Source organism: Ideonella lacteola (assembly GCF_038066555.1).
Lineage (GTDB): Bacteria > Pseudomonadota > Gammaproteobacteria > Burkholderiales > Burkholderiaceae_C > Ideonella > Ideonella lacteola.
The window spans coordinates 1-57,671 of sequence record NZ_JBBUTG010000023.1 but is presented as its reverse complement, the minus strand read 5'-3'; the positions used below and the strand labels follow the sequence as shown (position 1 = coordinate 57,671).

Annotated in this window: 45 protein-coding genes, 1 tRNA gene and 1 pseudogene (1 of these 47 running past the window's edge); 22 read left to right on the top strand and 25 right to left on the bottom strand. The window is 65.2% G+C overall.

What is annotated here, in order from left to right; all coding sequences use genetic code 11:
• Positions 1-2,663: the 5' portion of a TonB-dependent receptor gene (locus AACH06_RS24325; protein WP_341428386.1), read on the bottom strand. The gene continues 355 nt to the left of window position 1, outside the view; the window shows 2,663 of its 3,018 coding nt (coding positions 1-2,663); the start codon lies at positions 2,661-2,663; its stop codon lies off the left edge, out of view.
• A 185-nt stretch (positions 2,664-2,848) separates the two neighbouring features.
• On the opposite strand from AACH06_RS24325, the gene AACH06_RS24320 reads away from it, so the two are divergent.
• Positions 2,849-3,859: a glycoside hydrolase family 16 protein gene (locus AACH06_RS24320; RefSeq protein WP_341428385.1), complete on the top strand. Its 1,011-nt coding sequence runs from the start codon at positions 2,849-2,851 to the stop codon at positions 3,857-3,859.
• 70 nt (positions 3,860-3,929) lie between these two features.
• Here AACH06_RS24320 and AACH06_RS24315 read toward each other — a convergent pair whose 3' ends face one another.
• The gene (locus AACH06_RS24315) at positions 3,930-5,249 is read right to left on the bottom strand and encodes a peptidyl-prolyl cis-trans isomerase (RefSeq protein WP_341428384.1); all 1,320 of its coding nucleotides are present in this window, start codon (positions 5,247-5,249) and stop codon (positions 3,930-3,932) included.
• A 14-nt stretch (positions 5,250-5,263) separates the two neighbouring features.
• The gene (locus AACH06_RS24310; protein WP_341428383.1) at positions 5,264-6,289 is read right to left on the bottom strand and encodes a phospholipase; all 1,026 of its coding nucleotides are present in this window, start codon (positions 6,287-6,289) and stop codon (positions 5,264-5,266) included.
• A gap of 331 nt (positions 6,290-6,620) precedes the next feature.
• Here AACH06_RS24310 and AACH06_RS24305 point away from each other — a divergent pair, with 331 nt between their 5' ends.
• Positions 6,621-6,836, top strand: a complete 216-nt coding sequence (locus tag AACH06_RS24305; protein ID WP_341428382.1) for a hypothetical protein — start codon at positions 6,621-6,623, stop codon at positions 6,834-6,836.
• Between the two features lie 115 nt (positions 6,837-6,951).
• Here the strand turns inward: AACH06_RS24305 and AACH06_RS24300 are convergent, their stop codons facing one another.
• From AACH06_RS24300 to AACH06_RS24280, 5 genes are all read right to left on the bottom strand, one after another.
• Complete coding sequence (locus AACH06_RS24300; protein WP_341428381.1) at positions 6,952-8,001, bottom strand: ABC transporter ATP-binding protein; 1,050 nt, start codon at positions 7,999-8,001, stop codon at positions 6,952-6,954.
• A gap of 54 nt (positions 8,002-8,055) precedes the next feature.
• Positions 8,056-9,420 (bottom strand): GH1 family beta-glucosidase, encoded by a 1,365-nt coding sequence (locus AACH06_RS24295; protein ID WP_341428380.1) that lies wholly within the window; start codon positions 9,418-9,420, stop codon positions 8,056-8,058.
• Between the two features lie 71 nt (positions 9,421-9,491).
• Complete coding sequence (locus tag AACH06_RS24290; RefSeq protein ID WP_341428379.1) at positions 9,492-10,349, bottom strand: carbohydrate ABC transporter permease; 858 nt, start codon at positions 10,347-10,349, stop codon at positions 9,492-9,494.
• A 10-nt stretch (positions 10,350-10,359) separates the two neighbouring features.
• Positions 10,360-11,319 (bottom strand): carbohydrate ABC transporter permease, encoded by a 960-nt coding sequence (locus AACH06_RS24285; protein WP_341428378.1) that lies wholly within the window; start codon positions 11,317-11,319, stop codon positions 10,360-10,362.
• Positions 11,316-12,632, bottom strand: a complete 1,317-nt coding sequence (locus AACH06_RS24280; protein ID WP_341428377.1) for an extracellular solute-binding protein — start codon at positions 12,630-12,632, stop codon at positions 11,316-11,318. The genes AACH06_RS24285 and AACH06_RS24280 overlap by 4 nt, the downstream gene beginning before the upstream one ends.
• A 422-nt stretch (positions 12,633-13,054) precedes the next feature.
• On the opposite strand from AACH06_RS24280, the gene AACH06_RS24275 reads away from it, so the two are divergent.
• Entirely contained in the window at positions 13,055-14,002 is a 948-nt protein-coding gene (locus AACH06_RS24275; RefSeq protein WP_341428376.1) for a hypothetical protein, read from the top strand.
• On the opposite strand, the gene AACH06_RS24270 is transcribed toward AACH06_RS24275, so the two are convergent.
• Positions 13,999-14,487, bottom strand: a complete 489-nt coding sequence (locus tag AACH06_RS24270) for an Lrp/AsnC family transcriptional regulator (protein ID WP_341428375.1) — start codon at positions 14,485-14,487, stop codon at positions 13,999-14,001. The genes AACH06_RS24275 and AACH06_RS24270 overlap by 4 nt on opposite strands.
• A 163-nt stretch (positions 14,488-14,650) precedes the next feature.
• Between AACH06_RS24270 and aptA the strand changes: the two genes are divergently transcribed.
• From aptA to AACH06_RS24195, 15 genes are all read left to right on the top strand, one after another.
• Entirely contained in the window at positions 14,651-15,970 is a 1,320-nt protein-coding gene (gene aptA / locus AACH06_RS24265) for an omega-aminotransferase AptA (protein WP_341428374.1), read from the top strand.
• A gap of 64 nt (positions 15,971-16,034) precedes the next feature.
• A complete protein-coding gene (locus AACH06_RS24260; RefSeq protein ID WP_341428373.1) occupies positions 16,035-17,333 on the top strand; it encodes an NAD(P)/FAD-dependent oxidoreductase in 1,299 nt (432 codons plus the stop codon).
• Positions 17,334-17,338: 5 nt separating this feature from the next.
• Positions 17,339-18,136: a gamma-glutamyl-gamma-aminobutyrate hydrolase family protein gene (locus AACH06_RS24255; RefSeq protein WP_341428372.1), complete on the top strand. Its 798-nt coding sequence runs from the start codon at positions 17,339-17,341 to the stop codon at positions 18,134-18,136.
• 122 nt (positions 18,137-18,258) lie between these two features.
• Positions 18,259-19,626 (top strand): glutamine synthetase family protein, encoded by a 1,368-nt coding sequence (locus AACH06_RS24250; RefSeq protein WP_341428371.1) that lies wholly within the window; start codon positions 18,259-18,261, stop codon positions 19,624-19,626.
• Positions 19,627-19,779: 153 nt separating this feature from the next.
• A complete protein-coding gene (locus AACH06_RS24245) occupies positions 19,780-21,159 on the top strand; it encodes an aspartate aminotransferase family protein (RefSeq protein WP_341428370.1) in 1,380 nt (459 codons plus the stop codon).
• Positions 21,160-21,435: 276 nt separating this feature from the next.
• On the top strand, positions 21,436-22,548 hold the full coding sequence (locus AACH06_RS24240) for a polyamine ABC transporter substrate-binding protein (RefSeq protein ID WP_423222079.1): 1,113 nt from the start codon (positions 21,436-21,438) through the stop codon (positions 22,546-22,548).
• 169 nt (positions 22,549-22,717) lie between these two features.
• Positions 22,718-23,812, top strand: coding sequence for an ABC transporter ATP-binding protein (locus AACH06_RS24235; protein WP_341428369.1), 1,095 nt, complete (start codon positions 22,718-22,720; stop codon positions 23,810-23,812).
• 10 nt (positions 23,813-23,822) lie between these two features.
• Positions 23,823-24,749, top strand: coding sequence for an ABC transporter permease (locus AACH06_RS24230; protein ID WP_341428368.1), 927 nt, complete (start codon positions 23,823-23,825; stop codon positions 24,747-24,749).
• Between the two features lie 40 nt (positions 24,750-24,789).
• Entirely contained in the window at positions 24,790-25,647 is an 858-nt protein-coding gene (locus AACH06_RS24225; protein WP_341428367.1) for an ABC transporter permease, read from the top strand.
• Positions 25,648-25,669: 22 nt separating this feature from the next.
• Positions 25,670-27,043 (top strand): DUF3138 family protein, encoded by a 1,374-nt coding sequence (locus AACH06_RS24220; RefSeq protein WP_341428366.1) that lies wholly within the window; start codon positions 25,670-25,672, stop codon positions 27,041-27,043.
• Positions 27,044-27,103: 60 nt separating this feature from the next.
• Complete coding sequence (locus AACH06_RS24215) at positions 27,104-28,591, top strand: aldehyde dehydrogenase (protein WP_341428365.1); 1,488 nt, start codon at positions 27,104-27,106, stop codon at positions 28,589-28,591.
• 197 nt (positions 28,592-28,788) lie between these two features.
• Positions 28,789-30,123 carry a type III glutamate--ammonia ligase gene (gene glnT / locus AACH06_RS24210; RefSeq protein ID WP_341428364.1) on the top strand — a complete coding sequence of 445 codons (1,335 nt, stop codon included), beginning with the start codon at positions 28,789-28,791 and terminating at the stop codon, positions 30,121-30,123.
• A gap of 96 nt (positions 30,124-30,219) precedes the next feature.
• Complete coding sequence (locus tag AACH06_RS24205) at positions 30,220-31,086, top strand: DMT family transporter (RefSeq protein WP_423222080.1); 867 nt, start codon at positions 30,220-30,222, stop codon at positions 31,084-31,086.
• An 82-nt stretch (positions 31,087-31,168) separates the two neighbouring features.
• Positions 31,169-34,108, top strand: coding sequence for a G8 domain-containing protein (locus AACH06_RS24200; RefSeq protein WP_341428362.1), 2,940 nt, complete (start codon positions 31,169-31,171; stop codon positions 34,106-34,108).
• A complete protein-coding gene (locus tag AACH06_RS24195; protein ID WP_341428361.1) occupies positions 34,105-34,485 on the top strand; it encodes a hypothetical protein in 381 nt (126 codons plus the stop codon). The genes AACH06_RS24200 and AACH06_RS24195 overlap by 4 nt, the downstream gene beginning before the upstream one ends.
• A 37-nt stretch (positions 34,486-34,522) precedes the next feature.
• Here AACH06_RS24195 and AACH06_RS24190 read toward each other — a convergent pair whose 3' ends face one another.
• From AACH06_RS24190 to rimP, 14 genes are all read right to left on the bottom strand, one after another.
• Positions 34,523-35,608 carry a hypothetical protein gene (locus AACH06_RS24190; RefSeq protein WP_341428360.1) on the bottom strand — a complete coding sequence of 362 codons (1,086 nt, stop codon included), beginning with the start codon at positions 35,606-35,608 and terminating at the stop codon, positions 34,523-34,525.
• Positions 35,609-35,792: 184 nt separating this feature from the next.
• Entirely contained in the window at positions 35,793-36,866 is a 1,074-nt protein-coding gene (locus tag AACH06_RS24185) for a DUF3466 family protein (RefSeq protein WP_341428359.1), read from the bottom strand.
• A 122-nt stretch (positions 36,867-36,988) separates the two neighbouring features.
• A complete protein-coding gene (gene dusA, locus AACH06_RS24180; RefSeq protein ID WP_341428427.1) occupies positions 36,989-37,987 on the bottom strand; it encodes a tRNA dihydrouridine(20/20a) synthase DusA in 999 nt (332 codons plus the stop codon).
• Between the two features lie 66 nt (positions 37,988-38,053).
• Positions 38,054-38,938, bottom strand: coding sequence for an alpha/beta fold hydrolase (locus AACH06_RS24175; RefSeq protein ID WP_341428358.1), 885 nt, complete (start codon positions 38,936-38,938; stop codon positions 38,054-38,056).
• A 5-nt stretch (positions 38,939-38,943) separates the two neighbouring features.
• Entirely contained in the window at positions 38,944-39,747 is an 804-nt protein-coding gene (locus AACH06_RS24170) for an esterase/lipase family protein (RefSeq protein WP_341428357.1), read from the bottom strand.
• 47 nt (positions 39,748-39,794) lie between these two features.
• Complete coding sequence (locus tag AACH06_RS24165) at positions 39,795-41,462, bottom strand: wax ester/triacylglycerol synthase family O-acyltransferase (protein WP_341428356.1); 1,668 nt, start codon at positions 41,460-41,462, stop codon at positions 39,795-39,797.
• A gap of 122 nt (positions 41,463-41,584) precedes the next feature.
• Positions 41,585-42,691 (bottom strand): enoyl-CoA hydratase/isomerase family protein, encoded by a 1,107-nt coding sequence (locus AACH06_RS24160; RefSeq protein WP_341428355.1) that lies wholly within the window; start codon positions 42,689-42,691, stop codon positions 41,585-41,587.
• 27 nt (positions 42,692-42,718) lie between these two features.
• Positions 42,719-43,612 carry a DMT family transporter gene (locus tag AACH06_RS24155; protein WP_341428354.1) on the bottom strand — a complete coding sequence of 298 codons (894 nt, stop codon included), beginning with the start codon at positions 43,610-43,612 and terminating at the stop codon, positions 42,719-42,721.
• A gap of 126 nt (positions 43,613-43,738) precedes the next feature.
• A complete protein-coding gene (typA, locus tag AACH06_RS24150) occupies positions 43,739-45,568 on the bottom strand; it encodes a translational GTPase TypA (RefSeq protein WP_341428353.1) in 1,830 nt (609 codons plus the stop codon).
• Positions 45,565-46,518 (bottom strand): tRNA pseudouridine(55) synthase TruB, encoded by a 954-nt coding sequence (truB, locus tag AACH06_RS24145; RefSeq protein WP_341428426.1) that lies wholly within the window; start codon positions 46,516-46,518, stop codon positions 45,565-45,567. Before truB ends, typA begins: the two co-directional genes overlap by 4 nt.
• Positions 46,518-46,898 (bottom strand): 30S ribosome-binding factor RbfA, encoded by a 381-nt coding sequence (rbfA, locus tag AACH06_RS24140; RefSeq protein ID WP_341428352.1) that lies wholly within the window; start codon positions 46,896-46,898, stop codon positions 46,518-46,520. Before rbfA ends, truB begins: the two co-directional genes overlap by 1 nt.
• 164 nt (positions 46,899-47,062) lie before the next feature.
• On the bottom strand, positions 47,063-49,990 hold the full coding sequence (gene infB, locus AACH06_RS24135; protein ID WP_341428351.1) for a translation initiation factor IF-2: 2,928 nt from the start codon (positions 49,988-49,990) through the stop codon (positions 47,063-47,065).
• 58 nt (positions 49,991-50,048) lie between these two features.
• The gene (gene nusA / locus AACH06_RS24130; RefSeq protein WP_341428350.1) at positions 50,049-51,539 is read right to left on the bottom strand and encodes a transcription termination factor NusA; all 1,491 of its coding nucleotides are present in this window, start codon (positions 51,537-51,539) and stop codon (positions 50,049-50,051) included.
• The gene (gene rimP, locus AACH06_RS24125; protein ID WP_341428349.1) at positions 51,536-52,093 is read right to left on the bottom strand and encodes a ribosome maturation factor RimP; all 558 of its coding nucleotides are present in this window, start codon (positions 52,091-52,093) and stop codon (positions 51,536-51,538) included. The genes nusA and rimP overlap by 4 nt, the downstream gene beginning before the upstream one ends.
• Before the next feature lie 264 nt (positions 52,094-52,357).
• On the opposite strand from rimP, the gene fabI reads away from it, so the two are divergent.
• On the top strand, positions 52,358-53,152 hold the full coding sequence (gene fabI, locus AACH06_RS24120) for an enoyl-ACP reductase FabI (RefSeq protein ID WP_341428348.1): 795 nt from the start codon (positions 52,358-52,360) through the stop codon (positions 53,150-53,152).
• A 194-nt stretch (positions 53,153-53,346) separates the two neighbouring features.
• Here the strand turns inward: fabI and AACH06_RS24115 are convergent, their stop codons facing one another.
• Entirely contained in the window at positions 53,347-55,605 is a 2,259-nt protein-coding gene (locus AACH06_RS24115) for an Orn/Lys/Arg family decarboxylase (RefSeq protein WP_341428347.1), read from the bottom strand.
• A 121-nt stretch (positions 55,606-55,726) separates the two neighbouring features.
• Between AACH06_RS24115 and AACH06_RS24110 the strand changes: the two genes are divergently transcribed.
• The 3 genes from AACH06_RS24110 (at position 55,727) to AACH06_RS24100 (ending at position 57,275) form a co-directional block, all read left to right on the top strand.
• On the top strand, positions 55,727-56,164 hold the full coding sequence (locus AACH06_RS24110; RefSeq protein ID WP_341428346.1) for an NfeD family protein: 438 nt from the start codon (positions 55,727-55,729) through the stop codon (positions 56,162-56,164).
• Positions 56,165-56,205: 41 nt separating this feature from the next.
• Positions 56,206-57,144, top strand: coding sequence for an SPFH domain-containing protein (locus AACH06_RS24105; protein ID WP_341428345.1), 939 nt, complete (start codon positions 56,206-56,208; stop codon positions 57,142-57,144).
• A 40-nt stretch (positions 57,145-57,184) separates the two neighbouring features.
• Positions 57,185-57,275, top strand: a tRNA-Ser gene (locus AACH06_RS24100).
• Positions 57,276-57,404: 129 nt separating this feature from the next.
• On the opposite strand, the pseudogene AACH06_RS24095 reads toward AACH06_RS24100, so the two are convergent.
• Positions 57,405-57,671: pseudogene (locus AACH06_RS24095) on the bottom strand (branched-chain amino acid ABC transporter substrate-binding protein); the annotation flags it as partial.

Below are 57,671 nucleotides of genomic sequence, written 5' to 3'. Positions count from 1 at the left end.
TACTTCAGGCCCGAGTTCACGTAGGTGTAGTTGCTGGACACGCCGAAACCGGTCGAGCCGAACATGTGCTGCCAGTTCAGTTCCACCCCATACAACCGCGCTTTGTGCTGGTTGGAGTAGGTGGTGATCTGGAAGGTGGCGATCGGGTCGTCGGACTGGCCGGCGATCGTGCCCACCGCGTTGCCGTTGCCGTCGGTACCCGTCTGCGTCACACCGCGCGTGCCGTTGTAGTTCGCGAAGATGTAGTTGCGGATGCAGGTCAGGTCGCTGTCGGTGCAACCGCCGGTGGAAACGGCTTCCTGGAACAGCGCGCCATTGGCCGGCGTGTGCAGGTTGAACGGCGTCCCTTCGGTCGTCGTCACGCCCACGTAGTTCGACAGGTTCTTGGCGAAGTAGCCGGCCGCGATGTAGCTGCCCTTGGCGTAGTAGTACTCGAGCGAGAGGTCGATGTTCTTCGACTTCAGCGGCTTCAGCGCCGGGTTACCCTGCGAGCCGGTACCGCCGTCGATGCGCGCAAGCTGGTTCAGCGTCTGGCCGCCCTGGATGTAGTCCCACTGCGGGCGGCCGATGCTCTCGCCGTAGCTGACGCGGGCCTTCAACTTGCTGGTGATGTCGGCATCGAAATCGATGCTCGGCAACACATAGGTGTAGCTGCCCTTCAGCTTGGTGAATTCCGGCGCGCCAAAGGCCACCGAGAACTCGTTGTTCGACACCCAGCTGATGCCGGTGGCGATGGGCACCAGCGCCTTGGAGGTGATGTCGGTGTGCTCGTAGCGCAGGCCGGCCGCCATGCCCATCGGCACGCCCCACTCCCAGTCGGTGCTGTATTGCACGAAGGCGCTCTGCGACTTCTCGTTCACCCGACGATCGGTGGTGAAGACGTTCGACGCGCGGTACAGCGATTCGTCGCCGGCGGCCTGAGCGGCCAGGGCACGCACTTCGTCGAAGTCCCAGGTGTAGAAGTTGTTGAAGAAAGCCGAGCTGTTGCTGCCGCTGACGCTGCCGAAGTAACGGCCCATCTTGTCCGGATGCCAGACGCTGTCCGGGTAGTCGCCGGCATTCGTGGCGCCACCCCAGGTGTCACGCTGGACGTTGGAATAGGCCGAGCGGTTGTTGGCGTCCGTCAAGCTCATGCCGAAGTCAAGCTTCGACGCGTCTTCGAACTTGTACCGACCCTTGACTTGCGTCTGGTCGATCTCCGACTTCATGTAGCTGTTGCGGAACGACGAGCCGGTCACCATCATCAACGACGGATCGAGCTGCGAACCTTCGATGCTGAGGACGGGGAAGTCCTTCGAGAAATCGACCGAGGTCGTGCCGCGGTTGAAGCTGGCGGTGCCGAGCACGGCGTTCGAGCCGTAGGGGCTGTCCGCACCCGATTCGGCCGACGAGTGGTGGGTGTCGAACTCGAAGTTGAGGTTGTTCGAGGCCTTCCAGGCCACATTCAAGCCCAGCGAGTCGTTGGTGTTCTTGGTGGCGTACTTCGCACCGCCCATGGCGATGTCGCTCGTCGCCGGAACGATGGTTTCCGAGTAGAAGATTGGGCCTGCCACCGGGCCGTCCGTCCACGAGCTGGACGAGGGGCCGAAGTTGAACCACGCCGACAGCTCATTGCGCTTGGTTTGCAGCTTGAGCTCGGAGTAGGTGTAGTCGAGCGTGGTGGTGAGCTCCTTCATCGGCGCCCACTGCAGCGTCAACTGCCCATTGGTGCGCTGGCGCTGGATGCCACTGACACCGTAGTTGATGTTCTGCGGCACCGAGTAGACATCGTTCGGGCCCGGGCGGTTCGTGATGTTCTCGGAACCCGGCTGGCCCGGCTGCGGGATGGTGCCCCAGTTGTTTTCGTCGCCACGGAACGAGCGCCAGCCATTGGGCACGCCGGCATAGCTAAGGCCGAGGTTGCGTTCCTGGTAGCTGCCGCTGATGGCCACGCCGAAAGTGCCATCGGCGAAGGTGTCGCTGTAGATGCCGGAGATTTCAGGCGTGACCTGGCTGCCACGCAGCGAGTCGGGGATGCGGTTGTTCGACTCGTCGTACATCGCCTTGGCGCCCAGGCTGGCACGGAAGCCGGGGTTCTCCAGGGGGCGGGCCGTCTTGATATTGATGGTGGCGCCCATGCCACCGGCCGGCGACGCGGCGCGGCTGGTCTTGTAGACCTCGAGGGCCGCGATCGATTCGGATGCCAGGTTGGCGAAGTCGAACGCGCGGGAGCCGGAGGCACCGGTGTCGACGATGCCCGAGGCAGGCATCTGGCGGCCGTTCAACAGCACCAGGTTGAACTCGGGGCCGATGCCGCGCACGGTGACCTTCGAGCCCTCGCCCACCGAGCGGTCGATCGACACGCCGCTGATGCGCTGCATCGATTCAGCGAGGTTGGTGTCTGGGAACTTGCCGATGTCTTCGGCCACGATGCCGTCGACGATGCCCGACGCATCGCGCTTCAGGCTGAGCGAAGTGTCCAGGCTCTTGCGGATGCCGGTGACGACCACGGTCTCGATCTGCTCACCTTCCTGCTTCGCAGGCGCAGGCGCGGCGGCGGCTTGCTGTTGCGCGATGGCTGAACCTGCGCCGCCGATCAGGATCCCGCACGCGGCCGCGAGGTGCGTCATGCGGAAGGCTGGGTGCCGACTGATGTGGCGGCTGTCAGGAGGGCGAATGGACATGAAACGGTCTCCAGTTGGTGTGTTGGATGCCCCTTCCGGCATCGACGCTTTCGACGCCATCAGCCACAATGGCGACGCTGCTTTGAAAGCGGTTTCAAGAGAATACGCATTGTGCAAGCGCTTGCAACTTAGTAGACACCCTAGGCAGGTGAACGATTCTTTAATTAACGAAACATTGAGGAGACATGAACAAGGCCACCGATCCTAGCCGCAGTGACGGCACTTTCCCTCTCGGAAATCGATCCATCGATCCCGGCGCGGCGCCATACCTGAACGTTTCATGCACGGCGCACACCGCGTGTTGGGATCGCGCCATCCGCAGCGTGGCCGCCACGGTCGCAACGTGGCGCCGTTGCACCACCGCCGCCCTCGGGCTGGGTTGGGCCCTGGGCTCGGCGGCCGCTGCCGCCGCCAGCGGGCCGGCCAGCCCCGATGCGTTGATGAAAGAACCGTTGCGGCTGCCGGCCGGCTACCAGTTGGTCTGGTCGGATGAATTCAGCACCGACGGGCTGCCCGACGCCACCAAGTGGGTCTATGACACCGGCATGAACAAACAGGGCTGGCACAACGCCGAGCTGCAGTACTACAGCGATGCACGGCCCGAAAACAGCGTCGTACGTGATGGCAAGTTGCTCATCACGGCGCGCAAAGAAGACTTGTCCGCACGGGCCGACTGGGGTGGCCAGAAATACAGCTCAGCCCGGCTGATCACCCGAGGCAAAGGCGACTGGACCTATGGTTTCTATGAGATCCGTGCCAAGCTGCCCTGCGGCTTGGGAACGTGGCCCGCGATCTGGATGCTGAACACCCCGGTCGAATGGCCGGCCGGTGGCGAGATCGACATCGTCGAACACATCGGCCGCGAGCCGGGGCATGTGTTCAGCACGCTGCACACCGCCGCTGGTCATGGCGCGCACGGCACCGGCAACGGCACCCAAGTGCCCGACGCCTGCACGGCCTTCCACGACTACCAGTTGCACTGGACACCCGACCACATGCGTTTCGGCATCGACGGCAAGGTGCACCATGTCTACCGGAATGCGCGCCAGGGCACCGCCCAATGGCCGTTCGACGCACCGGAATTCCTGATCCTGAACATCGCCATCGGCGGGCACCTGGGTGGCCCGGTGGACGACGCCATCTTCCCGGTGCAGATGGAAGTCGACCACGTGAGGGTCTACCAGGCGCCGCGCTGACCCGGCCTGAAGCGAACCGGTGGTGCCCGCCCGATGACGGGGGCACCACCGTGGCACGCCGAGGCTGGCGTCAAGGTGAGAGTTGGACCGCTGCCTCGCGAACGAGCCGCTCCTTGAGCGCGGTGAAGCGCTCGACAGCGCGTTCACGTGCCCAACCTTCGGCGGCGATGAACCGGGTGGTCTCGCTGTCCAGCGGGTGCACGCCCTGCTCCCGATCGACAACCTGAACGATCTGCCAGCGCACCGGGCCCCCACCGACTTCGGGCTCGCGAATGGGGCGAGAAGGCTCGCCAGGCGCTTGGGCCAGGGCCAATTGCGCCAGCCAGCGTCCGGACGAACGGCCCGCCTCCACCCAGCCGAGTGAACCGCCCTGCACCGCCGAAGACGCCGTCGAATAGCGTTGTGCGACGGTCGCGAACGCCTCGCCGCGCTGCAGCGCGGCAGAGGCCGCCTCGGCACAGGCGGTGTCGCCGCATCGGATGTGCTGCGCGCGCACACGCTCGGTCCGTGCGAACTGTTCGGGATGGGCCAGGTAGTAGGCGCGTATGTCAGCCGCCGTGGCCTCCGCCCGCAGCAACGTCAAAGCCTCCTGGGCCCCATGCAGTTGGCCGCTCGCGCCCCAGGCCTGCTCGAGGGCGAGGCGAAGCTCGCGGTCGGCCATGCTTTGAGCCAGGGCCTCGAAGTCGGCAGGCTGCAGCCGCTGGTGGGACTGAAGCCAGTGCCGCACCCACGCGGCGCGAACGATGCGCAGGGCCTGGTGGTGCACGAAGCGGGCATCGCCACGCTTCACGGCCTGCCGCCCATGCACGTCCAGCTGGTGCCACACGTCGCGCAGGCTCACGGTGCGGATCGGGCCCTGCTCGTCGACACGGTGGTCGAGCACGGGCACCCGGGTCAGTCGCTCCAGCGCCTCGTCCGACAGGCGGTCATCCAAGGCCGGTGGGGTGCGGTCACCCCATAGCGCGGCCAGCGACTGCGTATCCACCGGATATTGGCGAACCACAAATCGCTGCGGGCCTTCGGGCCCGATGGCCGGCCGCAGATCGGCCTCGAAGACGCGTTCCAACGTGGCCATCAGCGCGGCTTGCGCGTTCACCTCCGGGGCGAACCCCACGCGCCACCCGGGGCGCAACTGCGCCGGGCTGACGTGCTGCTGCGCATAGCGGGCCAGAACCCGATCCTCGGCCACGGCCAGCGCCACGGCCTGCCGCGTCGTTTCTGGGTGCTGGATGAGGGCGGCGCGCCACAGCACGTCCAGCGCCGCGGCCGACATCCGCCAATCGTCCACGCGCAACGATGTGGGGGGGCCGGCCTCGGGCGCCGCCAGCGAGGGCCCAGGTGCCAGCCCAAGCGCCAAGGCGGCGCCGACCACGATGCTTTTGAGTTTCATGGAGAGCGGCCCTTTCATTGCACCAGGCGCTCAGCGGCGCGGTTGAGAACGCGAACCACCATCGCGATGGCGTGGGGCACCACCCGGCGGCCCACGGTGACCCGGTCGGCATGCTCGGTCGACGACAACACCAGCGAGCCATTGGCGTAGGAGTAGGCGCCCAGTTGGTACAGCACCGGCCGCACATCGGTGGCGCTGGGCGACAGTGGCGAGATGTCCGCCATCGCCTGTTCGACGAGGTTGACGGCACCGAGTTGCTCGCTGTCGTAGTAGCTGAGCACCCAGCTCTCCCAGTCCGAGTGGTGGTTGCCGAGGGTGTTCCAGCTGTGGTGCGGCACGGCCGTGTCGGTGGTGTGCAACACGAAGCCTATCGTCTGCGCCGTGGGCTGCGCCAGGAACTGGGTGAACCAGTACTGCCCGAGGTTGGTGATGGGCTGGAACGGGAAGGCCTGGTAATCGGCGTACATCGACTTCGTCGAGGTGCCGCCTTGCCGGTAATTGGCCTCGGTGACGCCGTAGGTGTTGTAGCGGCTCGTGTCGCCAAAGAGGCCACCCATGCCGCCACGGCCATCGTCGAGGTAGTCGTTCCACAACCAGCCGGCGGCCACGTTGTCGATGTCGCCGATGATCGCGATGCGCTTGTAGTTATAGCCGCCGTAGCGGTTGCCATGGGCATCGGTGCCGTGGGCATGGTCCTGGAAGTGCCAGAACGAGGTGTAACGCGCGATGTCGGTGCCCAGGCCCCACAGCGGCGCCTTCACGCAGTCGCCGGTCACCGCGCCGCAAATGAAGGTGTCTTCGAAATAGTCCACATCGTGTGCGCCCTGGGACATGGCCTGGGCGAACTGGTCGATCGTGTAGCCGGCCCTCTGCGCGCCTTCCACGAGCTTCTGGTAGTTGGTGGTGTCCGGATGGGCGGCCATGTAGGCCACCGCATCCAGCACCAGGCGCGCATGGGTGTCGGGCGAAAACGCCTGGGTGCCAACGGGGGCGAGCGCGGCGAGCGCCAGCCCCCAGCGCCAGGCTGGTTTGCGTGTCATCGATGTCTCCTCGGGTTGGGGTGCGTGGGGGCATCACCGACGACAACAAACCACAGGCGGCCCCCGGACGGGCGCGCCAGCCAGATGGCCATGCGCGCCGATGCGAAGCCTCGCCCCGCGGGCGCCGGGCGTCTTGTCGTTTTGCGCCATCCTGCTGGCGCGTGCGAGCAAGTCCGCGGGCGCCGGGGCCTTGGCGTTCTCGCCGTAGGCGCCGCCGCCCAATCTGTAGGACTTCCCTCGCCTTTGCAGAGCCGGCTAGGATTCAACCAAGGTCGGGGGCCATGGCCCCCGGCTGCACGCCGCATCCACCGCCATGGCTCAGGAGTTGCACATGCAAGCCAGCGAAACGATCAGCGTCTACAGCTTTCGCGTCTATCACGGCCACTGCGAGAGCCCCGAGCTGGCCCCATTCAAGGCCACTCGCGAGGCCATCCTGGCCTTGGGTGGCCAGGTACTGGAAGGCACGGATGAAGACGTGCCGCCAGACGAGCTCGATGCCGACGGCCATTTCCGCCGCATCCCCACGGGCTGGGGTTCATTGAGCTGACGTGTCGTCAGCGGTCGAGCGCCTAGCCTGAAGAGCCGGCGCACGTGGCCCATGCCGAGGGCGAGGCCGTGCACGTACTCGGCCTCGTCAGGCACCGGTGAAAGCCTGCGGGCGATCAGGCCACCAGGCAGCCCTGGGCATCGAATGCGATGGCCTTGTCGGCCTCGGGGACGAGATCGACCTTCGAGCCCGCGGCCAGGCCGGTCACGCCGCCGTCGGCGCGCGCCGTCAGCAGGTGCGCCACGCCCGGCACCCGCAGGTGCACGAGCGTCGTGTCGCCCAGGTACTCGGCCAGCTCGACGGTGGCTGGCACGCCCTGCCCGCTCGGCGCGACCGAAAGGTGCTCGGGCCGCAGGCCGGCGCGTTGCGCAGCGCCCAGGCCCAGGCGCTCCCACAAGGCGCCGTGCTCGGGCGTGGCCTGCCCCGCCAGAGGACGGTCGATCAGGTTGATGCGCGGTGAGCCGATGAACCCGGCCACGAACTCGTTGGCGGGCGCTCGGTAAAGCTCCATCGGCGCCCCCACCTGCTCCAGCCGACCCTTGTTGAACAGCGCGATGCGATGGCCCATGGTCATCGCCTCGACCTGATCATGGGTCACGTAGATGATCGTCGTGCCCAGCTCCTGGTGCAGCCGGGAGAGCTCGATTCGCATGTCCACGCGCAGTGCCGCATCCAGGTTCGACAGCGGCTCGTCGAACAGGAACACGCGCGGCTTTCTCACGATGGCACGGCCGATCGCCACCCGTTGCCGCTGCCCGCCCGACAACTCGCGTGGGTAGCGCTGCAGCAGATCGGTGATGCGCAGCGTCTCGGCGGCACGTTGCACCTGCGCCTTGCGTTCGGCGCTGCCCACCCCAGCCATCTTGAGTGCAAAGCCCAGGTTGTCCGCCACGGTCATGTGCGGGTACAGCGCATAGCTCTGGAAGACCATGGCCGTGCCGCGTTCGGCCGGGCGCTGATCCTTGGCACTGACGCCGTCGATCAGGATGTCGCCTTCGTCCAGCTCCTCCAGCCCGGCGATCAACCGAAGCGTGGTCGATTTGCCGCAACCCGAGGGGCCGACAAAGACCATGAATTCGCCGTTGCGCACGTCAAGGTCGATGCCCTTGAGGACTTCGACGTCGCCAAAACGCTTGCGCAAGCCGCGCAGTGACACTTGTGCCATGGTGGGTTCCCTCGTCGTTGGGCCTTCAGCCGATTTCCGCCGATTCTGGCCCGTTCAGGCCGCCTGGGCTGCCCGGCTGCGCAAGGCCCGCTGGCGCTTGAGGAAGTCGCGGTACCACAGCGCGCTTTGCTTCAGCTGGCGCACTTGCGAATCGTAGTCCACTCGCACGATGCCGAAGCGCTTCTCGTAGCCCGAGGCCCACTCGAAGTTGTCCATCAGGCTCCAGACCATGTAGCCGCCGACCGGGGCGCCCTGCTTGATGGCTTCACCCACCGCCTCGATGTGCTCGGCGATGTAGCGGGTGCGGTCGGCGTCGCGCACTTCGCCGTCGACGACCTGGTCTTTGAAGGCCGCGCCGTTTTCGGTGATGTACAGGGGCACACCAGGGTAGTCGCGGTGCAGACGCATCAGCAGGTCAGTCAAGCCCTGGGGGTACACCTCCCAGCCCATGTCGGTCAGCTCGTGGCCCTGGCTGCCGGCCTTCCAGGGGCCTGCGGCGCTGACGACCGAACGCGAGTAGTAGTTGATGCCGAGGTAGTCGAGCTTCTGGCCGATCAAGGCCATGTCGCCGGGCTCGATCTTGGGCGCATCGGCGCCCAGATCATCCAGCGCCTCCTGCGGGTACCGGCCGTGGAAGATCGGGTCGAGGTACCAGCGCAGCAGGTGCGCGTCAGACAGGGTGGCACTGCGGCGGTCTTCCGCCGAATCGGTGGCCGGATAGGTGGGCGACAGGTTCAGCACGATGCCCAGTTGCGCCTTGCAGCCCTGCTCGCGCAGCGCCTTCAACGCCATGCCGTGGCACAACAGCAGGTGGTGCGACACCTGGGCGGCCATCGCACGGTTCTTGATGCCCGGTGCGAAGGTGCCGATGTCATGGCCCAGCGTGGCCACGATCCATGGCTCGTTGTGGGTGGTGATGGATTCGACCCGGTCGCCGAAGCGGCGGCCGATCTCCAGTGCGTATTCAACAAAGCGGTGCACCGTCTCCCGGTTGGCCCAACCACCCTGGGCTTGCAGGCCAGAGGGCAGATCCCAGTGATACAGCGTGATGCACGGCTTGATGCCGCGCGCGATCAGCCCGTCGACAAGCCGCTCGTAGAAGGCGAGTCCCGCTTCGTTCCAGGCTCCGTCCCCGGTCGGGCGGACCCGCGGCCACGAAATCGAGAACCGGTACGCATCGACGCCCAGGCTTTGGATCATGTCCAGATCCGCTTCCCAGCGGTGGTAGTGGTCGCAGGCCACATCGCCATGGCTGGCGTCGACGATCGCGCCCGGCACACGGCAGAAGTCGTCCCAGATGGACGGCCCCTTGCCGTCTTCCTTCGCGGCGCCTTCGATCTGAAAGGCACTGGTGGCCACCCCCCACAGGAAGTCCGGCGGGAAGGTGGTGTCGATGTCTTTGGTGTCGTTGAAATTCATCACAAGCGCCAAGGTTCAGCCTCGTGGGCCGCAGTTGCCAGAAGTTGGTTGTCGAAAGAGATGGGCCGCCGTCACTTCACCGCGCCGGCGGTGAGCCCCGCGATGAGTTGCCGCGAGGCCAAGGCAAACAGCACGAGCAGCGGCAGCGTGGCGATGGCGGTACCGGCCATCAATGCGCCCCACTCGGTATCCACCGGGCTTTGCAGGCTGCGCAACGCGAGCGGCAGCGTGTACATGTCGGGCGAACGCATCACCACCAGCGGCCCGATGAAGTTGTTCCAGGAAGCGATGAAGGTCGCCAGCCCCAGCGTGCCCAAGGCGGGCTTGAGCAGCGGCAGCACGATGCGCCAATAGATGGCGAATTCCCCGCAGCCGTCCATGCGTGCGGCTTCAACCAGCTCGCGCGGGATGGCGGCGATCACCGACTGGCGCATCAGGAAGATGCCGAAGGCGCCGGCCGCACCGGGCACGTACAGCGCACGCGGCTGATCGATCCAGCCCAGTGCATCCATCACCATGAAGTTGGGGATGATGGTCATGAACGACGGCAACAGCATCGTTGCCATGACCAGCGCAAACAGGTGTTTCTTGAACCGGAACTCATACAGCGCGAAGGCCGCCCCGCCCATCGAGCAGAACAGCAGCGTCAGCAGCGTCGACGCCACCGCCACATACAGGCTCCAGCCCAGGTTGCGCAGGAAGGGGATTCGGTCGGTCAGGATCTGAAGGTTCGCCGCCAGGTCGTTGCCGAAGAACAGCGGCGGCGGCAGGCTGAACAGGTCTTGCCGCGACTGGGTGGCGAAGACGAACAGGAAGTAAAACGGCGTGAGCATGACCAGCGCGCCGATGCCCACGGTGAGGTAGGCCGTCCAGGCGTTGATACGGGCGCTGGTCGAGTTCAAGGTGCCGACAGTGGCTGAGTGGGCCATGGTGCGTGCCTCAGTTGCGGCTCAAGGCCTTGTGCGTGGCCCAGGTGAGCACCGCCACCACCAGGAACAGCAGCCAGGACATCGCGCTGGCGGCACCGAAGTCGTTGAAATCGAACGCCATGCGGTACAGGTAGAAGGCCGTGGTCATGCCGGCCTGGTCGGAGCCGCCCTTGCCATTGGTCAAGATGAACGGCTCTTCGAACAACTGCAGACCGCCGATCACGCTCAAGGTGACGCCGAACAGGATCGCCGGGCGCAGGCTGGGCAGCGTGATGTAGCGGAACTGCTGCCACGCTTTGGCGCCGTCGATGCGCGCGGCTTCATACAGATCGGCCGGAATGGTTTGCAGCGCCGCCAGGTACAGCACGACGTTGAATCCCACGAAGCGCCAGAACACCAGCAGCGCGATCGTCGGCTTGATGGTGCCGGGCTTGTTCAGCCAATCGATCGGATCGCCATTCCACAGCGCACGGATGCCCGAGTTGATCAAGCCGTAGTCGGTCGAGAACAGCGAGGTGAAGAGGATCGCGATCGCCACCGTCGAGGTGATGTAGGGCACGAAATAGGCGCCCACCACCAGGTTGCGAAATCGCTTGATCCGGGCATGAATGAAGCAGGCAATCGGGATGGCGACCAAGTGTTGAGGCACCCCCGATGCCACCGCCAGCCAGCCGGTGTTGGACAGCGACTTCCAGAACCACTCGTCTTGCAGCGCGAAGGTGAAGTTTTCCAGCCCCACGTAGTGCATCGCATGCAGGCCACTGGTGGGCTCCCAGCTCTGGAACGCCAGGTAAAGCGAGAACAGCAGCGGATACAGGCCAAACACCAGGAACAGCACCAGGAAGGGCGTCAGCAGCACATACGGCGCCCACCGGGGCGAGAGCTGGAAGCGGCGGCGCCGGGGCAAGGGGCGTGCGCCAGTGGCCACCTTGGCAGGGGCCGCGCTGGCGGCCGGCACGGTCTGGCTCATCGGAACGCCCTCGCCTGAATGAGTCGCTGGGCATCGGCCAGGGCCTGGTCGATGGGCTTGCCCTGGTCGAGCACCTTGTCGAGCTCGGTGTTGACGACTTCGCTGGCGAAGTGATCTTGCTTGTGCACCTGCACCGCGCGGATCCGCCGGGCGGCGTCGCGCCACAGCAGCCGCGCCGGCTGGCCCGCGAGGAACTCGATCGGCTGCTCAAAGAACGGGTCTTCGTAGGTCTCCAGCAGCGCCGGGAAGGCGTCCAACGTCTTGAAGGCTCCGAGCTGCTGCTCGCGGCTGAGGGTCATCAAACGGATGAAATCCCAGGCCAGCGGCTTCAACTCAGGCGCCGAGCGCCGGGGAATAGCATAGAACGTGCCCCCTGAAGCCGCGTACGCCCCTTCAGGCAACTGCGCCGCCCGCCACAGGCCGCGCGTATTGGGTGCCAGCCAGTTGTTCAAGTGGGCCGCCATCCAGGCGCCCGCCATCTGGCTGGCGATGGCGCCGCGGCGGAACCCTTCGGCCCAATCAGAAGACCACGGCCGCACTTGCGCATCCAGCTTGTGCTGACGAACCTTGAGCGACAGCTCGAACGCCCGTTGGAAGCGCCGGGTGTGGATCAGGGCCTTCGAATCCTTGTCAAAGAAGATGCCCTCGCCGGGCTGGATGCCCGTGCGCACCACGATGTCCTTGATGTCGCGGGCGTTGGGCAGCAGGTAGGCGCCGGTGGCCGCCTTGATGCGCACGCCGGCATTGACATAGCCCTCCCACGAGCCGGTCAGGTCAGACTCGTGAACGCCGGCCTTGGCCAGCAGGTCCGTGCGATAGAGCAAGGTACCGGTGCCGATGTCGGTCGGGATGGCCAGCACCGCGCCGTTCTTGTCTGTGGCCTGATCGAAGGCGTAGGTGACAAAGCGATCGCGGTACTGCCTGGCCAGGTAAGGTGCCTGGGTCAGGTCTTCCAGGCCAATGCCTCGCGCGAAGCGGCCCAGGTAGTCGACCTCGAGCGTCATCAGGCTGGGCAGGTTGCTCGCCGTCGTCAGCGCCGTGGTCATCGCGGTGTGGTGATCGGCGAACTCGCGGCTGATCACCTGGACCTCGACGCCGGGATGCTGGGCCTTGAAAAGCGGCAGCGCCGCCTTGATGGCCTTGTCGACCGCGGGATAGGCCGCGATGACCAGCTTTTGCGATGCCCCGTCGGAGCCGGCGCGGGCCGTGATGCCCGGCAGCGCCAGTGCGCCGGCGACGCCCGCCAGGCAGGCGCGACGGGTCAAACCCATCGCTTCACCGCCTTCGAATTGCGCGTTTTCAACAGTCTCCAAGCTTGCCTCTTGTTTTGGCTGTGGCCGATGCGCCGCATTCGCCCTGTCTCATTCAGTGTCGCCAGCGACCCGCCACTCAAGCCCCAGCCCGCCGCCCTGCTCGAAAGCGGACCGGAAACGATTGCTGAAAGCGCTTTCAGGCAATTTAGCCGCCAGAGACAGGGCTGTCAACACGGTAATTCCGCGGGGGTGTGCTCCCACACTCACCATCTGGCAGAAGGCCCGGGCACCGGAACGGCCCTCACCAGACGCCCATTCTTGCCGCGTCCGCGGTCTCCGTTGAAAGACCGCCGCCGCCAGACACCCGACCCGGTCCAAGCGCCCCCCGGGCTGCACAGCACCGGCGCCCATCCAGGCCGATCACTCAGCCATGTCTCGTCAAATGGCCGAAATAGAATCACGCCGGGAGAACATCAAACACGATGAAAAAGATATACACGTGGGTTGCCGGTGGAATCGTGGCCCTATTGGCCGCAACCGCCTTCGAGTTTTTCACCTCGACTCAGCCACGGAATACCTCTTCGACTCCGGAAGAAACCTCCAAATCGGCACCGAGCCAAGACCGCGTCAATTCAGCATGGGCGCCGACTCAGGCGGCTTCAACTCCGACACATCCCAAAACTTCGCCCGAAACACGCGAAGTGCTGGACTCGCTGCTTGCACAGTTCAATCGGACACGCAGCTATCGGCACTTCATTTCAGCGTCACTGAAGGACGCCAGGCATGGCGGTTTGATCTATGCCTTGGCGGCCAATGCTGAGTGCGAAACATTTCGGTCGTCACGCGAATCGAACAAGCTACAGATGACGTCGAATCAAGCTCTGCACTCTGCCGCGCTGCTCGAGGCTCGCTGCGACACTACTGCCGAAGAATCCTTTCAGCAGTTGTCGGCAGCAATGACCTCGAACGGCGTCCGGCCCGACTCGGATCCTCTGGTCGCCATCCTGATGCCAAGGACGTTCAACGAATCTAAGGACGACAGCCTCCGTCGTGCCCGAGCGCTCCTGGACAGTGGCGATCCCATTGCGATGCAGAGCCTCATTTACCTTGAAACGCAACCCTCTCGCGATCCTGGAGGCGACACCGGGGGATATTTTGACGGGCAGCACTATCGCAGCGCAACGGAGCGCGCTTTGCTGAAAGATACGTGGCTGCTGGTGCAATGCAGTCTGGGCGTTTCCTGCGGCCCGGAATCCACAGCGACATTGCTACTGTGCGCGACGCGCAACTGGTGCGGATCTGACGTGGCCGAGGCATTGCAAATCGGACGGGGCCCGGACGGCACGTTCGCCCAGGTTCAGAACCTGGCCAACTCGCTGCTCAGCGCGATCCGGACAAAACGGGCTGCCGCCTTCGTGCCTGCAGGCTAATCCACGCTCAACGGCAACGCCGTCGTCTTCTTGACCGTGCGCAGCACCAGCATCGAGTTGGAGCGCTCGACACCCGGCAGGCGCATCAAGACCTCGGTGTGGAAGCGCTCCAGGTCTTCGGCGTCGCGGTAGGCAAAGCGGATCAGGTAGTCGTTCGAGCCGGCCACGTAGAAACAGTCCAGGATCTGCGGCTCGTCGCGCACCGATCGCTCGAAGGCCTCGAGCAGCGCGTTGCTCATGTTCTCGAGGTTGATGATCGTGAAGCTGGTGCCGTGCTGGCCGATCGCCTTCGGGTTCAGCAGCGCAACATACTGGGCAATGACGCCTTCGTCTTCCAGTTGCTTGACCCGCCGCAGGCAGGCCGAGGGCGACAAATGCACCCGTTGCGCAAGCTCGACATTCGACAGCTTTCCATTGGCCTGAAGCTCTTCCAGAATGAGCCGGTCGATCGCATCCAATTGCGGTGTTTTCGGAGAATCTCGCATATTGTTCCAAGTATCGCAGATCCATTCGCACAAAATTGCGCCACCTAGGGTTGCCCCGTGCAGATCGCGCAAGCACATTGCGCGGGGTCTTCTCTAGACTCCCATCTCTATCAGCGCCGCGATTGGCCCGCCCCTTGCAGGCCCACCGGCTGGAGAACGACGAATGACGACACCCTCGCCCGCCGCCCTGGACGCCTACTGGATGCCCTTCACTGCGAACCGCCAGTTCAAGAAGGCGCCGCGGCTGTTCACCAAGGCCTCCGGCATGCACTTCTGGACGGACGACGGTCGTCAGGTACTGGATGGCGTTGCCGGCCTGTGGTGCGTGAACGCTGGCCATGCGCGGCCCAAGATCGTTCAGGCGATCGCCGAACAGGCGGCCGAGCTGGACTACGCACCGCCCTTTCAGATGGCCCACCCCAAGGCTTTCGAGCTGGCGCACAAGGTGGCGGAGCTGGCCCCAGCCGGCATGAACAAGGTCTTCTTCACCAATTCGGGCTCCGAGTCGGTCGACACCGCGCTGAAGATGGCGTTGGCTTACCACCGTGTTCGCGGCGAAGGCCAACGTACACGTTTGATCGGCCGTGAACGCGGCTACCACGGCGTCAACTTCGGCGGCATCTCGGTGGGCGGCATGGTGGCCAACCGCAAGATGTTCGGCACGATGCTGGGAGGGGTTGATCACATCCGCCACACCCACGATCCCGCCCGCAATGCCTTCAGCGTTGGGCAACCCGCGCACGGCGCCGACTTGGCCGACGACCTGGAACGCCTGATCGCGCTGCACGACGCGTCGACCATCGCGGCGGTCATCGTCGAGCCGGTGGCCGGCTCCACCGGTGTGCTCATTCCGCCGGTCGGCTATCTGAAAAAGCTGCGTCAGATCTGCGACCAGCACGGCATCCTGCTGATCTTCGACGAGGTCATCACCGGCTTTGGTCGCACCGGCTCGCCGTTTGGCGCCCAGACCTTCGGGGTGACGCCCGATCTCATCACCTGTGCGAAGGGCTTGACCAACGGCTGCGTGCCGATGGGCGCCGTGATCGCCAAGCAGTCGATCTACGACACCTTCATGCAGGGCCCCGAGCACCTGATCGAGTTCTTCCACGGCTACACCTATTCGGCTCACCCGCTGGCTTGCGCCGCGGGCCTCGCCACCATCGAGACCTATCAGGAAGAAGGCCTGCTGACGCGCGCCGCAGAACTGGAAGGCTATTTCGCCGAAGCGCTGCACTCGCTCAAGGGGCTGCCAAACGTCATCGACATCCGCAACATCGGCCTGGTGGGCGGCATTGAGTTGGCCTCGCGCCCTGGCGCTCCCACCCAGCGCGCGTTCGACGTATTCCTCGACTGCTACCAGTCTGGTGTGCTCATCCGCACCACGGGAGACACGATCGCCCTGTCACCGCCTCTGATCATCGAGCGGCAGCAGATCGACCAGATCGTCGGCACCATCGCCACCGCCCTGAAACGGGTCGCCTGAGACGGCGACCCGACGCGGCAAGCCGACGCCCATTGACGAACCGAGGGATGCCTAGCGCTTACATATGAGTTTCCTCAGCATCGACCGCGATCTCGCCCGCGACTCCTACTACGCTGCCACCGCGCAGCGCGGGCGAGGGTTCTCCGCACTCTCTGGCTCCGTCGATACCGACGTGGCCATCGTCGGCGGAGGGCTCGCCGGCCTCAGTGCCGCACTGGAGCTGGCCGGCAAAGGCTTCAAGGTCACGCTGCTGGAAGCCAAGGAAGTCGCCTGGGGCGCCAGTGGGCGCAATGGCGGCCAGGCCATCCACGGCCTCGCCTGCGATCAGGAAACCATCGAAGGCCAGCTGGGGCTGGACGATGCGCGCCGCGTTTGGGCCATGTCGCTCGAAGCGATCGACCTGATCCGCGAGCGCATTGCCACCTACCAGATCGACTGCGATTGGCGAGATGGCTACCTCGGCCTCGCCACCACGCCCGGCAAGGCCAAAGACCTTGACGACTGGGCCGAACGCATGGCTCGGGTCTACGGCGCCGAGTTCACCCGCATCGCGCCGAACGAGGTGCAGCGCTGGATCGACAGCCCCCGCTACAAGGGCGGCATTCACGACCCGCGCTCGGGCCACCTTCACCCGCTGAAGTACGCGCTGGGCATCGCGGCAGCGGTCGACCGTGCGGGCGTCAAGATCCACGAGAACACGGCCGTCACCGCCATCGAGCAGCACGCAGGCGGCGTGCGAATCCAAACGGCACAGGGTGAAGTTCGGGCACGCCAGGCCCTGCTCGCCGGCAACGTGTACCTGCAGGGCATGGCACCGCAGCTCGAAGAGCGCATCATGCCGGTCGGCACCTACATCGTGTGCTCCGAGCCGATCGACCCGGCGCTGTGCGACTCGCTGGTGCCCAGCCGCTCGGCGGTGTGTGACACCAACTTCGTGCTCGACTATTTCCGCCCGACCAACGACCACCGCATGCTGTACGGCGGCCGGGTGAGCTACAGCAAGATGACCCCGCCGAACCTGGCCGAGAGCATGCGCCAGCGCATGGCGGGCACCTTCCCGCAGTTGGCGAACACGAAGATCCAGTTCGCCTGGGGTGGCTTCGTCGACATCACGATGAACCGAGCGCCGGATTTCGGCCGCCTCGGCCCGCACCTGTACTACCTCCAAGGCTTCTCTGGCCACGGCCTGGCGCTGACGGGCCTGGCCGGCAAGCTGGTGGCCGAAGCGATGAACGGCGACGCCTCGCGCTTTGACGTTTTCGCCCGGCTGAAGCACCATGCCTTCCCGGGCGGACGCTGGCTGCGCACGCCGGCCCTCGTGCTCGGCATGGCCTGGTACCGCCTGAGAGACTTGCTCGGATGACCCTCATGACCCAGCCCCACAACCCATCAGCTTCCACGGCTTCACCCAAGCCCATCGTGCTGGTGCCTGCATGCAACCGCATGCTCGGCGAGCACCCCTTCCACATCGCCGGCAAGAAGTACATCGATGCCGTGCGCCTGGCCGGCGCCCAGCCGCTGGTGGTGCCCTCGGCCGATGACAGCGAACTGGAGGCCCTGCTCGATCTGGCCGACGGCGTACTGCTGACCGGCTCGCCGTCGAACGTGCACCCGAGCCACTTCGGCGAAGAGGTGCTCGACCCCTCGCTGCCGCTCGATCCGCTGCGCGACAGCTGGACGCTGCCGCTGATCCGGCGCGTGGTCGAGCGCGGCATCCCGCTGTTCACCATCTGCCGCGGCACGCAGGAAGCCAACGTCGCGCTCGGCGGATCCCTGCACCAGGCCGTGCACGAGGTAGATGGCCACCACGACCACCGCGGCGGTCCCGATGGCACGCCGGCAGCCGAGGTGTATGGCCCGGCTCATGATGTGGTGGTGGCCGAAGGCGGCGTGCTGTCCAAGATCGTTGGGCAACCGCGCTTCGAGGTCAACTCGGTGCATGGGCAGGCGGTCAACCGTCTGGCCGATGGCCTGCGCGTCGAAGCCCGCGCGCCCGATGGCGTGGTGGAGGCCTTTTCGGTGGCTGAATCGCGCGGCTTTTCGCTGTGCGTGCAGTGGCACCCCGAGTGGCTCGCCGCAGACAACCCGGTGTCGATGAAGATGCTGACAGCCTTCGGCGAGGCTTGCCGCCGATACCGCGAAGGAAGGCGCGGTCCGCACCCGTGACGGGTGACTGCTGAACCCCTGAATCCATCGCGGGGCCCGCGCGGCCCGCGCCCCGGCCCGCCGGGGGACCAACCGCGCGTACCAGAAGCCCCACCCGGCTTCAAAACAAATCAGGTGCCATCATGGCCAGCAGAGAACACTTCAATTTCAGCGAGCTCGAACAGTGGCTCAACCAGAACCGCGTCACCGAGATCGAGTGCCTTGTGCCCGACCTCACTGGCGTGGCCCGCGGCAAGATCCTGCCGCGCGAGAAGTTCACCGAAGATCGCGGCATGCGGCTGCCCGAAGCCGTCGTCGCGATGGGTGTGACGGGTGAGTTCCCCGACGAGGGCCCGTACTACGACGTCATCAACCCCACCGACCGCGACATGCACCTGCGGCCCGACCCGGCCACCGTGCGAATCGTGCCGTGGGCGACCGACCCGACCGCGCAGGTCATCCACGATTGCTTCGACCGCGACGGCAACCTCGTTCCCTTTGCTCCCCGCTCGGTGCTGCGCCGCGTGTGCGATTTGTTCGCAGCCGAGGGGTGGGACCCGGTCGTGGCGCCGGAGCTCGAGTTCTACCTGGTGGCGCGCAACACCGACCCCGACATGCCGCTGAAGCCGCCGATCGGCCGCAGTGGCCGCTCGGAGACGTCGCGCCAGGCCTACTCCATCGATGCAGTGAACGAATTCGACCCGCTGTTCGAAGACGTTTACGACTACTGCGGCAAGATGGAGTTGAACGTCGACACGCTGATCCACGAGATCGGCGCCGGCCAGATGGAGATCAACTTCTTCCACGACCACCCGCTGGGCCTGGCCGACGAAGTCTTCTTCTTCAAGCGCACGGTGCGCGAAGCGGCGCTGCGGCACGACATGTTCGCCACCTTCATGGCCAAGCCCATCGCTGGCGAGCCGGGCAGCGCGATGCACATCCACCAAAGCATCGTCAACAAGGCCACCGGCCGCAACCTCTTCAGCAACGAAGACGGCACGCCGAGCAACGAGTTCTACTGGTACATCGGCGGCTTGCAGAAGTACATCCCGGCAGCCATGGCGCTGTTCGCGCCGTACGTGAACAGCTATCGCCGCCTGGCCCGCTTCACCGCAGCGCCAATCAACATCCAGTGGGGCACCGACAACCGCACGGTGGGCATCCGCTCTCCGGTTGCCGGCCCCCAGGCCCGCCGCATCGAGAACCGGGTGATCGGCGCGGACGCCAACCCGTATGTCGCGCTGGCCGCCACCCTCGCCTGCGGCTACCTGGGCATCAAGAACAAGATCCAGCCCTCGCCGGAGTGCAAGGGTGACGCCTACCTGGGCGATTACCAGCTGCCGCGCAGCCTGGGTGAGGCGCTGCAGTTGCTGCGCGAAGAAAAGGACCTGGCCCGCGTGCTGGGAGAACAGTTCGTCACCGTCTACACCGAGGTGAAGGAGATCGAGTACGCCGAGTTCATGAAGGTGATCTCGCCGTGGGAGCGCGAGCACCTGCTGCTGCACGTTTGAGAGCCATGAATCTTCCTAAAGCGCGAACCGATCCGGCACCTGTGCTGCTCGCCGTACGGGAGTACGGCTGCGCTGCTCGACGCCACCTCGGTCCGCTCGCTACGGAATCCTCATCACTCTCACATCATTGTTAATTCAACGGCCTCAAGACCTATGACCAACCTCCGCACGACCAAGGACTGGCAAGCCGCCGATTCGGCGCACTTCCTGCATCCCTTCACCGATTTCGCTTCGCTGGCGAAAAAGGGCTCGCGCATCATCACCAAGGCCGAGGGCATCTACCTCTGGGACAGCGAGGGTCACAAGATCCTCGATGCGATGAGCGGGCTGTGGTGTGTGAACGTGGGCTACGGGCAGCAAAGCCTGATCGACGCGGCCACGCGCCAGATGAAGGAGCTGCCCTTCTACAACGCCTTCTTCCAGACGGCCACGCCACCCGCCATCGAGCTGGCCGAGTTGCTGGCCGAAGTGACGCCCCCGCAGTTCAAGCACGTGTTCTATTCGAGCTCGGGCTCGGAGAGCAACGACACCATCGTCCGCATGGTGCGCCGCTACTGGGACGTGCTCGGCCAGCCTGAGCGCCAGGTCATCATCGGCCGCCACAACGGCTACCACGGCTCGACGATGGCCGGCGCCTCGCTGGGCGGCATGAGCGGCATGCACGCTCAAGGTGGATTGCCGATCCCCAATATCGTGCACATCCAGCAGCCCTACGCCTTCGAGCACGGCAAGGGCATGGACCCGGATGCCTTCGGCAAGCTGGCGGCCAGCTGGCTGGAAGAGAAGATCCTCGCGGTCGGGCCCGAGAAAGTGGCCGCCTTCATCGGCGAGCCGGTGCAGGGTGCCGGCGGCGTGATCGTGCCGCCCAAGAGCTACTGGCCCGAGATCCAGCGCATCTGCGACAAGTACGGCATCCTGCTCGTCAGCGATGAGGTGATCTGCGGCTTCGGGCGCACGGGCAACTGGTTTGGCTGCGAGACGATGGGCTCCAAGCCCGACCTGATGACCTTCGCCAAGGGCGTGACCTCCGGCTACGTGCCGCTGGGCGGCGTGATGGTCGGTGAGCGAGTCGCCAAGGTGCTGATCGAGCAAGGCGGCGAGTTCAACCACGGCTACACCTACTCGGGCCATCCCGTGGCGTGCGCCGTGGCGGTGGCGAACATCAAGTTGATCCAGCAGCTGAAGCTGGTCGAGCATGTTCGCGAAGATGTGGGCCCGTATCTTGCTGAGCAATTTGCCGGGCTGCGCGACCATCCGTTGGTTGGCAGCGTGGACACATGCGGCTTGATGGGCGCGATTCTGTTGGTGAAAGACAAGGCGAAGGGCCTGCCCTTCCCCGGCGATCTGGAGGTTGGCATGGTTTGCCGGGGCCATTGCTTCGGCAACGGCCTGATCATGCGGGCCGTGGGCGATCGGATGATCATCGCGCCGCCGCTGGTGATGACCCGGTCGCAGATCGACGAGATGATGGCCTTGATCCGCCAGGCACTCGACCTGACGCTGGCCGACGTGACGTCCAAGGGCTGGCTCTGATGGATCTCACCAGGGAATCCCGACCACCGCGGACATTCCCTGGTGACGATGTACCGATGACTCGCCCCGATCTCGTCTTCACAGGCCGTCATCCGGCACCACCACGCCGGGCGGCGACGCCCCAGCCGCATCAGGCCCGCCCCACCGTGATCGACCGCGACGCCACCTTAGACTTCCGGAGCAACCCACCTGCCGCGGGCCCGCCTGCTGCCGGGGGATATCCTCAGTGCATCTGCCTCCATCCCTGATTTCACTTCGCCAAACGGAGAAATCCACATGAAGTTCCCGATCGCCCGCACCGCCGTGATGCTGGCCACCGCCTTGTTCGCCGCCACCAGCCCCGTCCAGGCGCAGGAGGAAGAAAAGGTCCTGAACATCTACAACTGGTCGGACTACATCGCCGAAGACACGATCAAGAACTTCGAGAAGGAAACCGGCATCAAGGTCCGGTACGACAACTTCGACAACAACGAGATCCTTCATGCCAAGCTGGTGGCGGGCAAGACCGGCTACGACATCGTCGTCCCTTCATCTAACTGGGCAGGCTTGCAGATCCTCGGCGGGCTGCTGGCCAAGCTGGACAAGTCGCAGATCCCGAATCTGAAATACATCGACCCCGCGATCGCCGCCCAACTGGCCAAGATCGATCCGGGCAACCAGCATGTGGTCGACTGGCTGTGGGGCTTCACCACCGTGGGCATCAACGTCGAGAAGGTCAAGGCCGCCATCGGCGGGCCCCTGCCCGACAACGTCTGGGACCTGGTGTTCAAGCCTGAGTACATCAGCAAGCTGAAGTCGTGTGGCGTGTCGTTCCTCGATTCGGCCGATGAAGTGGTACCGGCGGCCATGCACTACCTGGGCAAGGAACGCGTGTCCAAGAACCCGGCCGACTACACCGCGGCGCTGAACCTGCTGAAGTCGGTGCGCCCCTACGTGACGCTGTTCAGCTCGTCCGGCTACATCAACGACATGGCCAGTGGCTCGATCTGCGTGGCGCTTGGCTGGTCGGGTGACATCAACATCGCCCGCCAGCGCGCGATTGACGGCAACACCGGGCAGAAGATCGAGGCGCTCATCCCGAAGAACGGCGGCCTGCTGTTCTTCGACGTGATGGCGATCCCGGCCGACGCTCCGCACCCCGGCAATGCCCACAAGTGGATCAACTACATCCTGAAGCCGGAAGTCAGCGCGTCGTTGACCAACAAGGTCTTCTACGCCAACGCAAACCTCGAGTCGAAGAAGTTCATCAAGCCCGAGGTGGCGAACAACCCGACCGTGTTCCTCTCCCAGGAAAACGTGGCCAAGATGAAAGGCTCGGCGGATCTGCTGAACAACGAGATCCGCCGTCAGCAGAACCGCGTCTACACCGCATTCAAGACGGGGCTCTGAGAGAAACGGCCCCCTGCTCCCTCCGGTCGCTGCCCCCCGAGGGGGCTTTGGCAGCGAGCCGGCGGGGCTGGATCCGCACCGACCTCTCGGTTTGGAGTTGGAGTGAGGCAACGCAGCGCGCGTTGCGGCATCGAGAACATCGACCCCGCCGGAGGGGCGGAAAGACAGCATGGCTAACGACAACGCGAAGTTCCTTCAGATCAAGGACGTGGTGAAGGACTTCGGCGGCTACAAGGCCGTCAACCACGTCAACCTGGACATTGCCAAGGGCGAGATCTTTGCGCTGCTGGGTTCTTCCGGGTGCGGCAAGACCACGCTGCTGCGCATGCTGGCGGGCTTTGAGACGCCCACCTCGGGCAGCATCATCCTGAACGGGGTGGACCTGTCGGGCATGCCGCCCTATGAGCGGCCCCTGAACATGATGTTCCAGTCGTACGCGCTGTTTCCGCACCTGACGGTGTGGGACAACATCGCGTTCGGCCTGCGGCGAGACGGCCTGCCCGCCGACCAGGTGAACAGCCGCGTCGAGGCGATGCTGAAGCTGGTGCAACTGGCCAAATTCGCCAAGCGCAAACCGCACCAGCTCTCCGGCGGCCAGCAGCAGCGTGTGGCCCTGGCCCGCAGCCTGGCCAAGCAACCGCAACTTCTGCTGCTCGACGAGCCGCTCGGCGCGCTGGACAAGAAGCTGCGCGAGCAGACGCAGATCGAGCTGGTGAACATCATCGAGCAGGTCGGTGTGACCTGCGTGATGGTGACCCACGACCAGGAAGAGGCGATGACGATGGCCTCGCGCATTGCGGTGATGAGCGAGGGCCGCTTCCTTCAGGTGGGCTCGCCCAACGAGATCTACGAGACCCCCGGCTCCAAGTTCGTGGCCGATTTCATCGGCAACGTGAACCTGATGGAAGGCACGGTGGCGGTCGACGAACCCGACCACGTCATCATCGATTGCGCCGATTGCAAGCACTACGTCGGCCACGGCATCACCGGCACGCTGGGCATGCCCGTGTCGGTGGCCCTGCGCCCCGAGAAGATCCAGATCAGTGCCGAGAAACCCGATGGCGAGCACAACGCCGTGCGCGGCACGGTGGAAGAGCTGTCGTACTTCGGCAGCTTCACCGTCTATCGCTTGAAGCTGGCCAGCGGCAAGATCCTGGCGGTGAGCCAGGCCAACACCGAGCGCCACCGCGAACACAATTTCACCTGGGGTGATGCGGTGTGGGCCCATTGGTCCGACGCCGCCCCGGTCGTCCTCACCCAGTAAGGACGCCACCATGAGCCTGGCCCTTCGCAAACCCCGTTGGTGGCGCGGCCGCACCGCGGTCATCGGCATCCCGTATGTCTGGCTGCTCGCGTTCTTCTTCGCGCCGTTCCTGATTGTCTTCAAGTATTCGATGGCCGAGATGGGTGCCATCGCTCCGCAAGATGTGATGACGGTCGCTGATGGAGTCATCAGACTGGCTCTGAAGTATTCGAACTACGTCTTCATCGCCACAGACGATCTGTACTTCAAGGCCTACGTCTCCAGCGTCAAGTACGCGGCGATCACCACGCTGTGTTGCCTGTTCATCGGCTACCCGTTCGCCTACTTCATGGCGCGCTCGCGCCCGTCGCTGCAGCCGACGCTGCTGATGATGGTGATGCTGCCGTTCTGGACGTCATTCCTGCTGCGGGTTTACGCATGGAAGGGCTTGCTGGGTGAAGGCGGCTGGGTGGCGGATGCGCTGACCGCGCTGCGCATCGACCATCTGCTCCTGGCGGGGGGAATGATCGAGGCGCTGGACAAGTACATGCACACGCCGTTCTCGTTGGTGGTGGGCATGACCTACACCTACCTGCCCTTCATGATCCTGCCGCTGTACGCCAACCTGGCCAAGATGGACCTGCGCCTGCTGGAAGCCGCGGCCGACTTGGGCGCCACGCCGTGGGTGGCCTTCTGGAAAGTGACCGTGCCGCTGTCGAAGGCCGGGATCATTGCGGGCTCGATGCTGGTGTTCATCCCCTGCATCGGTGAGTTCGTGACGCCCGAACTGCTGGGCGGCCCCGAGACGCTGATGATCGGCCGGGTCATCTGGGACGAGTTCTTCAGCAACAACGATTGGCCTATGGCCTCGACCGTAGCCGTGGTGCTGGTGCTGCTGATCGTCGTGCCGCTGGCGGTGTTCAACAAATACCAGGCCGAAGCCCAGGAGCGCAAGTGATGACCTTCTCGCTTCGGTCATCCACGCGAAGGAGCGCGCCATGAGCCGCGCGATGTTCGGCAGCCGCTTCGCGGCGAGCTTTGGCAAGACCTGGCTGATCGGAGGATTCCTCTTCCTCTATCTGCCGATGGTGACGCTGATCGTCTACTCGTTCAATAAGTCGTCGCTGCCCACCATCTGGGGCGGCTTCACCTTCGACTGGTATGTGAAGCTGGCGAGCGACCACGAGATCCTCTCAGGCTTGTGGCTGTCGCTCAAGATCGCGTTCTGGTCCGCCACGCTGTCGGTGATCTTCGGCACCATGGCCGCGTTTGCGATGGTGAAGTACAAGCGCTTCCCCGGGCGCACGTTCTTCACCGGCATGGTCAATGCGCCACTGGTCATGCCCGAAGTGATCCAGGGGCTGTCGCTGCTGCTGATGCTGGTGGCAATCCAGAGAATCACAGGATTCCCAGAAAAGGGTTTTCTGACCATCCTGCTCGGTCACATGGTGCTGGGCCTCGCCTATGGCGCCGTGGTCATCTCGGCCCGCCTGCAGGAGCTGAACCCGCAGTTGGAAGAGGCGGCGATGGACCTGGGCGCCAAACCGTGGCAGGTCTTCTACCTGGTGACGCTGCCGATGATCACGCAGTCGCTGGCATCGGCCTGGCTGCTGACCTTCAGCCTCTCGCTCGATGATGTAGTGACCTCGGCCTTCCTGTCGGGCCCGGGTGCCACCACGATGCCGCTGGTCATCTTCTCCCGGGCACGCCTGGGCATGAGCCCGAGCGTCAACGCGATCGCCACCGTCACCATCGTCATCGTGGCGGTGTGCGTCACCGTGGCGAGCATTCTCGTGGCGCGCGCCGAGCGCCGCCGCGCCGCCGAAATCAGCGCTGCCCAGCGCGATGGTTCCTGATCGTCCTCACTCCGGAGACCCTATGAAGAACATCCGACTCACCGCCTTGTCAGCCGCCCTGCTCGCCTCGTTTGCGGCGCCGGCCCTGGCGCAGAGCAACGAGGAGTTGCTGAAGGAGCTCAAGGCGCTGCGCGCCCGCGTCGAAGAGCTCGAGAAGAAGGTGGCCGCCCAGCCCCAGCAGCCGGCAGCGGCCAAGCCGGCCGAAGGCACCTGGGGCATGACGCCCGAACAGGTGCAAGACTTCAACCGCATCGCGGTGAAGACCGAGGCCCTGGAAGACGTGCTGGAAAGCCAGGGTTTTAAGGGGCTGAAGGTGTCGGGCTTCATCGAGCCTGTCTTCATTTACAACCAGCACCAGCACCGCGCCGGGTTTCAGTTCCTGAACCAGCAGTCCGACGGCTACGCCTATGACACCTCGTTCATGGGCTCGGCCACCATCGACTTCCTGAAGGAAACCGAGGGCGGCACGCTGTGGCACTTGACGCTCACGCCGAACCGCGGCGTGGGTGCGGGCATCGACGGCGCGAGCATCGTGCAGGAAGCCTCGGTGTCCGTGCCGCTGGGCAGCCTGCAGACGCGCCTGATCGCGGGCCAGATCCCCGACTGGTCGGGCTACGAGTACCAGCAGCCGACGCTCAACCCCTTCACCACCCACAACCTGCTGTACGACTTCACCCTGCCCTTCGGATACACCGGCGTGGGCCTGGACATCAAGGACGGCAAGTGGTGGTGGCGGACGGCGATTGCCAACGTCAACGCCCCGATCCGCCAGGCGAACGAGAAGTCGCCGGTCTGGGCGCTGCGTGTCGACTACGCCAAGGGTGAATTCGCCGGCTGGGGCTTCGCCAGCCTGGTGGGCAAGTCGCCCAACTTCAACACCGGCTACAACACCATGGCCTATCTGGCCGAGGTCGATGGCTACTTCATCCGCGGCGACTGGGCCCTGCAAGGCCAGTTGAGCCTGGGCAAGCAGAAGGATGGCGCCATCACCCCGGGGGCCGATGGCAACTGGCGTGATTCGCAGTGGGTGGGCCTGTCGGGCCTGGCAGGCTACATGTTCACGCCGCGCCTGCAAGGCTTGGTGCGGGCTGACTACATCAAGAATGACAAGAACGGCGGCGGCCTGTTCACCTACAACGGCTACTACGATCCGGACAACGGCAGCTACAACGACGGCCGCAACGGCATCGGCCCTGACCCCAGCGGCGATCTGGATCGGGGCGCGAACCGCTACGCCCTCACGGTCGGCATGAAGTACGTCTTCAACAAGGCCACGACCATGAAGCTCGAGTACCGTTTGGACGGTGCCGACCGCGCGGTGTTCGAAGACACCAAGGACGGCAGCTTCAAGAAGAACAACTCCTTGCTGGGCGCGTCGATGGTCGTCGCGTTCTAAGCTCGCGGCTTGACTGCGTGGCCGCCGCGGCGGCCACTTTCATTTTTGGAGACAACACCCATGTCCACCATCGATTGGACCCAACGCGCCGCCAGCCAGAAGCTGGATGGGCGCAGCGTCATCAACGGCGAGCGTGTCGACGCCGTCGACGGCCAGACTTTCGCCAAGCACTCACCGATCGACAACCGCCTGTTGGGCCCGGTGGTCCGCGGCCAGGCCGCCGACATCGACCTCGCGGTGCGTGCTGCCCGCGCCGCCTTTGAAGACCGCCGCTGGGCGGGCAAGGCACCGGCGGTGCGCAAGAAGATCCTGCAGCGCTTCGCCGACAAGATCCTGGCGGCCAAAGAGGAGCTGGCGCTGCTTGAAACCCTGGACATGGGCAAACCCATCCAGTATTCGCTCAGCGTCGACGTCCCCTCGACCGCCCGTTGCATCGCGTGGTACGCCGAGGCGGTCGACAAGATCTATGACGAGATCGCCCCGACGCCGGACAGCGCCCTCGCGCTGATCACGCGCGAGGCCATGGGCGTGATCGGTGCGATCGTGCCGTGGAACTACCCGATGATCATGGCCGCCTGGAAGCTCGGGCCGGCCCTAGCCGCCGGCAACTCGGTGGTGCTGAAACCCAGCGAGAAGAGCCCCTACACCGCCCTCAGGCTGGCCGAGCTGGCTGTCGAGGCCGGCATCCCACCGGGCGTGTTCAACGTGGTGCCGGGCTACGGCCATGAAGCAGGCGAGGCCCTGGCCATGCACATGGAAGTCGACGCCATCGGCTTCACCGGCTCGACTCGGGTGGGCCGCCGCATGTACGAATACGCTGGCAAGAGCAACCTCAAGCGTGTCTACAACGAGCTGGGCGGCAAATCGGCTTTTGTCGTGTTCGAAGACTTCGCAGACCTGCAACGGGCAGCCCGCACTGTCGCCGGCAGCATGTTCTTCAACCAGGGTGAAAGCTGCAACGCACCGTCTCGCGTGCTGGTTCAGGCCAGCGTGGCGGACGAGTTTGCCAAGCTGGTGGCGGCCGAGGCCCCGAAGTACGCCCCGGGTGATCCGCTGAACCCCAGCACCGAGTTGGGCGCCCTGGTGGATGAAACCCAGCTCCGCACGGTGCTGAGCTACATCGATGCGGGCCATCAGGAAGGCGCGCAAGTGCTGGCCGGCGGCAAGCAGGCGCGTGCCGAAACGGGTGGCTACTACGTTGAGCCCACCGTGTTCGCAGGTGTCAACAACGGCATGAAGATCGCCCGCGAAGAAATCTTCGGCCCGGTGATGGGCATCATCAAGTTCGACACCGAAGCCGAAGGCATCGCCCTGGCCAACAACTCCACCTACGGCCTGCAGGCCAGCGTCTGGAGCGACAACATCAACCGGGCCCACCGGGTGGCGCGCGCCTTGCGCGCCGGCACCGTGCACGTCAACCAGTACGACGAAGACGACATCACCGTGCCGTTTGGTGGCTACAAGCAGAGTGGCAACGGACGCGACAAGTCGCTGCATGCCTTCGAGAAGTACACCGAGCTGAAGACCACCTGGATCAGGATCGATTGACCCCCACGCCCGCTCCGGCGGGACTTGGCCTTGCAGGCCGCGCCGATCCAGAGGATCGGCTCTGCGCCGGGCATGAACATTCCTCAGGATGGCTCATGCCCGAACGAAGCCCCCAAAGTGGCTTGCTCTGCGGACCGGCCACGCCGGTCCGCGCACGCCACTTGATGAGCCCTGCGTTTTGCGCGGGCCGCTGAACCATGATCGAACTCCAGCAGCGCTTGGCAGCCCAAGGCGTGCACACTGTGCTCGCCCAATTCACCGACATGCACGGCGTGGCCAAAGGGAAGTATGTGCCCCTGGCGAAACTGCCTGAGCTGATCGACACAGGCGCTGGCTTTGCGGGGCCGTCCATCTGGGGCACGGGCCTGCCACGCACCGGGCCGCGGGCCGAGTACTACGCCCGCGCTGAGCCCGGTCTCGTCCAAGCCATGCCATGGATGCCCGGGTACGCACGCGCGGTGTGCAGCGGCTTTGTCGATCATCAGCCGTTCGAGGGCTGCCCACGGCAAGTGCTCAAGCGCGCCACCGCCAAGCTGGCCGAGCGTGGCTGGACCTTGAAGACGGGCATCGAGCCAGAGTTCTTCCTGCTCAAGCGGGGGGAAAGCGGCTCCTGGCTGCCGGCTGATGACCATGATCGCCTGGACAAGCCCTCTTACGACCTCAAGTCGCTGCCCCGCCAAGCTGGCTTCCTGCAGGCGCTGAACGAGACGCTCACCGCCTGTGGCCTGGATGTGCTGCAGCTCGACCACGAAGATGCGCACGGGCAATACGAGGTGAACTTTGCCTTCGACGATGCCATGTCGAGCGCCGACCACATCATGCTCTTCAAGCTGGCGGCCCATGCGTTGGCCGAAGAGCGCGGCATGGTCTTCTCGATGATGCCCAAGCCGTTTGCCAACCAACCCGGCAGCGGCCTGCATTTCCACGTGTCGCTGTGGGACGAAGCCGGGCGGTGTGTCTTCTCGCCCGACGAGCGCGACGGCAGCGCTTGGCTCTCGCCGCTGGGTCGTCAATTCATGGCAGGGGTGCTGGCCCATTCGCCAGCGCTTTGCGCCCTGGCGGCCCCCACGGTCAACAGCTACAAGCGTCTGGTGGTGGGCCAGTCGCTGTCGGGCACGAGCTGGGCGCCCGCCTACATCGCGCACGGCCCGAACAACCGCACCGCCACCTTGCGCACCCTGCCCGGCCGCTTCGAATGGCGGCTTCCGGACGCCAGTGCGAACCCCTACCTCGCCAGCGCCGTGCTGATCGCGGCGGGGCTGGACGGCATCGACCGCGGGCTCGACCCGGGGCCCGACTGCACCGAAGATCTCTTCCAGCTCTCGCTGCCCGAGATCCTCGCGCGCGGGCACGGCCTGCTGCCACAGTCGCTGGGCGAAGCTGTCGACGCACTGGAAGGCGATGGCGTGGTTCGGCAGGCGCTGGGCGAGGTGCTGTCGAACGAGTTCATCCGGCTCAAACGCGCCGAATGGATCGAGTACGCCAGGCACGTCAGCCCGTGGGAGCTGCAGCGCTACGCCGCCACGTTCTGAACACACCGCCCAACGCCCCGCCTAACGCATGCTGGTGACGCCCCGTTGAGCCACGCTCGCACCCCGTGGCTGGCCTATGGCTGCCTCGCCACCAGCATGGCGCTGGTGGGCAGCTATGTGGGCCTGTCGCGAACGCTGGTTGCGGCACTGCCCGTCTTCCTGCTGGCGTGGCTGCGCTTCGGCATCGCGGCGGTGGCGATGCTCGGCTGGTTGCGCCGGCCGGCCGACGAAGCCCCCCTGTCCAGCCGCGAACGCTGGCTGTTGTTCTGGGAAAGCTTTCTCGGCAACTTCCTGTTTTCCGTTTGCATGCTGTTCGGCGTGGCGGCCACCTCTGCCGTGGCCGCGGGTGTGGTGATGGCCGGCATCCCCGCCGCCGTCGCCGTCATGTCGCGCTTGTTCCTCGGTGAACGAATCAGCGGCCGCGTCGCTGGCGGCATCGTGTGTGCGGTCGCCGGCATCGTCTGGCTCGCGCTCGAGCGATCGGGCGGCCAGGTCACCGCTGCCGCTTCTGCGGGTGAGCCCCTGTGGGGTTACGCCCTGCTGCTGGGCGCTGTGATCTGCGAGGCCTGCTACGTCGTCATCGGCAAGCGCCTCACGGCAGGCCTCTCACCCAAGCGCATCAGCTCGCTGATCAACCTCTGGGGCCTGGTGCTGGTCACCCCATTCGGTGTCTGGCAGGCCTGGAGCTTCAACTTCGCCGCGGTGCCCGCGCCCATCTGGCCCCTGCTCGTTTTCTATGCGCTCGCCGCCAGCATGGTCACGGTGTGGCTCTGGATGCAGGGCCTTCGCAGCGTGCCGGCCGCCCAGGCCAGTGTCTTCAGCGTGATGCTGCCGCTGGCCGCCACCGCGGTGGGCGTGGTGTTTCTGGGCGAAAAACTGAGCCATGGCCAAATTGGTGCCCTTGCCCTCGCCCTGACAGGATTGCTGCTCGCGACCTGGCCTCAGCGCGAAACTGCCCAATAACGGCACGCCGCACTTGGTTTCTCACGGCGAATGGCAGCTTCGACTGGCTTAGTATCGGCGGCCGCTTCCAGAGCCCCTGCCCATGCCGACCCGACATCTGAGTTCGCCCGCCCGTCTTCGCCTGCTGTTGACCGCCAGCATGAGCGCCCTGCTGGCCGCCTGTGGAGGCGGCGGTGGCGATGGCACCGAAGAGACCGGCAACACCCCCGACCAACAGGCGCAGGCGGCGGGCACGCCCGTCAATTGGTCCGACCCCAAGACCTGGGGCGGCACCGTTCCGCCCAATGGCGCCTCGGTGGTCATTCCTGCGGGAAAGACGGTGGTGCTGGACACGGCCACGGCCAAGCTGGCCGACCTGCGAATCGATGGCGTGCTCACCTTCGCGGAGAAGGACGTCTCGATCACCTCGGGCGCCATCACGGTCTCCGGCACCATGCAGGCCGGCACGGCAGCGGCGCCGTTCACCCACCGGGCGACGATCACCTTGACGGGCGCTCCGGGCGGCACGGACGGCGTTTCCCGCGGGCTGCGAGTCACTGGCGGCAAGCTGCTGCTTTACGCCGTCAGCCCCCAACCGGCCTGGACGAAGCTTAACCAGCACGCAGAAATTGGCGCTAAACAGTTTCAATTGAAACAAAACGTTGACTGGAAGAGCGGTGACCAGATCATCGTGGCGCCCACCGATCACTACGGGCTGGCCTCCACCGAAGCCTTCACCCTCGCATCCGCCGCCAGCGGAGCCACGGTGAAGACCACCGCGGGCCTCGTCAAATCTCGCTGGGGCAAGCTGCAGTACCCCACCTCCAAGGGCATGTCGCTCACGCCCGAAGCGAACTACACGCCGCCGGCGACACCGGCGCCCACTTCGCTCGATGAACGGGCGGCCGTCGGCAACCTCACCCGACGCATCGTGATCCAGGGCGCCGATGACGATGCCTGGAAGAACCAGGGCTACGGTGCCCACGTGATGGTGATGAGCCTGAAGTCTCAGGTGCAGATCGACGGTGTGGAGTTCCACCGCGTTGGGCAGGCCGGGCAGTTGGGACGCTACCCGATGCACTGGCACACGCTCAGCTACGACCTGGGAACCGGTGCCGAGCTGGGCGATGTCACCGGCCACTACATCCGCAACAGCGCCATCTGGGACTCAGCCAACCGCTGCGTGGTGATCCACGCTACAAATGGTGTCAGCGTGCAGAACAACATCTGCTACGACATCAAGGGGCATGCGTTCTTCCTCGAAGACGCCGTGGAGCGCCGCAACATCTTCGACGGCAACCTGGCTTTGAAGATGCGCGCACCGACCTCAAAGAATCTGCTGAAGATCCACGAGGGCCCGGAGGTGTTCCAGGCCGGCCCGTCGGGCTTCTGGATGACCAACCCCGACAACCAGGTCACCAACAACCTGGCAGGAGATGCGCAGGGCAATGGCATCTGGCTCTCGTTTCCGATGCATCCGCTGGGCCTGTCGCGCAGCGTGAAGCTCTGGCCCCGCTACACGCCTCTGGGCGTGATCGAGAACAACACGGTCCACTCGGCCCGCGGCCCCGGCATGTTGCTCGAGTGGGTGCCGGTGGACGACAACGTCGCGCACCCCGAAACCACGCTCGGCTCCTTGGCGTCTCAGCGCTATGTCCCGATGAAAAAGGGCAAGCCCTGTCTCGATGGGGGCGGCAATCCTTACGACGTGTGCCCGGACGATGAGCTTCGCCTGACGATCAAACGCACGACCTCATTCAAGAACCGCGATGGCGCCTATCGCAACCGTGTGACCAAGCCCGACTACCTCGAATGGACGGTGGCCGACAACGTGGGCCTGGCCTTCGCGGGCGCGGCGCAGGAAGGCACGATTCAGCGCGGCTTGATCGTCGGCACCAGCCTCAACCACTCCGACGGCAAGTACCCCTCAGGCGCGGCCCTGCCGGCGGGCGTGGCCACCTACCACTCGACGGTGGCGATCAAGAACAACCACTTCATCGACATCCCGTTCGTCGACGGCAAGACCAGCGGGGCCTTCAGCGCCGAGGACTACTACATCGCCGCCGTCGAACGCGGCAAGGCACGCAACGGCGGCAACCGCCTCACCAACGCGTCGCCGGGTTATCGCAACCTGCAACCTGGCCTCACCCAGAACCACCTGCCGAGCGAGAACTGGGCACTGTCCGGTGCGATCTGGGACACCGAAGGCCAATGGGGCCAGAAGAACTGGTACACCGTACCGGACACCCCATTCCTGACCATCGGCGCCAACTGCGTCGACGCGAAACCGGCGGGCCGCAACGGCAAGTCCTGCGAAGGCGAATACTTCGGCATCGAATCGATCCAGACCGACTTCGATTCGTCGCGCTATGAGTTTGCCGCGGCGATCAATGCGTCACGCCAAGACAGCAACGGCAATGAGATCGCCTCGTGGCGCATCGAGAACGGCTACACCCGCTACGTCAATGCCGATGTCGCCAAGAAGTACGCCTGCGACACACGCGTCACCCCGCCGCCCGGCAACTTCTGCTCGTGGCAGTTGGGCCACATGCGCCATTTCGCCGCGCGGCCTTCCGGCCGGTATGTGCTGAGCTTCCCGGGCTGGCCGTCGGCCAAGTGGCTTGCGTTCAACATCAGCAATGCGTCGGGTGCGGAAGACAAGTTCATGATGGCCGTGAAGTTCGATGGCCGCCTGACGGCCGCGGCCTACTTTGTGGCCGGCTCGCAATGGGACCGTGAGACCGGCAGCTTCGATCCGAACTACCTCAAGCGCACCAACGTGAGGCCGCTGGCCCCGGCCGCCAATCTGGCTGCGGTTCAGGCATCGTCGGGCGACAAGTTCTGGCAGGACAAGGCGAACAACCTCGTCTGGTTCAAATACCAAGGCGGCCTGCCCTTCCCGGGCCTGGATGGCCTGCCCAAGAACAGCGATGAAGACCTGTACCGGATGTACTCGGCGGTCGTCTATCCGAAGGACACCTGCACCGGCGCCGGCAGCCTTTCCGCCTGCCTCGCCCGGATCAAGGCGCTGAACCTGCCGTGAACCGCCGCTCGCGGCGAACCCTCATCACCGCGGCCCTTGGCTTGGCAGCGGCGATCTCACTGGGGCTGGCGGCCAGCCGCTGGTCGCGCCCGCCAGCACCTGCCGAGCATGAACTGAACGCGTTGGTGGCCCGCTGCGTTGAAGCCATGACTCGGGAAGCCTGTGTGGCTCAGCGCGACCGCGCCGGCGCCAACAGCCCGGCCGCCAGCCAAGTGTTCGTGGCGGGAGTGGGCGCGATCGATGCGGCCGCCTACAACGAGATACGCGCCTCTGGCGAGGCGATGTGCAGCCTCGTGAAAAGCCGCTGTGTCAATGATTGGAATGACAGCGCCTGCGAGGCCGCCCGCAGCCTCTGGCCGGGCCAGCGCCCGACCTGAACGGTCGAGAGGCTGAGCCCATCTGCAGTAGGCAGCCTCACTGCTGCGTCGTCGATTCAGGCCTGGGCCAGAGCAACAAGGCGCGCACGACCCCGTTCTGCCGGTTCATGCCGGTGGCCGCGATCATGCCGCGGTGATTGATCGCCGAGGCCCCGATGATCAGCCATTTGGCACGGGCGCTGGCACTGATCCGGTCATTCAGGTCCCAGGTGCGAGCGCCGTCATGGACGAAGCCGTGCTCTTCCTGGGCCGGCGTGGTGGCGGTTCCCACGATGAAGCCGCCCTGATTGATGCCAGTGGCACACCCGGTGGGGCCACCGAGCGAAGGCAAGGCCGACATCTGGCCATTCGAATAGGTGAATGGCCGCGTCTGCCCGTCGGGCAGGCCTGAACACCCCACCACTTGGCGTGCACCGTTGATGCCATAGGCCTCAGCCCAGTCGGCACCCAGCGTGCCCAGATCGGTCATGCGGCCTCGGCGGTACACGAAGGCATGGGTGGCACCGCTGGCGGTACTGGCGTAGCCCACCACGTCGCCATGATCGTTGATCGCCGTGCCGGTACTGCGGCTTCCGCCCAGCGTGCCCAGCTCTTGCAAGTTGCCCGCCTGCCAGATGAAGGCGCGCTCCCGGCCATCGCTGCCCATGGCACTGCCCACCACCTGCCCGCGGTTGTTGATGCCGCGGCCGTAACTGTCGTTGAAGCAGCCGCCGCACAGGTCGTCCGGCAAGCCGTAGATGCGGGTGTTGGTCGTGCCGTCAAACACCAGCGCGTGGGTGCTCAGCGACAGATCGGCCGACGTCGCCAACACGAGCCCCGCGTCGTTGATGCCTCCCGCCGAGACCGCCGGCCAGTGCGGCACGTAGAGCGGCGGCACGGTCACGCACGAAAGGCGGTTGCAGTGCAGCGCGCTCGATCCGAACGCACCGTAGAAGTTGACGGCCGTATCGCCCACCCGGTTGATCGCCGTCGCCGAGGTGTCGTTGAACGGATCGTCAGGCGGCCCGATGAACGGCAGCTCGATCAGCCGATAGGAAGGCGCTGCGATCGCCCCCGTGGCACACCAGCCCAGTAAAACGAAGAACCCAACTGCAACAGATCGAATGAATCGATAGACCTGCACCGTGAACTCCCAGTCCTGGCGTGCCCCATGCGCGCCTCAGCGAGCGACATGAAGCACCGGTGTCAAGCCATTCGCCATCCCTAAGCCGCTCAGGCTGTGACGAGAGTCACGCAGAAGTCGACGTCGATGTCAGCAGAAGAGCCAGCGGGAGAAACAGGCACGGCGTGTGCCCTGAGCGGCACGTCTATTGGAGCGTGGCCGACGGGACCTCGACCTGCACGGGGGTCAGCAGCGCAGCGCGGGTGATTCCGTTGTGCTCGCCGGTGGCCACGATCAATCCGTTGTCGTTGATGGCGCGCGCTTCGGTGATGACCCAGTTCTTGCCCGTCTTCGCATCCAGGCGGGTGTTGAGGTCGATCACCAACGCGCCGGGCTGCCACAACACGCCACGGGGATTCGGGTTGACGCCATCGCTGGCATAGCCCACGGCCCAGCCGTTGCGGTTGATGCCCATCGCACAGGCGTCATTGCCGCCCAGCGACGGCAGCGGCGTCATCGCGCCTTGCTGGTGCAAGAAGGCGCGTTGCTCGGTGTCACCCACCAGCGTCGAGCAGCCGACGATCTGGCGCAACTCATTCACGCCGAAGGCTGCCGAGTGGGTGCCGCCGAGGGTGCCCAGATCCGACATGCTGCCGGCCCGGTAAAGGAACGCATGTTGCTCGCCCGTCGATTGGGTCGAGACGCCGACGATATCGCCCTTGTCGTTCAGCGCGTAGGCCGCGCTGAAGTCGCCACCCAGCGTGCCAAGGTTGCGCATCAGTGCGTCCTTGTAGAGGAACGCGCGCGCGCTGCCGCTGAGGTTGTAGGCCACGCCAACCACTTGGCCCTTGTTGTTGATGTCCCGACCATAGCTGTCGAGCATGCAACCGTTGCAGCCGTCCTCCGGCAGGCCACCCAGGTCGATCGACTGGGTGCCGTTCCAGAGGAATGCGTGGGTGGTGAAGCCGGCGAATGAGCTGCCGGTGACATGGCCCGCGTCGTTGATGCCCGCGGGCGACGTGGCGGGGAAAGAACGGACCTGCAGCTCGGGGATCTGGGTGCAGGCGGCCTTGGCGCAGCTCGCCGCCGCGAAGCCTGAAACCGAGTACCCGTACTCGACAGCCGTCTTGCCGCCCTTGTTGATCGCCTTGGCGCTGGAGTACAGCGTGACATCGCTCTTGGGGCCGATCAACAACTCGGTGACCTTGTAGATCGTCATCGTGTCGGCATGGGCCGACATCGAACCCCAAACGCCCACGGCAGCCAAGACGACAGACACGGCACGGCGGACCGCGGGCGCGGCACCAACCACACCCAAGCGCCGCTGTCGGCGCGAAGTACGGCAATTCATTGGAGTTCCTTCGATCCCATCCACAACCCGGGATCACCGGGCGGGCGGGATTATCTCGCCGCTGGGTCGAGCGCGGACAGGGCCGCTGCACTCACTTCGTGGGGGGGCTGCGTCTTGAGCCGATGGTCCGACCAGATCTGACGCCACTTGCGCGCGCCAGCCTGTCCGTGGCGCAGGCCCAGCATGTGGCGCGCCACATGTGACCACGGAATGCCGTGGCGCCCAGCCAACTGACTCATGTGCGCGACCATCGCCGACTCGACCACTGCACGGTCTGGCGCGGGGCTGTTCTCGCCATAGAAGCGGCGATCCCACCCGGCCATGAGCCAAGGGTTGTGGTAGGCCTCTCGCCCCAGCATCACGCCATCGACATGCTGCAGGTGATGCGCAATGGCATCGTTGTCCTGCACACCGCCATTGAGCACGATCGTGAGCTGCGGGAAGTCGCGCTTGAGCTGGTAGACCACCTCGTAGCGCAGCGGTGGAATCTCGCGGTTCTCCTTCGGGCTCAGGCCCTTGAGCCACGCATTGCGCGCATGCACGATGAACACGCGGCAGCCCGCCGCGGCGACCGTGCCCACAAAATCGCGCACAAAGCCATACCCTTCTTCCTTGTCGATGCCGATGCGGTGCTTGACCGTGACGGGCAAACCATCGGCCACGTCGACCATGGCTTTCACGCAATCGGCCACCAGGGCCGGTTCATTCATCAGGCAGGCGCCGAATGCGCCACGCTGCACGCGTTCACTGGGGCAACCGCAGTTCAGGTTCACCTCGTCGTAGCCCCAGCGCCGCGCCAACTGCGTGCAAAACGCCAGCTCGTCGGGCTCGCTGCCACCCAGTTGCAGCGCCAGCGGATGCTCTTCGGGGTTGTAGTCGAGGTGGCGAGGTTGATCGCCGTGGCGCAAAGCGCCGGTGGTGACCATCTCGGTGTAAAGGCGCGTGCGCTTGGTGATGAGACGGTGGAAGTAGCGGCAGTGCCGATCCGTCCAGTCCATCATGGGCGCCACGCTGAGGCGCCAATCGGGCACACCGGGCTCGGGAAACAGGGCCGCGCTGGAGGCGACCGACAACTCAGGGGCATTCACCCTCGAATTATCGGTGCCTGTCTGGACTCAGGCCACGCGCGCGGCGTTGGCCGAGATGCCTTGCACGAATCGAGGCACCAAAGGCAATGGCAGATCGTGACCCATGCCCGCGATGAAGTCACCAGACGCGCCCGCGATACGGCGCGCGAGGTCACGGCCGTTGTCCACCGGGATGAGCGGGTCCGCCTCGCCGTGGATCACGTGGGTAGGCGCCTGGATCTGCGCCAGCATCGGCGTGCGGTCGCCGTCGGCCGCCACCGCCACCAGTTGGCGCAAGGTGCCGGTGGGCCGCCAGGCGCGCTGCAGGTTGGCGTGCATGCGCTCGCGAAACTCGGCCGGATCGGGCCGGTAGTCGGGGCTGCCGATCACCTGGAAGACATGGGCGTAGTGGTCGAGCAGCGCCTGCAGGTCCGGCGACCTCGCGCGCTGCAGCATCACCCGCCGCGCGGCCAATGTGGCCTGCGGCAGGCGGCGCGACCCACTGGTCGTCATCATCAGATTGAGGCTCTTCACCCGTTGCGGATGCGACGCCGCCAGATGCTGGGCCACCATGCCACCGAGAGAGGCGCCGCACACATGGGCCCGCTGGATGCCGAGCGCATCCAGCACACCGAGCGCATCGAGTGCCATGTCCGCGAGGCGATACGGCGCTTTCACCGGCCAATGAAACACATGCTGGAGCGTGGCCAGGGGAAGGTTGGGCACGCCCAGATGATCGAACCCCTGGCTCAAGCCGGCATCGCGGTTGTCCAGCCGAATCACACGAAAGCCCCGCGATACCAAGGCCTGCACCATTTCGGCGGGCCAACTCGTCAGCTGCATGCCCAGGCCCATGATGAGCAACAGCGGCTCACCGTTAGGCAGGCCCTCGTCCTCGACCTCGATCGAGATGTCGTTCGCGCTGATTTGCATGAGGCTCAGGCCGCCTGAGCCGGTGCGTCGGGCGAATGCCCGGTGGTCGTCTTGAAGAACCAACGGCGCAGCCCCGCGGTGTCAAAGGCGCGCCATGCGCCTTCGGGCTGCCTCAGCCGATCGGCGATGAGGTACATCGTCAACGGGTTCAGCCCCATGCCGATGTGGCTGGCCTTGAGCTCGATGTTTTCGGTGTGGGGCAGCGGCGGGTTGAGGCTGCAGCGCCAGCTGACGACGCCGTCGGTGCGTGAATAGATCGAGGTGGTGGGCACAGGCGGTGGGCGGCGAATTTCGGCCATCACCTCCGGGTCATGGGCCGATTTGCCGCTGACAAGCTCAAAGAAGCGCCACGCGTTGGTGGCCCTCGGATGCCCACCGAAAGGCGAGCCGAGCGTGACCACGCAGCGCACCCGATCAGGCAGCATCTTGGCCAGCTCTCGCGCGTAGACGCCCCCCAGGCTCCACCCCACCAGACTCACCTTGCGGCTGTGGTGATCGCTCAAGCGCTCGATCTGTGCCACACAAGCCTCCAGCACCCCATCTCTCGGGCCGAAGTTGAAGCCCTGGTGCCACGGGTGCGGTTCGTAGCGGCGATCGCGCAGGAAATTGCGCATCGGCACGGTGCTGAAATCGGAGACGCCCAGGCCCGGGAACACGACGACCGGATGACCATCTCCCGCAGGCAGTTGGCGCAGCCACGGGGCGCTGGCCAGCAAGGCGGCAAACTCCCACGGCGCGCGGCCTTCGAGAGCGAGTTTCAATAGCCCCGGCGCGCGCGGCGGGTTGGAATCGTTGTCATGCTCGGACATGGGGCGATCTTAGCCAGCCCCACCCCCGCCTGAGTCGGGCGCTTGCCCTAGGCGCCTGTCGCCTTCGTGACAGGTTGGCGCCGCGCCGATGTGGCGGAACGGCGCCCTGGCGCGGGTCGCGGCGTCGCTGCCGAACGGCCCTTGGGTTTTTCGTCGGGCGTCGGCCGGGCGGAGGGCTTGGCTTCGGGTGCTTTGGGTGCAGATGCTTTGGATGCGCGCGAACGCGCATTGGCCTGACGCCCTGCCCGGCCCGAGGTCGCCGAGGCCCCGGCGTCCGGCGCAGGCAACCACTGCAGTTCGCCGTAAGCGGCCTGCACCGCGTCGGCCAGTCGCGACACATCCGGCATGGCCTCGGCGTCGGCCATCATCCCGAAGTCCATGTGGGTGTCGAAACTCTGCACCGTGACATTCAGGGCCAGGCCATGCACCACGATGCTTGTCGGGTAGTTCGTCAACATGCGCGCGCCCGCCAGGTACAGCGGCACCTGCGGACCCGGCACGTTGGAGATGGTGAGCGTGGCCACCGGCGGGATCTTTTCAGCCACCCGAGCCTTGCCGTACATGGACCGGGCCGCTTCGATCAGCCACGGAATGCCGAGGCTGGGGAAATCGGTCGGCAGCACGCTCTTCAGCGAACCCATGGTGGCCTTCATGGAGGCGGACGCCGCCTTGATGTGCGCCAGGCGCTTTTGCGGGTCTGCGAGGTGGGTCCCCAGGCTGATGAAGCTGAGCGAAGCCTGGTTGTCGGACGAAGTGTCGCCGGGCTGACGCAGCGAGATCGGCACCGCAGCCACCATGGGCTTGCGCGGAATCGGCCACCCGCGCTGGGCAAAGTACTTCCGCAAGCCGCTCGCGCAGACGAACAGCACCACATCATTCAGGCTGCACCCATGCAACTTGGCCAGTGACTTCATCTCACCCAATGGCAAAGACAAACTGGCGAAGGCGCGGCTCGGGGTCACGGACGCGTTGAGCGCCGTGCGCGGTGCCAGCGCCAGGTTGCTGACCTTGCCGTGGCTCTTGCCCAGCCACGAGGTGTTCCTGGCCGCGCTGAGGGCCGCCCCCGTCACGCCTGAGGCCGCAGCCGGCAACTCTCGAATCAGCTTGGCCACCTGCATGGCCTGCCCGGCGATGGCGCCACGCAGCATCTCGGCCATGTCATGACGGAAGGTCTTGGCGCGTTTGGATGGCCGCACCTCGATCGCCCGCGGTTCGGGCGTCAGGTCAAACAGGATGTTGGCCAGCGCCACCGCGGCCTGGCCGTCCACCGCCGCATGGTGCACCTGGCTGTACAAGCCCACGCGCTTTCGGCCGTCGGTCGATGGCCCCAAGCCTTCGAGCACATGGAACATCCACAACGGCCGGCTGCGGTCGAGCAGTTGCGGATGCAGTTGCCCCACCGCCGCATGCAGCTCCGCCAGACCATCGCCCTTCTTGGCAGAAACGGGCAGCTTGAATTCGACGATGTGTTTCGCCAGGTCGGGCACCGCGTCGACCCACACCGGGTTGGCCATGTTCAGCGGCATCCACCACAGACGCCGCCGCAATGCGGGCATCAGTGGAAGCCGCGCTGCCATCAGCGCCCGCAGGTCCTTCACGAAGCGCCCGCGGTAGCCGGCCGGCAACTCCAGCATGTGCAGAGCGCCCACGTGCATGGGCATCTCCGGCGACTCGATGTAGAGAAAGGTCGCGTCCAGGCCGCTGAGCTGAAGCATGGTTCGATTCGCCTGCTGAGAGTGAGACGACCCATGCTATGCCGCCCAGCACCGATGGCCGCCTGGGGCTCGCCCTAGCGCGCCGGCGTGCTCCACCCGCGCAACGGGGGAGCACCGCTCGATCAGCGCAGGTGGGCCAGCGGATGTGCCCAGGCGGGCCAGGGGCTGTCGAAGAACGGCGCCACCATCTCGGTGGTCACCTCGGCGATGTTCGCCGGGCTCCAGCGAGGCGAGTGGTCTTTGTCGACAGCCAAGGCGCGAATGCCTTCGACAGTCTCACTGGCCAGGCCCGGGCGCAGCTGGAAGCAGTGGCGCACCAGGTCGCGCTCCATGCGCAGGTCTTCGGCCAGGGTCATCGATCGCGCGCGGCGCACTTGCTCGAGCGTCACCGCCATCATCAGCGGGGACTGCTTGTGCAAAGCCGTCAGGGTGGCCTGGGCCCATTCGCAAGCGTCGGCGACCAACGACTGCTCAATCGCGTGGATGCTGGCGCCCGCGAAGTGCCTGTCGATGTCGGGCCGCTGGGCGGCGAGCGAGCCCGCCGAGGCCGTGGCGGCGCGTTGGCGCAGCGCGTCGGAAATGCTCTGTGGCGTCAGCCACGGCATGGCGGCCAAGGCCTCGATCACGTCGGGCAACGCGGCCGACGGCAATTCGATGTCTGCCAGCCCGCAGGCGATGGCATCGGCCGCCTTGAGCACGTGGCCGGTCAAGGCCAGGTATTCGCCCAGGTGGCCCGCGCAACGCGAGAGGAACCAACCGCCGCCCACATCCGGGAACAGGCCGATGTGGGTCTCGGGCATGGCGAGCTTGCTGTGCTCGGTGACCACCCGGTGCGACGCACCCTGGCTGATGCCCATGCCACCGCCCATGCAGATGCCGTCCATCCAGGCGATGTAGGGCTTCGGGTAGTCGTGGATCAGATGGTTGAGCGCGTACTCTTCGGTGAAGAAGTCTTCGAGCTTGCTGTCGCCGGCCAATGCGGCCTGGTGGAAAAAGCGAATGTCGCCACCTGCGCAAAAGGCGGGCGCTTTGCCCGGCCGCGCAGCGCCTTGCACCAGCACAGCGTCGATGTGGTCATCGTTCTCCCACTGGCGCAGCAGCCGTGTCAGCTCACGGATCATGCCGAGCGACAAGGCGTTGAGCGCCGGGGCGCGGTTCAGCGTGATCAGGCCGAGGCGGCCACGGCGCTCAGACAGCACCTGCAGATCGGGGTTGGGGGTCGTGCTCATCGATACATCCAAGACAAGTCAAGTCCATCAGGCCACGGCCGCCGCGGGTTTGCGCCACAGCGCCACCAGCTCGTTGCCGGCCAGTGCACCCAGCACCAGCGCTCCGCCGATCAGCACCGCGCTGGACGGTTCTTCACCCGCGCCCATCCAGGCCCAGGCCACACCGAACAGCACCTCCAGCAAGGCCAGCAGTGCCACCTCTGGGGCGGACAAGGTACGTGCCGCGGTCACCGCCATCACGCACGGGATGGCCAGTTGCGTCACACCCAGCAGGGCCAGCCAGCCGATATCGGCGCCTGACGCCTGGAGCGGCCAAGCGATCGGCAGGGTCACAGCGGCCGAAATGAGAGCGCCGATCAGCAGCGCAGGCAGCATGTCGGCCGACGCTTCGCCGCGCGAGGCGTGTTGAATCAAGGTCCAGTTGATAGCGCCAGCCATCGGCACGCCCATCGCCACCGCGGTGCCCAGCACATGGCTGCCGCCCGCGCCGCTGATGTCGGTGCCGTACATCCAGGCAATGCCACCACCGGCCACCAGAATCGCGGCCCAGGTGCGAGCCGGCAGGCGGTGGTTCAGCAAGAAGCGCGAAAGCAGCGCGGTGAACAACGGCGCCGTGGCCATCACCACGAGCACGTTGGCCACGGTGGTCATCGTGATCGCCACCATGAAGGCGGTGAACATCACGCTCCAGCACAGGCCTGAGCCCCACAGAACCATGCCGCCCGTGCGCACACGCTGCACCAGCGCCTGCGGGCCACGCAACCAACCGACCAACACGATCAAGCCGGCGGCATTGAAGAGGCTGCGCCAGAACGTGACCTCAAACGCCCTCGCCTGCTCCAGATGCCGCGTGATGACGCCTGCCGTGCTCCACAGCAGGGTCACCACGATCATCACGAACACGGCACGGCGATGGGTCATGAACAGAGCGCCCTCGAAGAAGCGCGGGCAAGATTCAAACTGGAGCCCCCTCCTGGAGGGGGCTCGGGGGAGCCCAACACTCTGCGCCGCACGAGCGCAAGCGCTCGTGCCTGAGCGTCAACCGCGTTACGCAGACTCTCGCGACGCACGCTTGCGGTCGTGTTCCTTGAGGAAGCGCTTGCGCACCCGGATGCTCTTGGGCGTGATTTCGACCAGTTCGTCGTCGGCGATGAACTCGACGGCGTATTCCAGCGTCAGGTCGATCGGCGGCGTGATCTTGATCGCGTCTTCCTTGCCGCTGACGCGGAAGTTGGTCAGCTGCTTGGTGCGCGTGGCATTGACGACCAGGTCGTTGTCACGGCTGTGGATGCCGATGATCAGGCCTTCGTACACCGGATCGCCCGGCTTGACGAACATGCGGCCACGGTCGTCCAGCTTGCCCAGCGCGTAGGTGAAGATTTCGCCGTCATCCATGCTGATCAGCACGCCGTTCTTGCGGCCTTCGATCTCACCCTTGTGGGGCTCGTAGCCGTCGAAGATGTTGCTGATCAGGCCCGTGCCGCGGGTCAGGTTCATGAACTCGTTCGAGAAGCCGATCAGGCCACGCGCCGGAATGCGGTACTCCAGCCGGACACGGCCATTGCCGTCGGTCTCCATGTTGACCAGCTCGGCCTTGCGCTCGCCCAGCGCTTGCATCACGCCACCCTGGTGGGTGTCTTCGACGTCGGCCGTCACCAGCTCGATCGGCTCGTGCTTCTCGCCGTTCACCTCGTGGAACACCACGCGCGGCTTCGACACGGCCAGCTCGTAGCCCTCGCGGCGCATGTTTTCCAGCAGGATGGTCAGGTGCAGTTCACCGCGGCCCGAGACTTCGAAGATGCCGTCTTCGTCGGTCTCTTTCACGCGCAGCGCCACGTTGTGTTGCAGCTCTTTCTGCAGCCGGTCCCAGATCTGGCGGCTGGTGACGAACTTGCCTTCACGGCCGGCCAGCGGCGAGGTGTTGACGCAGAAGTTCATCGTCAGCGTCGGCTCGTCGACCTTCAGCATCGGCAATGGCTGGGGGTTGAGCGGATCGGTCACCGTCACGCCGATGCCGATCTCTTCGATGCCGTTGATCAGCACGATGTCGCCCGGGCCCGCTTCAGCGGCCTGCACGCGCTCCAGCCCTTCGAACGTCAACACCTGGTTGATGCGGCCCTTGACCGTCTTGCCGCCCGGGCCCTCCATCACGACCACATCCATCGCGGGCTTGATCGTGCCCTGGTTGACCCGGCCGACGCCGATCCGACCGACATAGGTGGAATAGTCCAGCGAGGAGATCTGCAACTGCAGCGGCGCAGCCGGATCACCCTGGTGGGCAGGCACGTGCTTGAGCACGGTGTCGAACAGCGCAGTCATGTCCTGGCCCCACTGCTCGCCGGGCGTGCCTTCTTCCAGCGAGGCCCAGCCGTTCAGGCCCGAGGCATAGACCACGGGGAAATCCAGCTGCTCATCGTTGGCGCCCAGCTTGTCGAACAGCTCAAAGGCGGCGTTGATGACGTAGTCGGGACGTGAACCGGGCTTGTCGACCTTGTTGACGACGACGATCGGCTTGAGGCCCAGCGCCAGCGCCTTCTTGGTCACGAAGCGGGTTTGAGGCATCGGGCCTTCCTGCGCATCGATCAGCAGCACCACACCGTCGACCATCGACAGCGCGCGCTCGACCTCGCCGCCAAAGTCCGCGTGGCCCGGGGTGTCGACGATGTTGATGTGCGTGCCCTTCCATTCCACGGCGCAGTTCTTCGCCAGGATGGTGATGCCCCGCTCTTTTTCGATGTCGTTGCTGTCCATCACCCGCTCGGCCACCTTCTCGTTCTCACGGAAGGTGCCGCTTTGGCGCAGCAGTTGGTCGACCAGGGTGGTTTTCCCATGGTCGACGTGGGCAATGATGGCGATGTTGCGAATCTGGCGGGTCATGTCGTGCTCTCGGTAACTTGAATCAGGGCCTGCACCTCGATCGGGCTCAGCAGGCGGTCGGCGATCAATTCGCCGGCGGAGATGTGGGCGCTGCCCAGGAAGGCGGCAGGTTCGGGGCCGTAGACTCGGACGGCGGGCTGATCCGGCTCGTTCACCCGTCGACGCAAGCCCGACAGGAAACGTGCCGCCTCGGCCTCGGCCAGCCGAAGTTGCGGCCAGCCCGCCAGCAGGCAATCCGGGGGGTGAATCAACGCATCCCGCGCCGGCTCGTCCAATGCCGCCAAGGCATCGAGCGTGATGGCTCCTGCCAGGGTGACGCTGCCGGTTTCCGTTCGCCTCAATGCCGCCAGGTGCGCACCGCAACCCAGCCGCTCGCCGATATCCTCAGCCAGCGTTCGGATGTAGGTGCCCTTGCTGCACCGCACGGCAACGGTGAGCTCCAGCGCCGAATCGTCCCATGCAAGGATGTCGACGGCGTGAATCGTGACGCGCCGAGCCTCGCGCTCGACCTCGATGCCGGCGCGCGCGTACTCGTACAGCGCCTTGCCGTCTTTCTTCAGTGCCGAGTGCATCGGCGGCACCTGATCGATCTGCCCGACGAATGCGGCGCAGGCGGCCGCCAATTGCTCGGCCGTCACATCCACGGGCCGCTCTTCGATGACTTCGCCTTCGCGGTCACCGCCCGCGGTGCGCTGGCCCAGGCGAAGCACCGCGGTGTAGGCCTTGTCGGCGTCCAGGCTCACCTGGCTGAACTTCGTGGCCGCACCAAAGCAGATGGGCAGCAAGCCCGAGGCCAGCGGGTCGAGTGTGCCGGTGTGTCCCGCCTTTTCGGCGCGGAACAGGCGCTTGGCTTTTTGCAATGCATCGTTGCTCGACAGGCCCACGGGCTTGTCGAGCAACAACACACCATGCAGGGCACGGCGCGGCACGCGGGGACGCTGCGAGGGAATCACGGGGCTTGGTCTTCGTCGTCCTTGGCACGGCTCGCGTTGGCGCGCAGGATCAGCGCGTTCAGATCGGCGGCTCGCTCGGTCGTCTGGTCAAACTTGAAATGCAAGGTCGGCACGGTGTGGATGGCCAGGCGCTTGAACAGGCCATTGCGAATGAACCCCGCCGCCTCATTCAGCGCCGCCTCGCACTCCACCGGGTCGCCCACCAACAGCGAAAAGTACACGTTGGCGTGCGCGTAGTCGGGCGTGACCTCGACGGCATTGATCGTGACCATGCCGATGCGGGGATCCTTCAGCTCGCGGATCAGCTCCGCCAGATCACGCTGGATCTGGTCGGCCACGCGGTGGCTGCGGTTGGGGATGCTCTTTTTGTGTCTCATGATCGGTCCTCCAAGTAGGAAGCCCCGCCGAGGCGGGGCTCCCTTGACTGCAAGCGGCGCTCCCAAGGGAGCGGCCGCTCATCAAGCCGTCTGCGCGGATCCGGCTCTGCCCGGCCGCTGCAGAAGCCCCCTCGGGGGGCAGCGACCGGCAGGGAGCGTGGGGGTCAAAGCGTTCTCGCCACTTCCTTGACTTCGAAGAACTCCAGCTGATCGCCCTCGGCGATGTCGTTGTAGTTCTTGAGCTTGATACCGCACTCGAAGCCTTCCTTGACCTCGCGAACGTCGTCCTTCTCGCGGCGGACCGAATCGACCTCGCCCGTGTAGATGACGATGTTGTCGCGCAGCAGGCGGAACTTCGCGTTGCGGCGAACCAGGCCCGAGGTGACCATGGAGCCGGCGACCGTGCCGATCTTGGACGCCACGAACACCTTGCGGATCTCGGCCGTACCCAACGCCTCTTCCTTCTGCTCGGGCGCCAGCATGCCGCTCATCGCCGCCTTCACCTCGTCTACTGCGTCGTAGATGATGTTGTAGTAGCGGATGTCGACACCATTGCCCTCGGCGAGCTTGCGCGCACCGGCGTCTGCACGGGTGTTGAAGCCGATGATGATGGCCTTCGAGGCGATCGCCAGGTTGACGTCCGACTCGCTGATGCCACCGACCGCGGCGTGCACGATCTGAACCTTGACCTCTTCGGTCGACAGCTTGAGCAGCGAGGTCGCCAACGCTTCCTGGGAGCCTTGCACGTCGGCCTTGATGATCAGCGGCAGCGTCTGCGCCTGGCCTTCGCCCATGTTCTCGAACATGTTCTCGAGCTTGGCGGCCTGCTGCTTGGCCAGCTTCACGTCGCGGTACTTGCCTTGGCGGAAGGTGGCGATTTCACGGGCGCGGCGCTCATCGGCCAGCACCATGAACTCGTCACCAGCCTGCGGCACTTCGGTGAGGCCCTGGATCTCCACCGGGATCGACGGGCCCGCCTCGGCGGTGTTCTTGCCATCTTCGTCCAGCATCGCCCGCACGCGGCCGTAGCTCGCGCCAGCCAACACCACATCGCCGCGCTTCAGCGTGCCCGACTGAACCAGCACCGTCGCCACCGGACCACGGCCCTTGTCCAGACGGGCTTCGATCACGATGCCCTTGGCCATGGCTTCGGCCGGTGCCTTCAGCTCCAGCACTTCGGCCTGCAGCAGCACCTGTTCCAGCAGATCGTCGACGCCCTGACCGGTCTTGGCCGACACGGGCACGAACGGCGAATCGCCGCCAAACTCTTCCGGCACGACCTGCTCCGCCACCAGCTCGCTCTTCACGCGCTCGGCATTGGCATCGGGTTTGTCGATCTTGTTCATCGCCACGACGATGGGCACGCCCGCCGCCTTGGCATGGTGGATCGCTTCCTTCGTCTGCGGCATCACGCCGTCGTCCGCCGCCACCACCAGGATGACGATGTCGGTGGCCTTGGCACCGCGAGCGCGCATCGCCGTGAAGGCCGCGTGACCCGGGGTGTCCAGGAAGGTGATCATGCCGCGCGGCGTTTCCACGTGGTAAGCACCAATGTGCTGGGTAATGCCGCCGGCTTCGCCCGCGGCCACACGGCTGCGACGGATGTAATCCAGCAGCGAGGTCTTGCCGTGGTCAACGTGACCCATGACGGTGACGACTGGCGCACGCGGCAGCTCTTCGCCACCCGCTGCGGCTTCTTCCTCTTCCGAGAAAGCTTCCGGATCGTCCAGCTTGGCGGCCAGCGCCTTGTGGCCCATTTCCTCGACCAGGATCATCGCGGTCTCCTGGTCCAGCTGCTGGTTGATGGTGACCATCTGGCCCAGCTTCATCAACTGCTTGATGACCTCGGAGGCCTTGACAGACATCTTGTGGGCGAGGTCAGCCACCGAGATGGTCTCGGGGATGTGCACCTCTTGCACCACCGGTTCGGTCGGGGCCTGGAAGTTGGAGGCCTGGCCACCATCGCGCGAATCGCCGCGGCGACCACCACGAGGCGCACGCCAACCCGGGCGACCGGCGCCCGCGGAGTCGGTGCGGCCCTTGGCCGGCGCGCCGCGCTTCTTCGCGTCATCCGCCCAGCTCGACGACAACTTTTCGGACTTGACCGACTTCTTGTCGCCGGGCTTGGCCGCACCCGCCGTGGCGGCTGGCGCCGGCGCCGTACCCGGTGCGGCCTTGGCCTTGTGGATCGTGCCCTTGATGCCTTCCTTCGCCGCTTCAGCCGGCTTCGGCTCTTCCGGCTTCTTGGCGACCATCACCTTGTTTTTGCGGGCCATCATGTCGCGGATGGCTGCCGCTTCCGCTTCGGCCGCCTTGCGTCGCCGTTCGAGATCAGCCATGCGCTGCTTCTCTTCCGCGTCCGCATCGGCGGCCTTGATCACGCGCAGTGCCGGCTTCGGCGTCGCCGCGGGGGCGGCCGCAGGAGCAGGGGCTGCCGGGGCCGGGGCCGCCACAGGAGCAGGCGCCTCAGCCGCCGCCTGGGCGGGCGCTGGTGCGGGAGCCGCGGCCTTGGCAAGAGCGGCCTGGGCCTGCGCTGCCGCTTCGGCGGCCGCCTTCGCCGCAGCGGCCGCCTCAGCGGCGGCCTTCTCGGCAGCCTCGCGCTCGGCGCGCTCGATCCGTTCACGCTCCTCGCGCTCTTCGCGCTGGCGACGTTTTTCGGCGAGCTCTTCTTCCTGGCGACGAATCAGCTCAGCCTGACGGCGAGCCTCTTCCTCGCGGCGCTCCAGCTCCGCCTGGTCGATCACCGGGGCGGCCGGTGTGACTTCTTCTTCAGCCTGGTTGCCCGGCACGTCATCGCGCTTGACGAAGACGCGCTTCTTGCGCACCTCGACCTGGATGGTGCGGGCCTTGCCGGATGCATCGGCCTGCTTGATTTCGCTGGTCGACTTGCGGGTGAGCGTGATCTTCTTGCGATCACTGCCTGCGGTGCCATGGGTACTGCGCAGATGTTCGAGCAGCCGTTCCTTGTCGGACTCGGTGAGCGAATCATCCGGGGACTTCTTGGCGACGCCGGCCGACTGCAGCTGCTCGAGCAGTGTCGCCGCGGGCCGGTTCAGCTCCGTGGCGAGTTGGGCGACGGTGGTCACTGCCATGTCTGGATTTCCTTGATCTTGATGCCGGTATCTCGTGGGCGCTTCGGGTGTTGGCTGATCAAGCGTTGAACCAATGTTCACGCGCCTTCATGATCAGAGCCTTGGCCTGCGCGTCATCCACGCCGGTCATCTCGACGAGCTCGTCGACCGCGAGGTCGGCCAGATCGTCACGGGTATGCACGCCGCCGTCCGCCAGTTTGGCGATCAGGTCGGGCATGAGCCCCTTGCCTTCAAACTCGAGGTCGCGAAGGTCCTGAGACACCTCGTCGACCTTCTCTTCGCGGGCGATTTCCATCGTCAACAGAGCGTCTTTGGCGCGATTGCGCAGCTCAGAGACAGTGTCTTCGTCGAAGCCTTCGATCTCCAGCATTTCCTGAAGAGGCACGTACGCCACTTCTTCGAGGCTGGTGAAACCCTCCTCGATCAGGATATCGGCGACTTCCTCGTCGACATCGAGCTTCTCGACGAACAGCTTGCGAATCGAGCCGGATTCTTCTGCCTGCTTGGCGGCAGATTCTTCGGCAGTCATGATGTTGATGCGCCAGCCCGTCAGCTCCGATGCCAGACGCACGTTCTGGCCACCGCGGCCGATGGCGATCGCGAGGTTCTCCTCGTCCACCACCACGTCCATCGCGTGCTTTTCTTCGTCGACAACGATCGACTGCACGTTCGCCGGCGCCAGTGCACCGATCACGAACTGCGCGGGGTCTTCCGACCACAGCACGATGTCCACGCGTTCGCCAGCCAGTTCGTTCGTCACGGCCGTGACGCGAGAACCGCGCACGCCAACGCACGTGCCGATCGGATCGACGCGCTTGTCATGAGACACGACAGCGATCTTGGCGCGCGAGCCCGGATCACGTGCGCAGCTCTTGATCTCGAGCAGGCCCTGCTCGATCTCAGGCACTTCCTGCGCAAACAGCTCGACCATGAAACCCGGCGCAGAACGCGACAACATGATCTGCGGGCCACGAGCCGCCGTATCGATCCCGGCGATGAAGGCCCGCACACGGTCACCCGAGCGCAGGTTTTCTTTCGGGATCATCTCGTTGCGCTTCAGCCGGCCTTCGACGCGGCCCGACTCGACGATGATGTCGCCCTTGTCCAGGCGCTTGACGGTGCCGACGAAGATCTTCTCGCCGCGCGAGAGGAAATCGTTCAGCAGTTGCTCACGCTCCGCGTCGCGGATCTTCTGCAGGATGACCTGCTTTGCCGCCTGGGCGCCAATGCGTCCGATGGGCACCGACTCGACCGGCTCCTCGATGTAGTCGTCGACCTCGATGTCCTCGATCTGCTCTTTGGCCTCAAACAAGAGGATTTCGGCATCGGGGATCTGCAAGCCGGCCTCATCGGGCACGACGTGCCAGCGACGGAAGGTCTCGTATTCGCCGGTTTCGCGGTCGACGGTGACACGGATGTCCACCTCGCCACCGTGCAGCTTCTTGGTGGCCTGGGCCAGCGCTGCCTCGACGGCGCCAAACACCACGTCACGCTCCACGCTCTTCTCGCGTGAAATCGCATCCACCAGCATCAGCATTTCGCGGTTCATTCTTTTTGACCTCCGTCAGTTTCGCCGGCCTCGGAAGGCTTGGCCGACGCGCCCTTGCCTCGGCGCCCCTTGAAATCGAGCACCGGCACGAGCCGGGCTTCGCGAACCTCTTCGAAGGCAAAGGCCAGAACCTGGTCCACCTTGCCGTCGTTGAAAATCAGTTGCCAGCCCGCTGCGTCGCCCTCGCCTTCGGCGGCGTGCAACGCACCCTGGAATCTCTTGCGCCCCTGGAACGGCAGCTTCAAGGTGATTTCCACCTGCTGGCCGGCAAATCGGGCGTAGTGCTCGGGCCGCTTCAGCGGGCGGTCCAAGCCCGGCGAGGACACCTCAAGCCGGGCGTAGTCGACGTTCTCGACTTCGAGCACATACTGGAGCTGTCGGGTGACGGCCTCGCAATCCTCGACGGTGACGAACTCGTGTTCACCTGTGGGGTAGGCCCTCCCGGGGATGCGGTCGATGTAGACACGCAGCAACCCGCCTGCCGAACGCTCGACATCGACGAGTTCATAACCCAACCCTGACACCGTCTTCTCGACGGCCTGGCTCCAGCTCATCTAGTGGCAATTACCCTTGTTCAATGCAGCTTGTGGTCATCGGCCAACCAGCCTGAAAACCCCTCGCCGCCCTCAAAACTCGAATTACACGCGTGAATCGACAACGCAAAAAAAATGGGCTGGATGAATCCGCCCACTTTTCAAGTGTGTGTCACGCAATTCTAGCGAAGCTCGCATTGTAGCCCGCGAGAGGTATACCCGCAAGGCCCGACAGGCTGTCATGAGAGAATCGCGCATCAATCCAACACCCCCACCGGAGACCGCATGGGATTCCTCGCCGGCAAGCGCCTTCTGATCACTGGCCTGTTGTCGAACCGCTCGATCGCCTACGGCATTGCGCAGGCCTGTCGCCGCGAAGGCGCCGAGCTGGCCTTCAGCTACGTCGGTGAGCGCTTCAAAGACCGGATCACCGAGTTCGCGGCCGAGTTCGACTCGAAGCTCGTGTTCGACTGCGATGTCGGTGACGACGCCGCGATCGAGAAACTGTTCGCCGACCTGAAAACCGCTTGGCCCGAGGGCTTCGACGGTTTCGTGCATTCGATCGGCTTCGCCCCGCGCGAGGCGATCGCCGGAGAGTTCCTCGATGGTCTGACCCGCGAAAACTACCGGATCGCGCACGACATCTCCGCCTACAGCTTCCCCGCGCTCGCGAAGGCCGCCCTGCCCAGCCTGCGCCCCAACGCCGCGCTGCTGACGCTCAGCTACCTGGGCGCCGTGCGCGCCGTACCCGCCTACAACACGATGGGCCTGGCCAAGGCCTCGCTGGAAGCCAGCGTGCGTTACCTGGCTGCCGGCCTGGGCCCCAAGGGCATCCGAGTCAACGGCATTTCCGCCGGCCCGATCAAGACCCTCGCCGCCTCGGGCATCAAGGGATTCGGCAAGCTGCTGGAAGTCTTCTCGAAGAACGCTCCGCTGCGCCGCAATGTGACGATCGAAGATGTCGGCAACGTCGCCGCCTTCTTGCTGTCCGATCTGGCCGCCGGCGTGACCTCCGAGATCACCTACGTCGATGGCGGCTTCAGCCACGTCATGATCGGTGGCATGCCCGGCGAGGAGTAACTTGCAGGGGGGCGCAGCGCTGCCCCTTCATCAAATGGCGTATGTGGATCCGCCTTCGCCGGACCGCTGCGCGAGCCCCCTCGGGGGCCGAGGCCGGACTTGAACAGTCCTGATGCCTGTCCCTGCCTGCCGAAGCGCCGCGCCTCTGGCTCGGCGCAGCCGGCAACGCAGCCCCGGGAGGGGCCGTGGGAGCGTCAGTCCCTCACGCAGTCGACGTAGTAGCGCTTGTCACCGTTCGGCAGATCTTCGCCCACCAAGCCGTGCACGTCGGTGTCGAAGCCCGGGAAGGCCTTGTTGAACTCACGGGTGAATCGCAGGTAGTCGACGATCTTCTTGTTGAAGCGCTCGCCCGGGATCAGCAGCGGAATGCCCGGCGGGTACGGCGTCAGCAGCGAGGTGGTGATGCGCCCTTCGAGCTTGTCGATCTCGACGCGTTCGATGCGGCGGCGAGCGATGTTCGCGAACGCATCGCTCGGCTTCATGGCCGGGTGCAGGTCCGACAGGTACATCTCGGTGGTCAGACGAGCGATGTCGCCCTTGGCGTACATCTGATGAATGCCATCACAGAGATCGCGCAGCCCCATCCGCTCGTAGCGCGGGTGCGCCTGGCAGAACTCCGGCAGGATGCGCCACAGCGGCTGGTTGCGGTCGTAGTCGTCCTTGAACTGCTGCAGTGCCGTCAGCAGCGTGTTCCAGCGGCCCTTGGTGATGCCGATCGTGAACATGATGAAGAACGAGTACAGCCCGGTCTTCTCGACGACCACGCCATGCTCGGCCAGGTACTTGGTGACGATGGACGCCGGGATGCCGCTCTTGGCGAACTTGCCCGACACATCCAGCCCCGGCGTGATGATGGTCGATTTGATCGGGTCCAGCAGGTTGAAGCCGGCGGCCAGATTGCCGAACCCATGCCACTTCTCGTTGGCCTTCAGGATCCAGTCCTCCCGCTTGCCGATGTCTTCGGCGGCGAGCTTGTCCGGGCCCCAGACCTTGAACCACCAGTCCTTGCCGTAATCCTTGTCGACCTTGCGCATGGCGCGGCGGAAGTCGAGCGCCTCGCGGATGCTTTCTTCCACCAGCGCGGTGCCGCCGGGCGGCTCCATCATCGCCGCGGCCACGTCGCATGAAGCGATGATGGCGTACTGCGGCGATGTCGAGGTGTGCATCAGGTACGCCTCGTTGAACAGGTCGCGGTCGAGTTTGACCGTCTGCGACTCCTGCACCAGCACCTGCGATGCCTGGCTGATACCCGCCAGCAGCTTGTGCGTCGACTGGGTGGCATAGACCATCGCCTGCTTCGGGCGCGGCCCGCCCCGCCCCATCGCATGGTAGGTGGCGTAGAACTTGTGGAAGGCGGCGTGGGGCAGCCAGGCTTCATCGAAATGCAGCGTGTCGACCCAGCCGTCGAGCTTGTCCTTGATCGTCTCGGTGTTGTAGAGCACGCCGTCGTAGGTGCTCTGGGTCACGGTCAGGATCTTCGGACGGACCGTCTTCGGGTCGACGTCCTTCAGCAGCGGATGGTTGGCGATCTTTTTCTGGATCGACGCCTTGCTGAACTCACTCTCGGGGATGGGGCCGATGATGCCGTAGTGGTTGCGCGTCGGGGTCAGGAAGACCGGCACTGCCCCGGTCATGATGATCGAGTGCAGGATCGATTTGTGGCAGTTGCGGTCGACCAGCACCACATCGCCCGGGGCGACGTTGTGATGCCAGACCATCTTGTTGCTCGTCGAGGTACCGTTGGTGACGAAGAAGCAATGGTCGGCATTGAAGATGCGCGCCGCATTCTTCTCGCTGGCTGCCACCGGCCCGGTGTGATCGAGCAGCTGACCAAGCTCTTCCACCGCGTTGCACACGTCGGCCCGGAGCATGTTTTCGCCGAAGAACTGGTGAAACATGCGCCCGATCGGGCTCTTCAGGAAAGCCACGCCGCCCGAATGGCCGGGACAGTGCCACGAATATGAGCCATCCTGCGCGTAGTCGACGAGCGCCGCGAAGAAGGGCGGCGCCAGCGAATCCAGGTAGCTCTTGGCTTCACGAATGATGTGGCGCGCCACGAACTCCGGCGTGTCCTCGAACATGTGAATGAAGCCATGCAGCTCGCGCAGGATGTCGTTCGGGATGTGCTGCGAGGTGCGCGTCTCGCCGTACAGGTAGATCGGGATCTCGGCGTTGCGAAAGCGAATCTCTTCAATGAACTTGCGCAGGTTCAGCACCGCCGGATCCAGCTCCGGGCCGGGGGTGAACTCTTCGTCGTCGATCGACAGGATGAAGGCGCTCGCCCGGCTTTGCTGTTGCGCGAACTGCGAGAGGTCGCCATAGCTCGTGACGCCGATGACCTCGAAGCCCTCTTTCTGCATGGCCTCGGCCAGCGCGCGAATACCCAGACCCGAGGTGTTCTCGGAACGGAAGTCCTCATCGATGATGACGATGGGAAATGAAAAGCGCTGCATGGCTTCTACCCCTCGACCGGGCGGGCTCAAAATGGAAAGCGCGAAGTGTAGGGCCGATGGATGGCCCCGAGTTGACAATGGCGCCGAAATCAGACACTGCGCTGACACGCGGAGGAAAACCATGTCCTGGGACCTGTCGACCGCTTGGTGGGTGACCACCGGCGCACTGGTGGCGCTTGAGCTGGTCACCGGCACCTTCTACCTGCTGATGGTGGCAATCGGCACGGCGGCGGGCGCCTTGGCCGCCCATGCGGGCCTGGGCTTTCCCGGGCAATTGCTGATCGCCGCGGCGTTGGGCGGCGCGAGCGTGGCGCTGTGGCACCGCCGCCGCGAGCAGCAGCCCGCCGGGCCACGTGCAGCAGAGAACCCCGACCTCAACCTCGATGTCGGCTCACGCGTCCAGGTGGGCGCCTGGGACGCTGACCAGCACGCACGCGTGACGCACCGTGGTGCCGCGTGGAGCGCACGCTACGCCGGCACCGACGCTCCCTCCCCCGGCGAGCACATCATCGTCGCGGTCGAAGGCACGCAGCTGCTGCTGGATCGCGCCCATCGCTGAACCCCACCCACGCCTCACCTTTTTCATTTCTAGGACAGCAGATGGAAATCGTCGCCCTGATTGCGTTCTTCATCGCCGTGCTCTTCATCGCGCGTTCGGTGAAGGTGGTGCCGCAGCAAAACGCCTGGATCGTCGAGCGCCTGGGCCGCTACCACTCCACACTGGCACCGGGCCTGAATTTCCTCGTCCCGTTCATCGAACGCGTCGCCTATCGGCATTCGCTCAAGGAAATCCCACTCGATGTGCCGAGCCAGGTGTGCATCACCCGCGACAACACCCAGCTCACCGTCGATGGCATCCTGTACTTCCAGGTGACCGACCCGATGCGCGCCAGCTACGGCTCGTCCAACTACATCATCGCGATCACCCAGCTCGCCCAGACCACGCTTCGCAGCGTGATCGGCAAGATGGAACTGGACCGCACCTTCGAAGAGCGCGAGATCATCAACAGCTCTGTCGTGGCCGCGCTGGACGATGCCGCGCTGAACTGGGGTGTGAAGGTGCTGCGCTACGAGATCAAGGACCTGACGCCACCGGCCGCCATCCTCCACTCGATGCAAGCGCAGATCACAGCCGAGCGAGAAAAGCGCGCGCTGATTGCGGCGTCCGAAGGGCGGCGCCAGGAGCAGATCAACATCGCCACCGGCGAACGCGAGGCCTTCATCGCTCGCTCCGAGGGCCAAAAGCAAGCCGACATCAACAAAGCCCAAGGTGAAGCGGCCGCCATCCTCGCCGTGGCCGAAGCCACCGCCGGCGCGATTCGCCAGGTGGCCGCAGCCATCCAGGCCCCTGGCGGAGAGCAGGCCGTGCAACTCAAGGTGGCCGAGAAGGCTGTCGAGGCTTTTGCTCAACTGGCCCAGAAGAACAACACCATGATCGTGCCCCACGGTGTGAGCGAGGTGTCGTCACTCGTCGCCAGCGCGATGGCGCTGATGCGCAGCCCGGCAACGAATGGCACGACACCGACACCTTCGCGCTGAAACCTGAAATCTGTGGGCTAGAATAGCCGGCTGTCCCTGCGGAGGGATGGATGAGCGGTTTAAGTCGCACGCCTGGAAAGCGTGTGTGGGTTAATAGCCCACCGCGGGTTCGAATCCCGCTCCCTCCGCCACAGCGCATTCAAACACGGGCCGTCAAGGCCCGTTTTGCTTTCCGCATCGCCAAAAGAGGGTCGCAGCGAAATGCGTGGCCACCAAGAAAAAGGCCGCCCGAAGGCGGCCTCGTGGTGAGACGCTGCTGATCAGCGCACCACAGCGATCTGTTCGCGCTTGTCACCCTTGTAGGTGAACAGGGTCAGCGCGCCGTTCTTGATGTCGCCCTTCTCGTCGAAGGCGATGGTGCCGGTCACGCCCTTGTAGCCGGCGGTCTTGGCCAGAACAGGCAGGTAGACCTTCGGGTCGGCCGAGCCGGCCTTGACCATGGCGTCGACCATCACCATCGTGGCGTCATAGACGTACGGGGCGTAGATCTGCACATCGGCGTTGAACTTCTTCTTGAAGTCGACCTT

Excerpts from the sequence above, each read along its gene's own strand:
- AACH06_RS24215 (WP_341428365.1), top strand. The coding sequence starts at position 27,104 with ATGTCCACCATCGATTGGACCCAACGCGCCGCCAGCCAGAAGCTGGAT.
- AACH06_RS24285 (WP_341428378.1), bottom strand. The coding sequence starts at position 11,319 with ATGAGCCAGACCGTGCCGGCCGCCAGCGCGGCCCCTGCCAAGGTGGCC.
- AACH06_RS24275 (WP_341428376.1), top strand. The coding sequence starts at position 13,055 with ATGAAAAAGATATACACGTGGGTTGCCGGTGGAATCGTGGCCCTATTG.
- AACH06_RS24270 (WP_341428375.1), bottom strand. The coding sequence starts at position 14,487 with ATGCGAGATTCTCCGAAAACACCGCAATTGGATGCGATCGACCGGCTC.
- AACH06_RS24300 (WP_341428381.1), bottom strand. The coding sequence starts at position 8,001 with ATGGCACAAGTGTCACTGCGCGGCTTGCGCAAGCGTTTTGGCGACGTC.
- AACH06_RS24295 (WP_341428380.1), bottom strand. The coding sequence starts at position 9,420 with ATGAATTTCAACGACACCAAAGACATCGACACCACCTTCCCGCCGGAC.
- AACH06_RS24310 (WP_341428383.1), bottom strand. The coding sequence starts at position 6,289 with ATGACACGCAAACCAGCCTGGCGCTGGGGGCTGGCGCTCGCCGCGCTC.
- glnT (WP_341428364.1), top strand. The coding sequence starts at position 28,789 with ATGATCGAACTCCAGCAGCGCTTGGCAGCCCAAGGCGTGCACACTGTG.
- AACH06_RS24255 (WP_341428372.1), top strand. The coding sequence starts at position 17,339 with ATGACCCAGCCCCACAACCCATCAGCTTCCACGGCTTCACCCAAGCCC.
- AACH06_RS24320 (WP_341428385.1), top strand. The coding sequence starts at position 2,849 with ATGAACAAGGCCACCGATCCTAGCCGCAGTGACGGCACTTTCCCTCTC.
- AACH06_RS24240 (WP_423222079.1), top strand. The coding sequence starts at position 21,436 with ATGAAGTTCCCGATCGCCCGCACCGCCGTGATGCTGGCCACCGCCTTG.
- AACH06_RS24235 (WP_341428369.1), top strand. The coding sequence starts at position 22,718 with ATGGCTAACGACAACGCGAAGTTCCTTCAGATCAAGGACGTGGTGAAG.
- AACH06_RS24175 (WP_341428358.1), bottom strand. The coding sequence starts at position 38,938 with ATGCAAATCAGCGCGAACGACATCTCGATCGAGGTCGAGGACGAGGGC.
- infB (WP_341428351.1), bottom strand. The coding sequence starts at position 49,990 with ATGGCAGTGACCACCGTCGCCCAACTCGCCACGGAGCTGAACCGGCCC.
- AACH06_RS24115 (WP_341428347.1), bottom strand. The coding sequence starts at position 55,605 with ATGCAGCGCTTTTCATTTCCCATCGTCATCATCGATGAGGACTTCCGT.
- AACH06_RS24260 (WP_341428373.1), top strand. The coding sequence starts at position 16,035 with ATGAGTTTCCTCAGCATCGACCGCGATCTCGCCCGCGACTCCTACTAC.
- AACH06_RS24165 (WP_341428356.1), bottom strand. The coding sequence starts at position 41,462 with ATGCTTCAGCTCAGCGGCCTGGACGCGACCTTTCTCTACATCGAGTCG.
- fabI (WP_341428348.1), top strand. The coding sequence starts at position 52,358 with ATGGGATTCCTCGCCGGCAAGCGCCTTCTGATCACTGGCCTGTTGTCG.
- AACH06_RS24105 (WP_341428345.1), top strand. The coding sequence starts at position 56,206 with ATGGAAATCGTCGCCCTGATTGCGTTCTTCATCGCCGTGCTCTTCATC.
- AACH06_RS24305 (WP_341428382.1), top strand. The coding sequence starts at position 6,621 with ATGCAAGCCAGCGAAACGATCAGCGTCTACAGCTTTCGCGTCTATCAC.
- AACH06_RS24155 (WP_341428354.1), bottom strand. The coding sequence starts at position 43,612 with ATGACCCATCGCCGTGCCGTGTTCGTGATGATCGTGGTGACCCTGCTG.
- typA (WP_341428353.1), bottom strand. The coding sequence starts at position 45,568 with ATGACCCGCCAGATTCGCAACATCGCCATCATTGCCCACGTCGACCAT.
- AACH06_RS24225 (WP_341428367.1), top strand. The coding sequence starts at position 24,790 with ATGAGCCGCGCGATGTTCGGCAGCCGCTTCGCGGCGAGCTTTGGCAAG.
- AACH06_RS24230 (WP_341428368.1), top strand. The coding sequence starts at position 23,823 with ATGAGCCTGGCCCTTCGCAAACCCCGTTGGTGGCGCGGCCGCACCGCG.
- AACH06_RS24315 (WP_341428384.1), bottom strand. The coding sequence starts at position 5,249 with ATGAAACTCAAAAGCATCGTGGTCGGCGCCGCCTTGGCGCTTGGGCTG.
- AACH06_RS24245 (WP_341428370.1), top strand. The coding sequence starts at position 19,780 with ATGACCAACCTCCGCACGACCAAGGACTGGCAAGCCGCCGATTCGGCG.
- AACH06_RS24220 (WP_341428366.1), top strand. The coding sequence starts at position 25,670 with ATGAAGAACATCCGACTCACCGCCTTGTCAGCCGCCCTGCTCGCCTCG.
- AACH06_RS24205 (WP_423222080.1), top strand. The coding sequence starts at position 30,220 with ATGGCGCTGGTGGGCAGCTATGTGGGCCTGTCGCGAACGCTGGTTGCG.
- nusA (WP_341428350.1), bottom strand. The coding sequence starts at position 51,539 with ATGAACCGCGAAATGCTGATGCTGGTGGATGCGATTTCACGCGAGAAG.
- AACH06_RS24170 (WP_341428357.1), bottom strand. The coding sequence starts at position 39,747 with ATGTCCGAGCATGACAACGATTCCAACCCGCCGCGCGCGCCGGGGCTA.
- aptA (WP_341428374.1), top strand. The coding sequence starts at position 14,651 with ATGACGACACCCTCGCCCGCCGCCCTGGACGCCTACTGGATGCCCTTC.
- AACH06_RS24160 (WP_341428355.1), bottom strand. The coding sequence starts at position 42,691 with ATGAGCACGACCCCCAACCCCGATCTGCAGGTGCTGTCTGAGCGCCGT.
- AACH06_RS24250 (WP_341428371.1), top strand. The coding sequence starts at position 18,259 with ATGGCCAGCAGAGAACACTTCAATTTCAGCGAGCTCGAACAGTGGCTC.
- AACH06_RS24200 (WP_341428362.1), top strand. The coding sequence starts at position 31,169 with ATGCCGACCCGACATCTGAGTTCGCCCGCCCGTCTTCGCCTGCTGTTG.
- AACH06_RS24290 (WP_341428379.1), bottom strand. The coding sequence starts at position 10,349 with ATGGCCCACTCAGCCACTGTCGGCACCTTGAACTCGACCAGCGCCCGT.
- rbfA (WP_341428352.1), bottom strand. The coding sequence starts at position 46,898 with ATGAGACACAAAAAGAGCATCCCCAACCGCAGCCACCGCGTGGCCGAC.
- AACH06_RS24110 (WP_341428346.1), top strand. The coding sequence starts at position 55,727 with ATGTCCTGGGACCTGTCGACCGCTTGGTGGGTGACCACCGGCGCACTG.
- rimP (WP_341428349.1), bottom strand. The coding sequence starts at position 52,093 with ATGAGCTGGAGCCAGGCCGTCGAGAAGACGGTGTCAGGGTTGGGTTAT.